Consider the following 57,671-nt stretch of genomic DNA (forward strand, 5'->3'; position numbering starts at 1 on the left):
CTGTAATTTGAATTATTTAATAGCTAAACGAATTATTTGACTGTTTTAAGTATTATGGTCTGAATTATAAATTAAAAATATTTTTCAAAAAAATTATTAAAAGCTTTAGTTCATTTAAACCTAATAAGTGCTTTATTCTTATAAACTCACCTTACTCGCTTGCACCTAAAAGTCTATATTTGTGCTCATTATTTATAATCTTTATTAAATACATTTGTAGCAAGAGCGAATATTTGTTAGATAAAAAAACTGCTATTTTTTAATAGCAGTTTTGAAATAGGTCAGTCTTAATATTCTTTTAAAAACCATCCACTTGCAAAAGCAAAGTATTCTCGTAACCAAGAATTGTAGCGAGTAGCTAATGGTGTTTCTGCCGCCACTGTATAAACTTGCGTATAACCTTGTTTTTTAGCAATAGCTGCTGCTCGTGGAGTGTGAAAATCACTTGTCACAATAGCTATCGGTTGGTCGAGGGTAATGTGGTGCTGTGCTAATAGTGGTTTACTATTCATTAGATTAAGTTCAGTACTTGTACTTTTATCTTCAAGTATCATTCGTTCTTTTGCTAAATGATAATGTTGTTCTAGATAACGCGACATCACTAATGCTTCGCTTTCCTTTTCTGAAAAATCAAGGCCTCCCGTTACAACAACTTTTGCTTGGAGCTGTTTTAGAGCAATAGGGGCAGCTGTATCTAAACGTTTTGCAAGAGTTTTGGATGGTTGACCATTTTCAACGCCACTACCCAATACAATGATTGCCTTTACTGGAGGGAGGTTTTGACTTGTTTCTTTATTCTTTTTAATAAAATCAAAAAAATAGCCTAAGCTAATTAGCCATATCCAGAGGCATAACCAGCCGAAACGCCAAAGTGTGTGTAAGCGGTAATGATAGAAGAAAAAACGCTCTAAATGATAATAAAATAAAGAATAGAGGCAGAAGAAAGCACCTAAAATTAAAGGGATAATTGTGCCGACATTAATTTTATTGAGACAAATTAAAATTAATCCATCCAGAAATAAAATCGTACCAATGATTGCTAGGAAAATACGGATCCACTTACTGACTTGCATTGTGTTTACAGTTGCAATTTAAATTGCAGACAGTGTATGCAAAATCATTCTGAATGCAATAAAAAACCGAGTAAAGCATTTGCGCTATTACTCGGTTTTTTTAATTTATTGAGCTTTAATAAACATCACGGCGATAATGACCTTGTTGTCTTAATTCATCTAGCTGTTCATCACCTAGAATTTCAACAAGTGCTTGATCGACTCCGCTTGCCATGCCATCAATACTTCCGCAGACATAGAGAACAGCGCCGCGTTGTATCCAGTTTACTAATTCTGCTGCATTCTGACGGATTATATCTTGAACATACACGCGTTGTTCTTGATCTCTGGAGAATGCTAAATCTAGACGTTTTAACATTCCTGTTGTTTGCCATGCTTCAATAGTTGATGCATAGAAGAAATCACATGCTTTTTGACGTTCTCCAAAGATTAACCAGTTCTCGGTGTAGTCATGACGAGTACGTGTATGTAATAGGCTCATTAAACCTGCAATACCAGTACCGTTACCAATACAAATAATAGGGCGGTTGTCATCAATAAGATGGAATGATTCATTGGTACGAATGCGCAAAGCAATCTCATCATTAATTTGCGTATGTTGAGTCAGCCACCCAGAACCTAACCCTAAATTTCCAGACTCATCATATTGTTGACGAACAACTAAACGAAGCACTTGCTGGGAAGGGATGCTGGCAATTGAATATTCGCGTGTTGGTAGCGTAGGGAGCTGTTCCAATAAATGATCTAGATTAGCAAATGGTTCAATTTCACCAGTTAAATCTTTATTCCAAAGTGCTTTCTCAATTGAAATCTCTAATGAGTCAACTTTTGAGTTTTTAAGAATATGATGCTTCTGCAAAAAATCGTGAATACGTTCAGGGCTATTACCGGGTTGAATTTCAGCAATATCGCCCGCTTGCCATATCGCTTCGTGCTTTGCATTAAGCTCAATATTATAAGCAGGTTGACCTAAGCTATTCGGATTGAGTAAGTTGCGTTGTTGTAATATCCAGGTATCAAAAACTTTTTCTAAATTTACAGCGTGTAAATCTAATTTAGTTGCTTTCGCGAGTGCTTGATTCCAGTTTTGAATATCCGATAGGTGTGCATTATCAACTTCAACTGTATCAAAGAGGGCATGAGCACCATTAGTTTTAAGCCAAGCATCTACTGCATGACCAAAACTACAATAAGTATCAGGATATTCTTTAGAACCTAGTGCCAAAACAGCATAGTTCATGTGCTTAAGGTCTAGATTCACTTTTAAAAGCTTTTTAGCAAAGCTTGTAGCGAGGTCTGGAGCATCACCAGTACCGTAAGTACTGATCACAAATAGAACCTGCTCATGCTGCTCTAAATCAGATTGTGTTAGCTGCTGTACAGGTTTAACCAGAACTGGTTGATGAGCTTCTTGTAAACTTGTTGCTGTACTCCAAGCGAGTTGTTCAGCTACACCAGTTTGAGTTGCGTAGGTAATAAGCCAAGGCTTTGCATTTGGATCAATGTATTGTCCTGCTAAAGTCTGACGAGCAGCCTGTGTTAATTTTTTCTGTTTGCGGCGTTTAAGATAAAGCATCAACCCTGTAATAAAGAATAAAGGCATTGCCAATGAAGCAAGCATTGCAACAAATTGATAAATTGGTCCAAAGAAACTACCTCGATGCACGGGTAACATGCTACTCATGATCTTTTGGTTAAGCTTTTTATCTTCATAAAGTTCAATCTTTTCGATATTGCCATTTTTATAGTTATAGATTGCTTGGTTGCGTGCACGTTCATGTGATGGTTTAGCATCGAGAAAGCTTAATTCAATTTTTCCATCATCTTTTTTAGGTAGGCTCAATGTTAGCGTCGAATAGTCACGTCCGATCTGACTATTGAATCCACTCCATGTTTGATTAAGTGCTGTAATGAGCTGAGTATTATCTAATTGAGGTCCTGATTTTGTATCAGTATTACGGTCAGCTCGTTTGTTTTGTTGCATTCCTCGATTTTGAGGGGGAGCGCCATGACTTTGAGGTTTAGGTTGTTCAACGCCCATCACTTTGAACATGCCATTACGCCACCAGTCATAAGACCAATATAGACCTGTACATGCAAAAAGAAGATAAAAAATGATTACCCATGTTCCAACAACAGCATGTAAATCCCAAATAAAATTTCGGCCTTTCAGTTTTGGTTTAACTGCGAGCCATTGACGGGCAGAATGCTTTTTAGGCCAGCGTAAATATAATCCGCTCAAGACAAAATAAATGAGCATTAAGGCACAAGCACCAGTAATTTGCTTGCCAACTTCGCCTGCAGTTAAATTACGGTGAATTTTTTGTATGAGTAACAACAGTTGTCGACCTTTAATATCGGGCAGAACCTGAGCGTTATAAGGATTCACCATCATATTGTAGCCTCGGCGTTCTCCTTCTTTTTCAATGTTGACAGTAGAAGAAGCAGTTGGGTCCTTGGCAATCGTAATGCTATTAATTTTAATTTCAGGCTGAGTTGTATTGAAATATTGATATAGCTGAGCAGGGGTTAATTTTGGTGTGTTTTCAGCTTGAACAACATAACTATCAGAATTCACCCATTTTAAAATTTGTTGGTCATAAGAATAAATTGCACCTGTTACACCCATAATGGATAAGATTAGGCCAGCAGTAATACCCAGAAACCAATGAATTTGAAATAAAATTTTTTTAAACATGGTCGAAAATGTAAATATGATGGAGATCTTGTAATGAAGTATAGCCGAAGATTGAGTAGATAATATGGATTTTGGAGATAATATTAATTTTCATTATCATTTGTTTTTACCGCAATAAAAAACCTCCATAAGGAGGCTTTTTTATGAAATCAAAACTTACAGGGTTTTCGGTTCGCCTACAGCTTCTTTTAAATGCGTGCGAATCGTATTAAACGAGAAATTTTTAGAATCCATGCGCTTAGGTAAAATATAAGCACCTTGTTGTTCTTGGCCTTTTGGATCTTTTACTTTGAAATTTACCAAGATGAAATCAGGTGCATTGTACCATTCGTAGATATTTTTCCATCCAATTGTACCAACGCCTTCTTGTTGGCCCATTTTTTGGCGCATCACAATACCATGAGGTTGCACGCCCAAACGAATACCTTTGATTTCCTGCACCGGAAATTCATTCATTTTGCGTTTAACGTACCATTCTAATCCGTATTTACGACCTAGGTAGTAAAGTACTACAGAGACAATAGCAACCCAGCAAAAAATAGTAGAGTAGTTCTTGATAAAAACAAGACCCAAAATAGCGAGGGCTAAAACTACACCCATAATCGCCCAAATTTTTGTGCTGATTTTATTAGTACTGCGCCAGATAAGAAGCTGTGCATTACGTTGCTCAGCTTCTGACACGTCATAGGGAACAGGCTGAAGCGTATAAGCGTATAAAGTTTTCGCGGTCATAGTGCAAATAACAAATTGTAAACTGTTTTAAGTTTAGCACTAATTGGCATAAGTCAGGAAAGGATATTATGCCAATTTGATACTAAATTCCGACTCAAATTTATAATGATGCAAGCTCACTGGCATCATTATCAAGATCATGACTTAGACGCTGTTTTAGCATACTAAATCGGTTCAACACACCAAGCATGAGCGATAGTTGTTGTAAAATAATGAGTGATTTTTGGTCGTTTTCATCATTTTGGCTTAGACGTTGACGTATCGTTTGGAGCATATTTTGTGCTGTAAGATCAGGCATTTCATCTCTTAATAGAGCCCCTTGAATATCATCTAAGGCTTGGTCTAATAATTTAAGAACAGCTTGATCTTGGAGGCTTTCTCGGTGTGCCCCAAGTGCTGCGATATAACTTAAAAAAGTATGGTTTAAACATAAGAATTCAAAAATATCGGATTTACGAGTCGGGTCAAAGTCTGGTTCAGTTGCTAAAGTAGAAATAAGTGAAGCAACTTCAGCATCTGTATTATGTGCAGCTCGACGTACAATCCGGTAATTTAGCGCATGATTACGGCCTTCATGATATTGTCTGACGACTTCAGCTAAATAATTGCATTGAGCTTGTAGGGAGCGCCTGATGTTGCGAGGCAAGCGTCGGAATTTCCAGTCAGGCCAAATAAATGTCACGCCAAACCAAGCTAAAGCACATCCTATTAAAGTATCTATAAATCTTGGAATTGCCGCAGCCATCGCTGAACCATCTAGATTAAAGTTAATTAATGCCAAAATTGTGATGAAGGCCGTTGCCTGCGCATATTGTTTACTGCGTAATTCAAAAAACAGGACTCCACTTACTATCAACATGAATAGTTGTCCTTCGGTTGAAGGAATTAAAAAGATAATCGCAAGCCCAACAACAATACCCACTAATGTTCCAACAATTCGTAGACGTAAGCGGCGCTTGGTCGCGTTAAAATTAGGTTGGCTTACAAATAGAGCTGTAAGCATAATCCAGTAGCCATATTCAATATTGGTCATTTGGATGAGCACATATCCAATAAATAAAACAATCGATACACGAATCGCGTGGCGGAACAGCACAGATTCAGGAGTTAAATTTTGTTTTATCCGAATGACAATATCATTCCATCCTTGTAGATCATCATCTTTAAGCTGGTTTTCGGCTTGTTTCACTTTATCAGATTGGATGTGTTGTTCTGTTTCTAAGTTGAGTAACTGGGAGTCGATAGATTTTAAATTTTGGTATAAAGCGAAAAGCGCATTTACCCATAAAATGTCGTAATGCTGATCACGACGTAACTTTTCTAATGAGAGGCGTAGGTTTTCAAAGCTTTGTTTAAACCTTTTATTATGGTTATAAGGTTTACGTTGCAAGATACATTCATTTAACTCTTGGCAAGCTTTGCCTTGGATCGCCAAAATTCGTTGGAATCTAAATAAAATATCACTGTGCTGAAAAATTTTAGCTAATTTTTGATAGTCGATATGAGCGGAGTCTGCACGTTCATGAATGTCTTGAGCGACAAAATAATAATGTAAGCTTCGGCGTGTATCTTTTTGCCCACGGTCGCCTTTTAAACGAGTTAATAAAGCTGTTTTTAAGTCATTAAAAATCGTAATTAACTTACCGTTTTCTAATGACAGTTCGATCATACTTTGCTGATAGCTGGCAGCAGTCATATCTACATCAAACAAATTTGATTTTGCAAATAGAAAATCACCTAGCGATGCATAAGAGGCAGCCAGTTTGTCTTGCAGTTGACGAACAGGAAAGAGTAAAAAGCTAATGGTTGCAATGAGGCCATACCATGCAGCACCTGCAACTAAAAGGGCAGGTTGGATATACCAGTGGTCGAAGAGGTGAACACCTAACATGGTATAGACTGAAACAACCAAACATCCATAAGAGATGGTTGCGTAACGACGTCCCAGCGAACCTAATAAAATCCAGCCAATACATGAAGCAATTAACCCCAAAGCAAAAGCCATTGGGTAGGGGAAAAGTAGTTGTACGGAAGCTGCGGTAACAAAGAACCCAATATAGGTGTAAATCAGGTTCATGATTCGTACTGAAAAGCGATCATCAATATCGCTTAAACCTGCTGCGACTACACCTAAAGTAAGTGGAATTGTTGCTAATTGATAGCCTAAAAAATAAGGCACGAAAGCAGTTCCTGAAAAGGCTATCAGCATTCGCACGTTATACATAAATGTTGTGTTATAAGTCGCTCTTTTTAGGCGTTTAAACCAAGATTTCAAAGGAAGTCCTTGCTGATCAACCTGAGTGATAAGGATTTGTGTATTTCTACACCAATGTTGCACAAATCATACGATAGACAGTGTAAGCTTGTCTGTATGCAAATGATTGAAAAATGAAATATCGTTATGTCTGAACAAACAGCCCAGCGTCAATATTCTATTGGCTGGATTATGTTGCTCGCTTTGCTTACGGCTTTAGGGCCATTATCCATCGATATGTACTTACCTGCTTTGCCACAAATGGCCGATGACTTTGGGGTAAGTACGCAAATGGTGGCAAATACACTACCAGCTTACTTTTTTGGTTTAGCTGTTGGGCAATTGATTTATGGTCCTCTAAGCGACCGGATTGGTAGAAAAAAACCACTTTATTTTGGTCTCGCACTTTATGCAGTCGCAAGCTTATTTTGTGTATTGGCCACAAATGAATGGGGCTTGATTGCTGCTCGTATTTTGCAAGCTTTAGGTGGCTGTGTTGGTGTGGTTATGGCCCGTGCAGCAATACGCGATAGATTAGATGTTCAAGGCTCGGCACAAGCTTTTTCAAGCATGATGATTGTCATGGGGTTAGCACCTATTTTGGCGCCGATGATTGGAGCATGGATTTTAATTTGGTTTCCGTGGCAAGCGATTTTTATTGCGCTTTCAATCGTGGGAGCAATATGCTGGCTATGCGTACATTTCTTTTTTAAAGAAACTTTGGCAATCGATAAAAGACTCAAGCTGTCACCATATCAAGTCGTTACCCTCTATGGGGCTATTTTCAAAGATGCGAGTTTCCGTTTACCTATGTTTGCAGGCTGTTTAACAGGGGCGGCGCTATTTTGTTATATCAGCTCAGCACCAGCAGTTTTTATGGATCAATATGGACTGAATCAGCAAGAGTTTGCTTATGCCTTTGGATTAAATGCTTTTGGCATTATGTTGATGTCATCTTTAAATAAGCATTTAACATCACGTGTTGAAATCACTAAACGGTTAAAGGCAGGTTCACTCGTGCAAGTGACTGGCGCCATTATCGTATTTATTGCGGGTTTAATTCCTGCGGCACCTTTATGGCTTGTGATGTTAGGGTTGTTTTTAGCTATTTCAGGCATTGGTTTAACAGGACCAAATGCAATGGCGCTCGCAATGTCTAAACAAGGTGCCCGTGCAGGAACAGCCAGTGCAATTATGGGAAGTATGCAATTCGCTTGTGGCCTCTTGGGTGGCGTACTGCTTAACTTCCTGATTTGGTCTGCATCGCTCAATATGGGTGTGATGATGGTGTTATTTACGCTGAGTGGATTTGTTGTCGTGTTAAAAGCGGCGCAGCAAGTAAAAGCCAAGCCATTCTCATAGTTTAAAAAGAATGGCGACTTAGATCTTATTCGTCTAGAAAAACTGCAAAATTTTCAACAGGTTCTCTAGGAGTAATGAAGGTATTTACAATGTGGTTGGGATCAGCATGACCTAACGCAATTGCACAAACTAGCTCTTCATCATTTGATGCACCCAACACATCTAAAACAATAGGGTGGAAATGGTTCCAGGCTGCTTGTGGGCATGTATCTAAACCGCGCGCCTTGGCAGCAACCATCACGTTTTGGATCATCATTGCGATATCCATTTTAGACCCGATTCCCATCGTTTTATTTACTGTAAAGAAAAGGCCGACTGGTGCATCAAACAGTTTAAAATTACGTAACTGCTGTTCAGCCATTTTTTCTTTTTCACCTTTTTTAATGTCGAGTAGACCATAGAGCCCCCAACCATTTTCGCGTCGGCGGTCAATAAAAGGGGATACCCATTTTTCAGGGTAATAGGCAAAAGTTTCTTTATATTGTTCTGCAAGTTCTGGATTTTTTGAAATTTCAATTTGTGCTGCACAGACACGTTCAACCATTTGATTACGCTTGTTGCCTGTTACTGCATAGACTTTCCATGGTTGAGTATTTGTTCCAGAAGGTGCTCGACTTGCGACTTGTAATATATTTTTAATGACTTCTGGCTCAATTGGAGTATTTAAAAAAGCGCGGACAGAATGTCGAGAAGTGATAGCTTCATCAACGAGACGAACTTGTTCCAGATTCATGAGTACTCCTATATCTTTTCCTTAAATATTTCATACTTTTTGAAGCTTAATTTCATGTTTTGAAAGTACTTCATTTATAAGCAAAAAATATTAGAAAAGAGATATCCTTACAGGTATGATAATTTAATTAGTTTAGACATATTGTCTGATTAATTATAATTCAAATATGCCACTTTAGATTTAAATAGACAAAATAGAGTGATTTTGTCGGTTATAAAAATAAAAGCATAACAATGAGTGGGTGAAAAATATTCAATTGAAAAAAAGGTATAATATGTTTAAAAACAGTACAAAACGGATAGTTTTATATAAAATATGACCGTTTTTTATATAAAACTTTAATGAAAAATATACACAAAACGTTAAATTTCTGCATAATACCGACTTTTTTACGCAGGTATGATTTCTCCATACTCACGTTAGGAAATATTGGCTGCAAACAAAATCCCTTTACAAAAAGGATCTAGGTGCAGAAATGGAGAAATACACGAGGTATAGGAGCTTTACATGAGTCTACCACTCATCAACAAGCAGTTCATGAAACAAGGATTGGCGATTACCATTGCAACCATGAAAATGAACGTAACTCACGCAGCTACTGAGTCACAAAAAATACAACAGCTTAGTACAGGTCTCAACGCACTCTTCTTTGATCATGAAGATCAGGGCGCAGATAGTCGCGTTATGGCGATCGCTTGTTACAGTCTTTGAAATTTATATCCAGTTTAGACATTTGCTCAAAAGTATATGTAAATATGCTTATTGGCTTAAATCCAGATTTTGTATAACTCGCTTAATTGATGGGAATCATTAGACGAGTTTATTTAGCGGTGGTCATTTGTTAGTTTCCAAGTTTACAGCTGAGTCGATGCATGCTGTTTTTCCGAAAGCGGAAAAGTTCAGTCGTGCAATGATATTATTTTATCTGAAGGTCGCTTTCTCTCATGCAACCTTCAAAGGCTTAGTGTTGGGCATGATGTTGCTTAAACTTGTGACGATAATTGCTATTCAATTGACATTAAAAGTTTTTTCTTGAATTTACTGAAAAGTCCCGGTTTTTTGGGGCTTTTTTGTTTATTGCAGTATTTTGGCATGTGCTCTTAGCACATTAGCAAGGAACGTAAGCGGACCGAGTATGAATGAACAACTCAATGCCACACTGATGTCGTGGGTAAAATTTTTTAATGACCCTTTATGGGACTTTTTGGTTATTTTCTTGCTGGCTGTAGGTATTTTTTATACGGTCTTAACAGGTGCAGTGCAAATTCGCATGTTCTTGCAAAGTATCCGTGTTATGAAAAGCAGTCGTACAGAAGGAGCAGATGAGCATGGTCTTACACCTTTTCAGGCGTTTGTAACAGGCCTTGCGAGCCGTGTTGGGGTTGGTAATATTGCTGGTGTAGCAATTGCCATCGCAATTGGTGGTCCTGGTGCAGTGTTCTGGATGTGGGTTACTGCTGTTCTTGGTATGAGTTCTGCTTTTATTGAGTCTACACTTGCTCAACTATTTAAAGTTAGAGATAGTAAGACTAAACAGTTCCGCGGTGGACCAGCCTACTATATTACTCAAGGTTTACGCAGTAAAACCTTTGGTGTGGTCTTCGCACTTGCATTGATCTTTACCTATGGTTTCGTATTCAACTCAGTTCAAATCAATGCGATTGCTAATGCATCTTCACATGCTTGGGGTTGGGACAAAGCTAATCTTATTGCTCATTTAGGTGGCGTTGATCTAGAAATTTCATGGGTTGGCCTTGCTCTTGTCGTTTTAGTGGCATTAGCAATTTTTGGTGGTATTAAACGTATCGCTAAATTTGCAGAGATGTTTGTACCTTTAAAAGCAGGTCTTTACCTAGCTGTTGCTCTATATATTGCAATCAGTAACTATGCAATTTTGCCTGATATTTTAAAGCTGATTGTGACCGAAGCTTTCAATTTTAATTCTGCAGCAGGTGGTTTCTTTGGTGCGGCAGTATCAATGGCAATGATGCAAGGGATTAAGCGTGGTTTATTCTCTAACGAAGCTGGTATGGGTTCTGCACCAAACGCTGCTGCTGCATCTGATGTAAAACATCCTGTAAACCAAGGTTTGGTACAAATGCTCGGTGTATTTGTAGATACTTTCATTGTATGTACAAGTACTGCAATCATCATTTTGGTTTCTGGTGTTTATCAAGATACAGCTTTTGTCGGTGTTGAATTAACACAACGTGCCTTAGAAACTCAAGTTGGACATTGGGGCTCAGACTTCCTTGCAGTTCTATTATTCTTATTCTGTTATTCAGCTGTACTAGGTAACTATGCCTATGCAGAAGGTAATGTACAGTTTATTAATAACAATCCGAAAGTAATGTTCATCTTCCGTATTTTTGTATTGGTGATGGTGTACTTTGGTGCAATTGGTAGTGTTCCGCTCGTTTGGTCTATGGCTGACTTGTTTATGGGTATCATGGCAACCATTAACTTGATTGCAATCGTACTATTAACGCCGATGGCACGCACATTGTTGAAAGATTACCGTGAACAATTGAAAAAAGGCATTAAAGAGCCTGAGTTTAAAATTGATAAGTATCCGGAATTGAAGAAAAAAGTTGATTCAGATATCTGGTAAGTTTAAAAAAGGCCTCTTATAAATAAGGGGCCTTTTTCATAAGGGTATAGATAAAATACTTGAGTCTAAATTTTAAACATGACAAATTAAATAAATTCGATACAGCTTTTCACGAGACTAACAACTAAAATTGCAATCCGAACTTAAACCTCATAGTGCGAAGATAGGCCATGAAACAGCTTAAATTGTGGGTTCTCGGACTCTCTATTGTGTTGGCAGGGTGCCAGACCACTACACACTTATCTGCTGCTCTAAAATCACCAACAGCGGAGGCTTATGCTCGCTCTGTTGATCAGCCATTTGCGCGAATTAAAAAACAGCAAAAACGTCCAGTTGTTGCGCTCGTATTGGGTAGCGGTGGAGCACGAGGTTATGCCCATATCGGTGTTATTGAGGTTTTAGAACAACATGGTATTCGGCCAGATTTTATTGTAGGTACCAGTGCCGGTAGTATTGTTGGAGCACTTTATGCAAGCGGTAAAAGTCCTGCTCAATTACGTGATACCGCATTAAAAATGAAAGCTGGCGATGTGCGTGATATTAGTATCGGGCTAAAAGGTTTTTTTGATGGTAAAAAAGTAGAAAACTACGTTAACCAGCAAGTTAACAACATGCCACTCGAAAAAATGAAAATTCCAATGTATGTGGTTGCAACAGAATTAAAGCATGGCACTAAAACCGTATTTAACTATGGGAATACGGGACAAGCGGTTAGGGCATCTGCTTCAATTCCTAGCATGTTTGTACCCACTAAAATTGGCAAATCTGAATATGTAGATGGCGGCTTAGTCAGTCCAGTACCCGTTGAAGTCGCACGAGATTTAGGCGCTGATGTGATTATTGCGGTTGATATTTTAGCTCAGCCTATTTATACAGAAACATCGAATGTCTGGGGTTTGTTTAACCAGAATATTAATATTATGCAAGGTCGCCTAGCGGCAGAAGAATTACAATATGCAGATGTTGTTATTCAGCCAGATTTAAGAGAAAAAGCGCATATTTTTGATGTGAAAGGCCGTGAAGCCACCATGAAATCGGGCATAGATGCAGCTAACGCTAAACTTTCCGATATTCAATTTGCTATTGATGAAAAAATAGCTGAACAGAATATGTCTACAGATGGCTTAAGTGCGCAAACTCAATAATTTAACGTTAATCTTTTGAAAATTAAATAAAAAGCCTAAGTAGGGCTTTTTTTATGTGAGTTTAAATCCTTAATTTTTGGAATAAAAATTTTTGTATATTAAGTACATGTTGGATATGCTGAAAACTCTGATGACCAATATGAAATATTGAAGTCATTTTTAAAAAACAATTGATTTGTAATGTATTGAGGCTGACTAGATAGATGATACAGCAACAGGTTAAAAATGAGTTTCCAACATTAGATGATGTTCATGCTGCCGCAGAGCGTTTGGAAGGTTTAGTCGTAAAAACTCCTTTTGTTTTCTCAGAAACCATTTCTAAAACCTTAGGGGCTGAGATGTGGCTGAAATTTGAAAACTTACAATTTACAGCTTCGTTTAAAGAACGGGGTGCTCTAAATAAACTGCTGTGTTTATCTGACCAAGAAAAGCAAAATGGCGTTATTGCAGCTTCGGCAGGTAATCATGCGCAAGGTGTAGCCTATCATGCTCAGCGCACAGGTGTAACAGCGACCATTGTGATGCCGAAGTCTACGCCTAATGTAAAAGTGCAGCGAGTGCGTGAATATGGAGCACGGGTAATTTTACATGGGCAAGATTTTTCTGAAGCTGCTGCTGAAATGCATCGCATTGCTCAAGAAGAGTCTTTAACAATTATCCACCCGTTTGATGATGCAGAAATCATTGCAGGTCAAGGAACCATTGCACTCGAAATGCTTGCAGCTGTGCCCGATCTAGACATTTTAGTGGTGCCAATTGGTGGTGGTGGTTTAATTTCAGGTATTGCGATTGCTGCCAAAGCCATAAATCCGAAAATTAAAATTATTGGTGTGCAGTCAGTCGTTTACCCAAGTATGGCTAAGTTGCTTTGTAACTATCAACTTGCTGTTTCGATGGGTTCAACAGTTGCTGAAGGTATTGCAGTTAAAACTCCAGGTGAGCTTACGACCCAAGTTGCTAAAGAATATGTCGACGATATCGTGGTTGTCACCGAAGACATGATTGAAGAGGCAATTGCGCTCTTACTCAATATTGAAAAAACAGTATGTGAAGGGGCAGGTGCAACAGGTATTGCTGCGATTATGTCTCGTCCAGATCTATTTTTAGGTCATAAATTGGGTGTGGTGCTGTCTGGTGGCAATATTGATACACGCGTTATGGTCTCTGTATTGCAACGTCACTTAACGCGTACAGGTCGTATGGTCCGTATCCGTGTTGAATTACCAGATAATCCGGGGGCTTTAGCTCGTTTAACCGCAATTATTGCTGAGCAAGGCGGTAATATTTATGAACTCCGCCATGAGAGATTCGCGGCTACAAGCCGTGCTAAGGAAAGTGCAGTAAGTGTTGACGTTGAGCTTAAAAGTGCCTCAGACCTAGATTTGCTCATTCAGGCAATGCAGTTGGAAGGTTATATTGTTCGTAAAGAAGAGATTTAATCTCTGTATTGCTGTGTTATAAAAGCTGTATATGGCTCTATTGAGGGTCATATACAAGGCAATTTAAATGGATTAAATTGCTCAAAAGGGATGAATTTACAAAAAAACGATCAAATCCTTCAATGAAACGAGAAAAACTGACAATTCTCTAAACTTTGCACTTCACAATTTTAAGGTTTAGGTTTTAGTATTCTTCTCATTGTAAATTTGAAGAAATATAAGGATATCCACGCTTAATGTTCAAATCATTTTTTCCATCACCACGATATTTTTTTATATCAGTGGTCGTTTGGCTCGCGCTAAATATGGTGCTCTGGTATACAGGTGGGGATCATTGGGGGGAGTATTTAGGCTTTCCTCATGGTTATGCAGAGGCTGAGTTACCTATTGGTGTAAGTCGATTTTGGTCACCTGCATTTTTATGGTTCTATCTCTGGTTTTTAGTCTCTACTGCTCTTTTTGCTGGTTTTTGGAAGATAATTTCTAATAATCCATGGCAGCGTTGGTCTATATGGGGCTCTGCATTTATTTTATTTAATATCTGGTTCAGCGTTCAGGTCAGTGTTGCGATTAATGCATGGTATGTACCATTTTGGGATTTAATTCAAAAAATGCTTTCGAGTGGTGGGGGAAATGTTTCGGCACTTTATAGCGAGACCTTAGTGTTTCTTTATATTGCAATGGTGGCTGTAACTCTAGCCGTGATTAATGCTTTTTTTACCAGTCATTATGTATTTCGTTGGCGTACGGCAATGAATGAATACTACACAGAACATTGGGAAAAGCTGCGTCATGTAGAAGGTGCCTCACAACGTGTGCAAGAAGATACAATGCGTTTTGCAACTATTTTGGAAGATTTAGGTGTTGAGCTGGTGAAAGCAATCATTACATTGATTGCGTTTTTACCTATTTTATTTCATTTATCTAAATACGTTCCTACATTACCTATTATTGGAGAGTTAGATCATTCTTTAGTATGGGCGGCAATAGTCTGGTCAATTTTCGGAACTGTTCTGTTAATGGTCGTAGGTGTAAAGTTACCAGGCTTGCAATTTAACAATCAAAAAGTAGAGGCTGCATATCGTAAGGAATTGGTCTATGGCGAAGACCATGCAGACCGCGCAAAACCTGCTACCTTGCGTGAATTATTTAGTAATGTACGGAAAAACTACTTCCGTCTCTATTTCCATTATGCCTATTTTAATATGACAGCGATTTGGTACGGTCAACTTGATATTTTATATAACTTAGTTGTTCTTTTCCCATCAATTGCTGCTGGTAAACTTACATTAGGTTTAATTCAACAAATTGCGAATGTGTTTGGACGTGTACGTGAATCTTTCCAATATTTAATTAGTTCATGGAAAACAATTATTGAATTACTTTCGATTTATAAGCGTTTAAAAGCCTTTGAATCGATACTACACAAATAAAAGAAAGCCCGCGAAAGCGGGTTTTTTTATGAGTTTTGGTTTAATGAGTTGCATTATAAAAATTGAGAATAGGGCCTACTAATGGTTGTTGCGATTTATCTAAAGTCACTTGAATCTCTTTATAGTTAAACGTGTCTTCGTCGTAATATTTCGCAATGCCATGTGTTTTATTATTAAGTTGGGGAATTTGATAACTAAAAAAAGCTATTTTCTTAGATGGATGAACAATATTGATCAGTTTTTTAGAGTCTTTATAACCACCAAACTCATTTTCAAGGCTTTCTTTTAAAAGCTCTGAAAAATAGAGCGTTGCGTTTGGTAGTCCACAGCCGACACAAAAAGAAGAATCGTAAAGTTCTATGGCCTGTTTTTGGTCTGAGCTCATTGTTAAGGCAAAACCACTACCATTGGCACCCGCATTTGCTTGCACGTCTTGCCAATTTCTAGGCACAAGCACTAACCCTATTTCAGGCAATGCAAGAAGCTTAAGCTGCTTGGCATGTTGAGCATCGAGTTTAAAATTAAAATGGCAGCTTTTTAGTGTGCATTTTTCAAAATCTTTAAGCAAACCATCATCAGTAGGGTTCAGTGCCGTAACGCCATAAAATGGAACTGTAATACCATTTAAAAATTTTGCCTCTCCAAGCTTGTAGAACTGATTATCTGCTTTGCGGGTTGCGGCAGAGCTATAAAACTTTGGGAAATGGGGTGTAAAGCTTTTTACTTCGGCATGTGTAATTGAAGCTGTACTCACTAATGCGATACATAGTAAAAAATATAGTTTTTTCATTTTTAAAAAGTAATCATTTAAATTTTATATCAACCTAGCATATTCTTTTAAACTAGAAGGTAACCCAAAATTTTATACTGTTTTAATTTAATAATAAAACAGACCTGTAGAGACATGACAAAATGAAAAAAATGCTTTCAATCTGCTGTTTAGCAGTGATGAGTTCTTATAGTTTTGCTCAAGACATAAAAGGCATTTCATTTTCACACCAAGAATGGGAAATTTCTTGTAGCAACACAGGAACTTGTAAGACGGCAGGTTATCAAAATGAAGAAAATGGTGATAATCCAGCATCGCTGCTATTGGTGCGTCAAGCGGGCCCAAAGCAACCAGTACAGGCTGAATTTGCTTTATCAGACTATGAGCAAAGCTTGCCTGCAAGTCAGCTTAAAAATATCCACTTTTATGTGAATGGCAAAGATTTAGGCACCGTTACTGTAGATGGTGTTGAGCTGCCATTAATGGGTAAATTGAACAATTCGCAAGTCAACGCTTTACTCCAACAGTCTAAACAAAAAACTGAAATTGTATTTAAAAATGCACAGCATCAATGGAAAATTTCTGATGCAGGAATGACTGCTGTTTTATTAAAAATGGATGATTTCCAAAAGCGTATAGGAACGGTCGGTGCTTTGGTTAAAAAGGGAAATACCAATGAAGCTAAAGTCCTTATGCCGCAACCGAAGCTTATTGTTAAACATATTAAAACTACAGCTAAACCTTATCTAACGTTACAGCCAAACAGTAAACAATATCAAGCAATACACCGTAGCTTGATGGCAGCTCAAGCGAACCCTAAAGAACAAGGTTTTTGCGAGGGAATCTATGGTGGTAGTGATGGATCTGAGCCGCAGAAAATAGAACTTTATAAACTTACCAATAAGAGAGTTTTAGCAACTACTCTATGTTGGAGAGGTGCCTATAACGAAGGGAATGGTGCTTGGGTGCTTGATGAGTCTTTGATTGGTAAAGCAACATTTGTGACCGAGACCGCTTCTGATTTTGACAGTGGAATTATTAGTAGCGCTCAAAAGGGAAGAGGCATTGGAGATTGCTGGGCAAGTGAAGAATGGGTGTGGGATGGACAAAAGTTTGTACATACGAAAGATATGTGGACAGGTATGTGCAAAGGTTTGGCAGCAGGGGGCGTATGGGAGCTTGATAAAATTGAGTCTATTGTCAAATAGCTTGGTGGTCGACTAAAAATATCTTTAGGAAAAGAATAAATGATTAAAAGGAAAAAAGAGATAGCTTTCTTGGTTGTAGCTGGAATGTTTGCTTGTTTTGCCAGTCCTGCTTTTGCTGCACCTTTGGATATTTTAGAGTTTAAAAAAACACAGTTAAGCCAAAATGAGCAGGACCAAGTTTGTATACAAGTTAAAAATATTTGTGAGCATCCTGATCAATGGCGGATTTTAAAAACAGTAGATCAGAAATTATGGCTTCTGTCTGGTGGCGATATTATTCAATTTAATCACTCTGCGGCGGGGCTCAAAGTATTGAGACAGTGGCATGTAGATCTTTCTAATCAAAAGGAGGGCACATCTGTTGGGCAATTTATTTTTCCCAAGCTTTTTCCTATGGCCCAAAACCGTTATGCCATTGCTGTAATCGACTCATTTTCTGAAATGTATTCAGGAGGCGGTGCAAATATTGAGCGTGCGAGTTTTTATGAGTTAACAGATTCTGGAAAGACACACCAGTTTATTGCGAACTATCCATTTGGTTTTAGTCGGATGATCAGAGCTTGTTTTTCTGAGCAAGACTATGAAAGTTCAAAAGGAAATTGTCATGATGAGGATTCTTTAAGTCTGGATATTCGTCCCCTCAAACCGTTATTGTGGCAATTTCGCTATCGTTATAGTTTAGGCGTATCACCCGCCTCAGATTCGGGTGAGAAATCATATAAGGATAGTCGAAACTTAAATATTGACTTAAATAAAGCACCAGAACAACCGAGCATTCCTGAAACATGGAATTATGCTGGAATGGGGTAATCATTTGGTTTGGTTAAGTGATTTAAAGAATCACATCATTTACTGATTTTTATTTTAATCAAAGTTTGAATTGTGTGCAGTTTCACGATTTACAGAGTCATAACAGGTAACTCCACTCGCTCTGTGATACAAAGAACAGATTGTTTATTGGAGCTAGACCTATGTCACGTCATGTTTATGCGATTGCCCGCCGTAACTTTTCGCATTTGAGCCGTTCAGTTTGTATGGCAATTGCTGTATTGGGTACAACTCAAATCACGATGGCTGGTCCAACAGTCGATCAGTTGAGTGACTGTTTAGTTAAGGCCACAACCACTTCAGACAAGACCACTGTACTTCAATGGACATTTACGGCTTTAGCTGCTCATCCTGATTTAAAAGCATTTAGTAATGTAACACCTGAGCAAAAAGATCAGTTAGACCAAAAACTGGCACAGGTTTTACAACGTGTGATTGTGGAGCAATGTTCTACCCAAACTAAAGCTGTGATTCAAGCGGAAGGTGTTAAGGCAGTCGGCGAAGCTTTCCAGCAGTTAGGTCAAAGTGCTGGCGAAGATATTGTGAAAGACCCAGCGGTTAAACAGCAGTTGCAGGGCACATTGCGCTATATCGACTTAAATAAATTAGTAACAACGTTTTTAACACCAGAAATTTGGAATAAGTTAGGGATCACAAGATAAAAATCTAGTTTTCTGCTTCTCAAATAAATGTATGTAACCAGCTATTAGACGAAATTACTTTCTAACTAATAGCTGGTTTATTTTTAATGGCTTTAATGGCAAGGTCTACTTAAATACTAATCGTCGCCCCTAAAACTTTTACAAACTGCGCTAACCAAGCTGGATGTGCAGGCCAAGCTGGTGCAGTCACTAAATGTCCATCCGTAACAGCTTCGGTCACAGCAATATCTGCGTATTGTCCACCTGCTAATTTTACTTCGGCAGCACATGCTGGATAAGCCGAACACAAGCGGTCTTTTAGTACGTCTGCCGCAGCAAGTAACTGAGCGCCATGGCATACAGCTGCAATTGGTTTTTTCACTCGATCAAACTCACGCACAATTTCGATAACACGTTCATTCATGCGTAAATATTCTGGTGCACGACCACCCGGAATGACTAAACCTACATAGTCTTTAGTATTAACAACATCAAAATCATAGTTAATGGCAAAATTGTGACCGCGTTTTTCGCTATAGGTTTGGTCACCTTCAAAGTCATGAATAGCAGTCGCAATATGGTCGCCGTTTTTTTTATTTGGGCAAATTGCATGCACGGTATAACCTAAGCCAGTTAAGAACTGAAATGGAACCATAGTTTCATAGTCTTCGGCATAGTCACCGACCAATATTAAAATCTTTTTAGACATGATTTATCCCTCTTTTTAAAATATAAGTTATCTAAATTCTTAATTTAAATTAGCACAGTCACTGTGTAGTTTTTTAGGAAAAAGCCCATTCTTTAGTCGAAGGTTAATTCATAGGTGATATAAAAAAAGCCCCGATAAATTGAGGATTTTTAAAGCTCATTAGGTCTTTTCTTATAACTGGCAAGCTTTACTTTGATATTCATAACGGTTGACGATGTATTCCTTACCATTCCATCGATAAATAGCAAAACAGAAGCCTGGACCGCCATTTTCAATATCAAGCCAACCATCTTTGCCTTTAGTTTTCAAAAAGGTAGGTATGCCAGAGTCACTAAATAGTTGTTTCCATTTACCGTCTTTTTGCTGTGAAATAATATGGTAGCCAACGCCAGTATTGCCATAGCACATGCTGCTACTATCTTGAATAATGGCATCTTTACGGCCATCACCATTTAAATCTTGATAAATAATAATTTCACCAGTATCACAGTTGCCTTTCCAGCCATGTTTTGTTTTTTTGAAATCTGTAGCTTTAAAAATAGATGCCACTTCACTTTTTGGAATTTGAATAGATTGAGCGAAAAGTGTCGAGTTTATTAACAATAAAGAAGTCGTAATAAGTAATCTAATTTTCATGGTTAACCTATTAGGGATGGTTTTAGTTTAAAAATTTATTGTGGGTTCATTAAGTTTATAAAACAGATAAAAAACCCGCTCTAAAGCGGGTTTTTCTAAACATTGGATTAGCTTAACCAATCAATTTTTTCATTAATTCATTTACTTGCGCAGGGTTGGCTTTCCCCTTAGAAGCTTTCATGACTTGACCGACAAGACCATTAAAGGCTTTTTCCTTACCAGACTTGTATTCTTCAACCATTTTTTCATTGGCTGCAAGTACTTCTTTAATGATTGCTTCAATCGCACCAGTGTCGGTTTCTTGCTTTAAGCCTTTTTCCGCAATAATGTCATCGGCAGATTTACCTTCCGATTCCCACATAAAACCAAAGACTTGTTTTGCAATCTTACCGCTGATGGTGTTATCAACAATACGTGCAATCATGCCACCAAGCTGTTCAGCAGAAACAGGTGAGTCTGCTAAGTCTAGGTTTGCTTTGTTTAAAGCACCTGAGAATTCACCCATTACCCAGTTTGCAGATACTTTACCTTGTGCGGCACCGCCCGCAGCAGCCACAACAGCCTCGAAAAAGTCCGCCATTTCGCGTGAGAGCGTAAGTACATGTGCATCGTACTCAGTTACACCAAAGTCTGCGATAAAGCGTGCACGGCGTGCAGCAGGTAGCTCTGGAAGCGTAGCACGAGCAGCTTCAATTTGCTCATCTGCAATAATCACTGGTAACAAGTCTGGATCTGGGAAGTAGCGGTAATCATTCGCTTCTTCTTTAGAACGCATTGAACGCGTTTCCATTTTATTTGGATCGAATAAACGTGTTTCTTGGTCGATGCTTCCGCCGTATTCCAAAATTTCCATTTGGCGTTCAATTTCAACATTGATCGCTTGCTCGATGAAACGGAATGAGTTGAGGTTTTTCAACTCACAGCGTGTACCAAATGGCTGTCCCGGACGACGTAAAGACACGTTACAGTCTGCACGGAATGAACCTTCAGCCATGTTACCGTCAGAAATACCTAACCAACGCACAAGTGTGTGAATTGATTTGATGTAAGCCACAGCTTCTTCAACCGAACGCATATCTGGTTCAGACACGATTTCAAGCAATGGTGTACCAGCACGGTTTAAGTCAATGCCAGACATGCCTTCAAATTGGTCATGAATAGATTTACCCGCATCTTCTTCGAGGTGAGCACGTGTTACGCCAATACGTTTAATTGTGCCATCTTCAAGTTGGATATCAACATGGCCTAAGCCAACAATCGGGTTATCCATCTGGCTAATTTGGTAGCCTTTTGGCGAGTCAGGGTAGAAATAGTTTTTACGTGCGAACACAGATGCTTGGTCGATGTATGCATCAATACCCAAACCAAAGCGAATCGCAAGATCAACCACTTTTTGATTGAGAACAGGTAAAACACCTGGCATTGCCAAGTCTACAAGGCTCGCTTGAGTGTTTGGGTCTTGACCAAATTCAGTCGATGAACCAGAGAAAATTTTAGAGTTGGTTGCAAGCTGAGTGTGGATTTCGATACCAATAACGACTTCCCAACCGTCAATCAATTTCAACTTTTGAGCTTCAGCCATTATGCATTCTCCTCAGCAATTGCCGCACGTTTGGTATGCCAGTCAGTATTTTGTTGGTATTGATGAACAATGGACAACAATTGTGATTCTGACCAGTAGTTGCCAATCAATTGTAAGCCGACAGGCAAGCTGTCTTTGTCAAAACCAACAGGAGCATTAATTGCTGGTAAGCCTGCTAAGTTCACTGCAAGTGTATAGATATCGCCTAAATACATTTCAGTTGGACTTAAGTTTGCACCAATTTTATAAGCAGTGGTTGGGGCAGAAGGAGCAGCAATCACGTCTACATTTTCAAATGCTTTTAAGAAGTCTTGTTGAATTAAACGACGTACTTTTTGCGCTTTCACATAGTAAGCATCGTAATAACCCGCAGAGAGGGCATAGGTACCAATTAAGATGCGGCGTTGAACTTCTGGACCAAAACCTTCTGAACGTGAACGCTTGTAAAGATCCATCAAGTCAGCTGGGTTTTCACAGCGATAGCCGTAGCGAACACCATCGTAACGAGACAAGTTAGAAGATGCTTCTGCTGGCGCGATGAGGTAATACGTTGGTACATAGGCTTCAGTCATGTTGAGGTCAATCTCAACAAGCGTTGCACCCATTTCTTCAAGCTTTTTCAAAGACTCTTCAACACGAGCTTTTACGTCAGCATCTAAACCAGCCACGTTGAAATACTGTTTAGGAATACCAATACGTAAACCTTTTACAGATGTGCCATTTAAGTTTGCAACGTAGTCATCAACTTCTTTTTTAACAGAAGTTGAGTCTTTTGCATCGTGACCTGCCATTACATTCATCAGGAAAGCACAATCTTCAGCAGAACGTGCCATTGGACCTGCTTGGTCTAAAGATGATGCATAGGCAATGATCCCGAAACGAGATACACGGCCATAGGTTGGTTTTAAGCCCGTTAAACCACAGAAAGAGGCTGGTTGGCGAATTGAACCACCTGTGTCAGTACCCGTTGCAAATGGTGCTAAATCAGCCGCTACAGCCGCTGCTGAACCACCAGATGAACCACCCGGAACATGATCAAGTGCCCATGGGTTGCTTGTTGCACCTACATATGAGCTTTCCGAAGTTGAACCCATTGCAAACTCGTCCATGTTCACTTTACCTAAAGTGATAAGACCAGCAGCTTTCGTTTTTTCAACAACCGTTGCATCGTAAGGAGAGATGAAGTTGTCTAATATTTTTGAACCAGCAGTTGTTTTAATGCCTTTGGTACAAAAAATATCTTTATGTGCCAGAGGAATACCCGTTAGAGCAGTTGTATTACCCGCTTTTAATGCAGCATCGGCAGCGTCTGCTTCTGCAAGCGCTTGTTCAGGTGTAACCGTCACATAGCTTTTAACTTGTGAGTCGATTTTAGCAATACGTTTTAAATAGTGTTCAGTCAGTTCGCGAGATGAAAACTTCGCTTGGCTTAAGCCCTCAGCAAGTTCACGAATTGATAAGCGATGTAAATCAGTCATGAGTAAAATTTCTTTACATTCAAAATAGGGAAGATGGGTTAATTGAGTAAAAGTTATTCAATCACGCGAGGAACAAGATACAAACCATCTTGAGTTGCTGGTGCAACTGCTTGGTACTCATCTCGATGATTGCTTTCAGTTACCACATCAGCACGTAAAGGTTGAGGATTGTCAAAAGGACTTTTCAAAGGTTCTACGCCTTCCGTATCAATGCCTTTTAAGGTTTCCATCATGCCTAAAATTTTATTTAGACTTTGAGCATATTCAGCAGATTGCGTATCATTGAGCGACAATCGAGCAAGATTGGCGATTGCTGAAACTGTTTGTGCATTTAAATCTGCTGAATGCTGTGCATCCGATGTAGACATAACATCACCTAATCAGTATTAAAAATTTTCAAAATATCGTGCGTTATAATAAGCGATTGACTTGTTCAAATCATCACATTTAGTTTAAAGTTGCCACCTTGCATCCACATGAAAGTTTAACTGAGAACGAACCGTGATTCTAAAACGACTAATTGGCTTGTTTTCGCCGGATCTAGCCATTGATTTAGGTACAGCAAATACACTTATTTATGCACCAGGCCGCGGCATTATATTAAATGAACCAACAGTTGTGGCAATTCGTCACAGTGGTTCACAAAAAATTGTTGCTGCTGTAGGTCTAGATGCTAAGCAAATGTTAGGCCGTACACCTGCGAATATTTCTGCAATTCGTCCAATGAAAGACGGTGTAATTGCGGATTTTGAAGTGACTGAAACCATGTTAAATCAGTTTATTGGTAAAGTTCACGAAAAACGTTTGTTCCCACCTGCACCTCGTGTGGTTGTATGTGTACCATGTAAATCAACTTTGGTCGAGCGTCGTGCGATTCGCGAAGCAGTATTTAATGCTGGTGCCCGTGATGTTCGTCTCATTGAAGAGCCTATGGCTGCTGCAATTGGCGCAGGTATGCCAGTTGAACAGGCGTGTGGTTCTATGGTTGTGGATGTTGGTGGTGGTACAACAGAAATTGCAATTATTTCATTGCAAGGTTGTGTCTATGCTGACTCTTTACGCATCGGTGGTGACGTATTTGATGAGCAAATCATCAATTATGTTCGTAAAGCTCATGGTTGCGTGATTGGTGAAACCACAGCAGAAATTATTAAAAAAGAAGTCGGTATGGCTGTTTCTGATGGCACAACATTAGAAATTGAAGTACGTGGTCGTAACCTTGCAGAAGGTGTACCTCGTGCAATTACCGTAACTTCTGACGAAATTACTCAAGCAATTTCTGATCCATTACAAAACATTGTAAGTGCAGTAAAATCAGCACTTGAGCAAACTCCTCCAGAACTTTCTTCTGATATTGCTGAGCGCGGTATTGTGTTGACAGGTGGTGGTGCATTGCTCCGTAACCTCGATAAATTATTAGCTCAAGAAACAGGTTTACCGGTTGTTGTTGCTGAAGATCCTCTTACTTGCGTAACCCGTGGTGGTGGTAAAGTATTGGAATTCTTTGACAACCCGAACCATGACATGCTTTTTGTTGGTTAAGTTTAAGGATTAGGCGGTGCAACAGAATATTTTTTCAAGACAGCCGCCATCTTTCCGCTCGTTCATTATTGCGGTCATTACATGTTTGGTTGTGCTGTTTTTTGACTGGCGCATGCCTTATGTAATTCAGCCAGCAAGGGATGTCTTGTACGCTGCATATAATCCAATTTATGCATTGGCCAGTTATCCGGTACTGTCGAGAGAATGGCTGAATCAACAAACAAAATCTGAAGCACAGCTGCGTCGTGAAAATACTGCGATGCAGGCTGAGTTGTTACAAGCCCAAGTCCGATTGCAGAAGCTTTCTGAACTATCAGCTGAAAATACCCGTTTGCGTGGTCTGCTTGATACGCCGTTAATTATTGATGGTCGTATGGAGATTGCCGAAGTGATTGGTACCGATGCGGACCCATTGCGTCATATCATCATTATTAACCGAGGCTCTATGGACCATTTAAAGGTCGGCCAAACGGTTTTAGATGATAAGGGGATTATGGGGCAGATCATTAATGTATATCCTCATAGCTCACGTATAATGCTGTTATCAGATAAAGAGCATTCACTTTCTGTGCGCCTTGAACGTACTGGAATGCGGGCGATTGTTTCTGGTACGGGTGATTTGGGCCGTTTGAAAATGGAATATGTTCCGACCAGTGCGAACATTCAGGTGGGGGATAAAGTGTTTAGCTCAGGTTTGGGTGAACATTTCCCAGCAGGTTATGCAGTGGGTACAGTTGCCAAAATAAGACGTCATAATTCAGGTGAATTTGCTGAAATTGATGTAACACCAGCAGCGCAATTAGCAACAGGACACCATGTTGTAGTGCTTTTCTCTGAGTCATTAGCGAAGGAGCAACCCTATGCCGATCGCTAAACTAAAGCGAGAAAAGAACAATGATCCATTATGGGGGATTATTATCTCCGTTATTATTGGATCAGTACTCATGATTTATCCGTTGTCTTACGATATTTCAGGCTGGCGTCCATTATTCATGCTGATGATTACGCTATTTTGGGTCGTCTGTCAGCCTTCTTGGTGTGGTGTCTGGTTTGCATTTGGAATGGGGATTTTTACAGATTTGTTGCTTGATGCACCGTTAGGACTCAATGCTTTAAGTTTTGTCATTATGACTTTTCTAACCCGTTTTTTAATTCGGGAACGCCGTATTTTGACTTTTGGTAATTTGTGGACAATTGCAACTCTGGTCATTATTGCCCATTTAGTATTTATGTGGGTAACACAAACCATGGGTGGGATTCACTTTTCGCTTGCTAGACATTGGCAACCATTGATGACAAGTATCATCACTTGGCCCATCGTCTATTATTGTTTGGCAAAATGGCGCATATAGTTTTAGCTTCTAGTTCTCCTCGTCGGAAGGAACTATTACAACAATTGGGTTTGGTTTTTGAAATCTATAGCCCAGATATTGATGAGTCTGTTCATAAGGATGAACTGGTTCATCAATATGTTGAACGTTTAGCGAGAGAAAAAGCGCAAACTGTATTAAACCTTTTTCCAGAAGCAATTGTTATCGCTGCCGATACGAGTCTTGGGCTTGATGGCCAAATTATTGGCAAGCCTGAATCGAAAGATCATGCTTTTGAAATATGGAAACAACTATCTGGACGCTGGCATGACGTATTTTCAGGGATATGTATTGCCACTCAACAACAAGTTTTGAGTCAGGCGGTACAAACACAAGTTGAGTTCCAACATCTGACTATACAAGATATGGAAGACTATTGGGCCACAGGTGAGCCTGTAGGGAAGGCCGGTGGGTATGCAATTCAAGGAATTGCTTCTCAATATATTCCCCAAATTCAAGGAAGTTATAGTAATGTGGTAGGACTTCCTTTATACGAATTTGCACAGTTATTAAAAAGAGTAAAGACATAAAGGGGTTGTTATCATTCTTAATTGAATAGCATTGTCGATGAACACTAGACAAAGTTAAAGTTAACAGCTTCTCTGACTCTTTAATAAAAATTTTATAATGCTTTGAGTTTATGTATGTCAGAAGAATTACTTATTAATGTCACGCCTATGGAGTGTCGGGTGGCATTAATCGAAAATGGAACTGTTAATGAGCTGTATGTCGAGCGTACGGTCAAGCGCGGTCTAGTCGGTAATATTTACAAAGGCAAAGTCGTGCGAGTGCTTCCGGGCATGCAAGCTGCTTTTGTTGATATCGGGTTATCTCGAACAGCCTTCTTACACATCAATGATATGGTTTGGCCTCGTTCACAACCTACCCCAAATGTCTTTGAGCTATTACATCCCGGACAAACCCTAACCGTTCAAGTCATGAAAGATATGTTAGGAACGAAGGGGGCACGTCTGAGTACAGATCTTTCAATCCCTTCTCGTTATCTGGTTCTTATGCCATACGGTAACCATATTGGCGTATCGCAGCGTATTGAGTCTGAAGAAGAGCGGGATAGATTACGTAATATTATTGAAGGTATTCAATCTGAACATAATCTGCCGGGTAGCGTGATTGTACGTACGGCTGCTGAAGGTGTGGATGAGGCTGAAATTGCACGGGATATGTGCTATCTGAGTAAATTATGGGAATACATCCAACGTAAGCAGATTGATGTTGCAGTTCCTTCCTTAATTTTTGAAGAGCTTCCATTACCTCAGCGTATTATTCGAGATTTAGCAAGCGAAGAAACTGCAAAGATCTATGTCGATTCGAGAGAAATTCATGCCAAACTTATGGAGTTTGTTGAAGAATTTGTTCCGAATATGCAGAGTCGACTCATTCATTATCCGGGTGAGCGACCGCTATTTGATCTTTATAATGTCGAAGAAGATATCCAAAAAGCCCTTCAAACCCGTGTAGCTTTGAAATCTGGTGGTTATCTTATGATCGACCAGACTGAAGCCATGACAACGATTGACGTGAATACCGGTTCATATGTCGGTGGTCGTAGTCTTGAAGACACGGTTTTTAAAACCAATATGGAAGCGACACAAGTCATTGCACGTCAACTTAGACTGCGTAATTTGGGTGGTATTCTCATTATTGATTTTATTGACATGCAAGAAGCAATTCACCGTGAAGAGGTGATGCGTCAATTTGAAAAAATGCTTGAGCGCGATCACGCCAAGACAAAAATTACTCAAGTGTCAGAACTTGGGCTGGTCGAAATGACCCGTAAACGAACACGTGAATCGTTAGAACATTTGCTGTGTGAGTCGTGTCCAACGTGCCAAGGGCGTGGTTTTGTCAAAACAGCAGAGACAGTGTGTTACGAGATATTTCGTGAGATATTACGCTATACCCGCGCATTTGAGTCAACGAGTGGCTTTACTGTCGTTGCCCATCCTTCTGTGATTGACCGGTTATTAACAGCAGAAGCGCCAGCAGTGGCTGATTTAGAGCATTTCATCAACCGTGTGATTAAATTTCAGGTCGAAAATTTATATACGCAAGAGCAATACGATATCATTTTAAGTTAAAGTTGTAACAAGATATCGCTTAATCCTTGTTACAACTGAAATTTTACTTTCATTCATGAATTTTAAATACTACTTACATACAGTAGCCGTAGACGTTCTCCCTATTTAACGTCTTAGCAAACAATAAGAGGTATAACCCATGAATGTAAGTGAAAACTTAATTAGCAACGGTCTTAAACATGTTTTAGATAGCACGCCAGTCAATAGCTGCTATATGTTGAATGACCAAGGTAAAGAAGTGCCGATTACAACTGCGATGATTCGTTCAGTATGTCATCAGTTGCTTAACCAGTGCCGCACAATCAAAAAATAAGGGGCCATTTCAAAGCCCCTTAACTTTTTCTAACTTGCTGAATGATGTTTCAGCTGCTTCTCTGCAATAATTTCTTCAAAACGTTGAATCTCATCTTCTAAATGAGTCAAAAGGTTTTGCATTTTTGGCAAAGCATTTCGACAAGCTGTTAATCCCACTTCAAGCTTATCTAAATAACTAGTCATGGTAATATTTAAAGCTTGTCCATCCATAACAATGGAAGCAGGGTAGAGAGCGTCTAATTTTGCGCCATTCCAATAAAGTGGCTCACGTGGCCCTGGTACATTGGAAATCACTAAATTGAATGCCTGACGCTTAGGAAGCATTCCTGACATGATGTTTAATCCTGCCGGACCATAAACCACTGCACTATAGTTTAAAATTTCATTAGCAGTCATACGGCTAAAGCGTTGCTTTGAATTTTGCATGCTGCGACGAATAATTTCTAGACGTTCTAATGGTTGGTCTTTATGAGTCCCTAAATTTGCCAGAATCATGGTAATTCGGTTACTCATATCAGAATCATCTGTGCGTAATGAAGCTGGAACCATGGCAATAAGTGGCTTTTTAGGTAAGCTATTTTGACTAATCAAATATTCACGTAAAGCACCAGAACATACGGCGAGCACAACATCGTTAATCGTTACGCCTAATGCTTTTGAAATTTTTCTAAGGCGGCTCAATTCAAAGGATTGGGCAGCAAAACGACGTGAAGCACTTACTCTTTGGTTCAAAATCGAAACTGGCGCCTGAAAGGTAGAAACATAATCAGGATTTTTGCCCATTTCTTTAAATATAGTCTGAGATAACTCTTGCATGACTTTAGGGGCTATATCGAGCTGAGACTTAATGCCTCCTAAAATACTCTTAATTTTACTTGTACTTGGAGTAGGCACTTTTAGGCGTTTAGTTCTTTTGCTCTCAACACACCATAAAGGAACCACGTGTTTCTCTTCAGGTGTCTTTGAAAGTGATTTTTCAATTAAACGCATACCGGCAACGCCATCAACCATTGCATGATGGATTTTAAAATACATGGCAAAACGGTTGCCTTCGATTCCTTCAATAATGTCACAAGTCCAAAGTGGCTTTGCACGATCAATTAATGAACTATGTTGTTGCGAGATATAAACCAAAAGCTCACGAATACGCCCTGGATGAGGCAAAGCAATATGGCGGAAGTGATGATCGATATCAAACTCTTCATCCTCATCCCAAAATAGACCATTTAAACGGTTATTGAAGGGTGGAATAGGAATGCTTTTTGAGCGTTTAATATCTTCTACTAAATCATGTACAAAGGTTTCAGGTGCATTTTCAGGAATTTCAAATAAAAATAATCCACCGACATGCATGGGTTGCTGTCTTTTTTCAAGTGACAGAAAAATGAAATCAATTGGGTGTAATGGACGCATAAATCATTGTGCCTCATGCATTTTTCTAAGAAGCCCTTATCTGAGCTCTTATTAGAATTATAGAACCGTAAAATTAAGTATATAGCGTTTAGAGTAGATAAAATATGACTTTGTGTACGTAACATGACATAAAAAAAACCACTGATTTAGCAGTGGTTTTTTGATAACAAATTACTTTTTCATGTTGCCTGTATGTAATCCGCACTCTTTTTGAGTCGCTTCTTCCCACCACCAACGTCCTTCACGCTCATGTTGGTTTGGTAATACAGCTCGTGTACACGGTTCACAGCCAATAGAAACAAAACCACGTTCGTGGAGAGGGTTATATGGAATTTCCATCATACGGATGTAGCTCCATACCTCAGCACTTGTCCAGTTCGCTAAAGGATTATATTTAATGAGTTGTTTGTCTGGACCTGAGAAGCCTGCATCAGCTTGTACGACAGGAATTTCTGTACGTGTACCTGGACTTTGATCTTTACGTTGACCTGTAATCCAGCCATCTAAAGTCGCAAGTTTTTTACGTAAAGGCTGAACTTTTCGAATACCACAACATTCTTGATGCCCATCTGTAAAAAAGCTGAATAAACCTTTTTCGTTTACCATGTTTTGAACAGCTTCAGATTCAGGGAAACAAATTTCGATATTGATATTGTAGTGTTTACGGACAGTTTCAATAAATTGGTAAGTTTCAGCATGGAGGCGGCCAGTGTCGAGACTAAAGACACGGAAAGGCTTACCCAAACGTGAAGCAATATCAATTAAAACAACATCTTCTGCTCCCGAAAAAGAAATTGCGATTTCACCTTGTTGGCTTAAAGCAAGTTCTAAAATTTCCCGAGGGCTTTTGGTTGCATATTCAGCAGCAAGAGCATCTACGATATCAATAGTCGGAATAACGGTCATGTGTGTTCCTGGCAAAAGGCTTGGGCGCATTGAGTTATGAAAAATATTCTAAAGGATAGTTGATAAACTGCTTAGCACTTTAATTTCGATCCTTATGAATAAAATTGATTTGATCAATAACAACGCAAAACTGAAAATCTTAATGGTATGATACAGCAATTTTTAACCAACGTTGGAAGCATTCATGGAAATCGTATGCCTAGATCTTGAAGGGGTTTTAGTTCCTGAAATCTGGATCAATTTCGCTAAAAAAACAGGGATTAAAGAACTCGAGGCTACAACTCGTGATATTCCGGATTATGATGTTTTAATGACTCAGCGTCTCAATATTTTAAAAGAACACGGTCTAGGCTTAAATGACATTCAAGAAGTCATTGCTGAGATGGGGCCTTTACCAGGTGCAAAAGAATTTGTTGAATGGGTGAGCACTCATTTCCAACTCGTGATCTTGTCAGATACTTTCTATGAGTTTGCACATCCTTTAATGAAGCAATTGGGTTGGCCAACCATTTTCTGTCATAAATTAGAGACAGATGAACAAGGAATGATTACGGCTTATAAGCTACGTCAACCAGATCAAAAACGTGAATCGGTTAAGGCACTTCATGGCTTAAATTTCCGCGTAATCGCTGCGGGCGATTCATATAACGATACAACCATGCTGGGTGAAGCTGACCATGGTTTCTTATTTGATGCGCCGACAAACGTTATTGCTGAGTTTCCACAGTTTCCAGCAATTAATGGATATGATGCATTAAAAGAAGCAATCCGTTCAGTTTCGAAACGTACGATTCCAGCTTAAGAGTAAATAATAAAAAAGGCGCTTTAAGCGCCTTTTTTATATGAATGAGTTTTGAAACTTAGAATTTATAACCAAGTTTTAAACCATAAGCGATTGCATTGTTGTCAGAGAACTCTGCAAGATATTGGTCGCTACCAGCTTGTGCGCCAGTTTGAGCTTTAGCATCGCCCAACCAGAAGTATTTTACGCCACCAGCAATAAACGTTTGTGGAGTAGGGCTATATTGAAGGCCTAAACCTACGTTCCAGTAACCTTCAGTTGGGCCTAGAGTTGTGATTGGGTCACCAGCACCAGAGTCCCAACCTACAGAAACATTACCCGCCCATTTGTCGTTAAGTTTTCGACCAACACCTGTAGTCACTGTCCATTGGTCATCTGCATAGCTAACTAAATCGAAGCCATTTGGACGGTTAACAATAGGTAGTTGCCCTACAACTTTTGATAGTTGCCCAAATTTGTATGGTTGAACAGAGAAATCTTTCCAGTTCACCCAACGTACGTTGGCAAAGGCAACAGTGTCAGCCATGATTCCCGTTTGGAAATCAAAGTTAACTGATTGAGGCGTCGTAATTGTGGTATCTGCTGAGCTATTTTTAATTGCTTCACCAGCTGCAGCTTGTCCTAATAGTGAAAGCGCAGGAAGTGTAGGTAAGTTTTCACGAATATTGACATCATGGTCAACTTCAGAACGATAAGTTAAAGAAGCTTTTAATGCAATTTCTGGAATTTGATAAGCAAAACCTGCTAACCAACCCACACCGCCAGTTTCTTTAATATCTGCATCATAGCCATTATAGATACTATAAGCTTGTCCACGAAGACTAATGTTCCCCTTAATTGTTTGGTATACACCACCCGCATAGAGATTCCAGTTTTTGTTTGGTTGGAAACCAAATACCATTGCTAGGTTCTGGGTATCAACTTCAACTTTTGTGCCACCCTTGCCAAGCAAACCATTAATGTTATTTATTCCAGCATCTACTGCTTTTGTGACACCTTCTGTGATTTGTTGCATCGCTGCAGTATTCGCTTGAATAGCTGCTTTTGCTTGATCAATATTAGCCCCAGGTAGAGCGCCAGAATCTAGCAGCTTTTGTGCTGCATCTGTAACTTGAGTGTTAATTCCGTTTGTAATAGTTTGCTGGCGAATAACTGCTAAAGCAGCCGGAGCTAGAATTGTATTAGAAGAGTCTGAAACGAATACATTTTGACCTTTATATTCTGCATCTGCACCAAATGGTTGGTCATAAAGTAAACCAAATGAGAATTTATCGTTAATTTGTAGTTTTAATGCTGCATTAGGGAAATAATAATCCTCACCCATATCAGCAATATCACGGCGAGTTGCGCTTGATCCTGCTTCTTTACCCGATACATCTGGGTCTAGAGCAGTGATACCAGCTTCAAAGTAGTTTCCTGGCTGCAAAAATGCAGACATTGATTGTCCAGAGCGATCCAATGCTGCTGCAAAAACCCCAGTTGCAGGCAGCGTTGCTAAAATCATTGCAGTGCTCAGATGTTTTAATTTCATTTTAATCTTTCCTTGAACTTCAAGACATTTTTTTAAAAGTAACAGAGTTAAACCGTTTAAACTGTGTTGCCTTCAAAGCTTCTAATTACAACTTATAAAAGCTTTGATAACTCCATGTAACAAAAATAGCATAATTACAATAAGAGTAAATCTGTTATATGAACTGAAGAGTACTCACTTTTTATACAAATAGTGTCAATAATGGATGAAATATGAAGGAATATTTGTATTGAAAAATTAATTTAATTAATTGATATTTATATTTTTTATCTATTAGTAAAGTGGATTGTTTTAGTGACATTTTTGTCATAAATCCAAGAAAAATGGTCAAAGATTTTTTTGTAAAAATATGAACTAAGTGATTGTAAAATGAGTATTGGTCGCCATTTTTACTGGATAAGTCTAGTTTTTCTACATCTGTATATTATTGATTCAGTTTTATATTCTTAATTTTATGAAAAAGTTTCCCTTAATTTTTTTACCATTCGATCTATTTTTTTGAGTAACTTTAGTTTCCTGTTTGGAAATGACTATAAGAGAGAATAACCAAAAATAAAAGATAGATTTAGCTATTCTATTTTTAGAGCTAAAACACAGCGTTAGAGTGGATATAACTTTTCATCAAATTGCTCAAGCTTGGGAAAGTTTAGTGGTTCAAGTTGGTCTAGATGAGTGAGATACGTCACATAGTCTTCAAGAAGGATTTCTCGTGCTTCTTGGCTAATGTAAGGTACGTGGTAAGCAGTGAATGGCGGTAGAACTTCAAAACCAGCATATGCCAAAGTACCGCGCTGAATCGGGGATAGATAATTTTCGATTGGGCCATGAATGGAGTTCTCCCCAAACATGTGTGTTCTACCACCGAGTGTTAAACACAACATCGCTTTTTTACCAGCCATTCCGCCGTGGTTATAAAAACGTTTACCACCGTAAAAGAGTCCTGAAACAAACACACGATCAATCCAGCCTTTTAAAATTGCTGGCACAGATGTCCAATAGAGTGGGAAATTTAAAATGACTAAATCAGCTTTTTTAACCTTTTCAATTTCTGCTTGAATATCAGGAGCTAGAAGTTGATTTTTACTGGCATTTCTTTGCTCTAATGCATAGTTAAAATAATCAGGTTGGTTGAGTTCTAAAAAATCTTCTTTTGATGCAACTGGATTAAATTGCATTGCATATAAGTCTGAAACTTCTACTCGATGGCCCAGTTTTTCAAAGGTTTGTTTAGCTGTACTTTTTAATGCGGTCGTAAAAGATAATGGTTCTGGATGAGCATGGACAATCAAGATATTCATAGGGGAGACCTGTATTTTTTTGGAAATTGTACTGCCTAGAGCAATTCAGCGGATTTTGCTATGAATGACTATGCATCAATCTAAAAGCATGGCATAGTTCATGAACCGACAGTTTTTACCATTTCACGCCATTTTATTTTGTTCAATCGGTGCCTATGAATCCAGAATTACCCGGGACTTATATTAACTTAATCGTCGAGACTGTTAGGCAGTGGGGTGTCTCTAGCGAGCAGCTTTTAGAGGGAAGCGGTATAACAGTAGATCAATTAAAAAAACCTTATTGGTATGTTGAGTTCAATACCTTAAATCAGCTTATAGAGCGAGCCATCGAATTGTGCAAAGAACCAGCTTTAGCTGGGTATTTGGCTTTAGAAATGACAGCCTCATGTTATGGTTCAGTCGGAATGGCTGCCATGGTTTCTCCAAACTTAGGAGAAGCATTGAAAATACTTGAACAGTTTATTGGGTCACGTTGCGAAGTTTTTAAACCAGAATTAAAGCAAGGAAATAATTATGCATGTTGGTCAATTCAACAACCTGTCAAAGCATTTCAGTTGAGCCGAAATGCCAACTTTTTTTTGTTAGTCGGTTTTGTTCAAATTGCAAAAAAATTAACAGGCTTATCCAATTTAGGAAAAGTTGAATTACGAATGCCGGAACCGACAGGTTTTGCCAAAATGAGTAATCAGCTGGCTGTGACTTGTTTATTTAATCAAAAGCGTAATAGCTGGATATTTCCAAAAGAATATTTAGAACAGCCTATATTGACGGCAGACCCGATGTTGGCACCTTTGCTCAATGCACAATGTAAGCGAGATATCGAAAAATTAAAGTTACAAAGTGGCTGGAAAGGGCGAGTTAAACAAGTTACTGAAAAATTGCTTGTGAATGGGGAGGGTGAGACATTGAAAGTCGGACAAGTAGCTAAAATCATAAATATTTCAGAGCGAACTTTGCAACGTTATTTAGCTATTGAAAATACAAGTTTCACTGTCTTGGTTGACTCACTTAGAAAGCAACATGCTCAAAAACTTTTGGCTCAAAATAACATGTCGATTGAAAAAGTTGCTTTAACTTTAGGATATGCCGACACCTCTCATTTTACCCGTGCATTTAAACGTTGGATGGGAGTCACACCCAAGTATTTTCAGACGCAACGCAAAATGGATGAATTAAGTTCAAATTTGAGTTGAAAAGGCCACTGATTTAATTGCGTGACCTCTAAAACTGATTCGAGAGCTTTAAACCGTTTGTTCTGGCTTAGATGAAAGTGACTGAATCACTTTAAAATAGCTAGGTGGTGTTGGAACATGTCCGCGGTCTCTCAATAAACGATGCATACGCGGCAATTTGAAGTAGGGTACAGAAGCCATTAAATGGTGTTCCATGTGGTAATTGACATGAATAGGGGCCACAAAGCTTCTAGTAATCCAACCCGCTTGTGTTGTACGGGTATTGGTTAAGGCTGTATTACTCGTTTGCATTCCTGCATGTTCGGCCATTGAGCGAATTCTTAAAAATAATGGGAATGGGGTCAAATACGCTAAAGGCCATAACCAATAAAACCGTTGCTGACCAAAAGCCTTTAAAAGGCAATAGAGTGCTACATTGGTCGCAATGGCCCCAGTACTATTTTTTGCAAGGCTTTTTGCATAATCAACCAGATTTTTATTGCTGCGGTCTAACCAGACTTGATCATTTGCAACGGTCCATTTCATTAAATCGAGATCCATTAACACTCGACCAAAGCTAAACTTTAATCCCGTCATACCCGTTAAGTCGCGTAAGAATTTTCGAGTAAGTGATTTTTTGCTTACAGGAAAATCCGAGACCAAAGAAAGGTCAGGGTCATCTGGAGTAGACGTTTTTGCATGATGACGAACGTGATGTTGACGATATTTATGTAAATCATTCCAGATCGGGCGGGCACATAACCATTCACCTACGAAGTCATTAATTTTTTTATTTTTGAACAAGCTTTTATGTGATGCATCATGCATCAAAATTGCTAGGCATAACTGGCGACCAGCCAATATGGCCAAGGCAAGCATACAAGCAAGTAATTTGCCCCAACTTGGCAAGTAATCCCACATCATGATTAAGCTAGCAAATGTTCCGCCAATAACAGCCCACGTACTTGCAACAGCCCAAGCGCCGTATGCATCTGAAGGCTCTGTGAGTTCTTGTATTTCTTCTCTGCTAAATAGATCGGTCACACTCACCTGTGTATTCATTTTTATTCTCCCAAATTAGATTTTGGTTTCCATATTTTATATTACAAATATAATCATTAAGTTTTAAAATGTGAAATATTTGTTTGTAAAAAATAAATCGACCTTTAATGGGCTAATTCATTTTCATAAAGTTTTTGCCACAGTTTTTGCCCAATTAAATCGAGCTGCTGTACATTTTGAGCAAACTGATTGCGAGCATGTTCATTAACAAAGGGAGAGGGCAGCAAAGGATCATTCATTAGCAAAGTAATGGTTTCTCGCCCTAATAGCAAAGCTTGAGCAGCAGCGTTATTGAGCGGTAATTTTTCATATTTTAAAAGCCATTGCTGAATATCTTGGCTATAGTTTTTGTAGTTTAATTCGAGCTGTTGGGTATCCCACAAAGAAGCAATTAACTGAACTGTTTTTGAGTCAAATTTTTGAATAACACAAATTTTAGCTTCATTTTCAAGGCCTGCTAAAACAAGTTCTTCACATGTTTTTTCGAAACTATAGGCTAAATTATCTGGACGAATATAAATACCGGTTTCGAGTTCTTTAAAGCCAAATTGACGTAATGCTCGTTCTCTCTTTTTTAAAGCAGTGCGATCTATACGACCTAACGTGCCAGTAAATACTGCCAGATAATGCTGTTGCCATTCTTTGGTCTGTTTAATGCCATTTTTACGGTTCAAAATGACTTTAGCCCATTCTTTTGTTGATGGCGAAAGTTGATAAATACCGCGCTCGACACTTTCTATCATGCCTTCATTTAATAACCGAGTCGTAGCAACACGAATACCATTTTCACTTAAGTTGAAAAGTTTGGCGGCAATCAATATTTGTTTAATGGTGAGCTGAGGATATGCTGAGGAAAGAAACAAATCGATAATAAGATGGCGTGCATTAATTTTGGTATTTTTCATTCAGATATAATTTTTGATATGAGCTGCATTTAATCACAATAATATCATGTTTTTTTAAGGGCTTTTTAAGATCATTTTGTAGAGTAGGCCCAGACAAAAAAGCTTTATCTAGAGCAAGAGAAATTTTGGCAGTTCTTTACCAAGTTTTATCTTTTTACGATAGTTAACCCAAGTTTGTCATCATGATGTGATACATTATCGCACTTTAAATAAACTGCCTTTAACTAGGGGCAATAACCACAAACGTTAGAAATGATCTGATATTGAACATGTGTTAAGCCAAATTTGAGGCTTACAATTGCGATAAAATAAATTTTAGATCGTTCTAATGATTAACTTTCTTTGAGCAAGTTATGGAAAATTTTGAAGTTATAAAAGCACTGTTTTTAGGCTTTGTCGAAGGCTTAACTGAATTTCTACCAATCTCGAGTACAGGCCATCTAATTTTATTTGGTCATATTATCGATTTCCATTCAGACGGCGGTCGTGTATTTGAGGTCGTAATCCAGTTAGGTGCTATTTTGGCAGTGTGCTGGTTATACCGACAAAAAATTGTTAACTTGATTAAGGGCTTCTTTAGTGGTGATGTGGAATCACGTCATTTTGCTATAAGTGTACTTATTGCATTCTTCCCAGCAGTCATTATTGGGGTTTTGGCAGTAGACTTTATTAAAAGTGTTTTATTCAGTCCTATTGTGGTTGCGATTGCCTTAATTGTTGGTGCTCTGATTATTTTCTGGGTTGAATCTAGACAATTTGAACATAAGACAGACGATGCAACCAAAATTACTTTTAAACAAGCATTTCTAGTGGGACTTGCTCAGTGTGTTGCCATGATTCCGGGAACTTCACGTTCAGGTGCGACTATTGTGGGTGGAATGTTTGCGGGTTTATCACGTAAGGCTGCTACAGAATTTTCTTTCTTCCTCGCTATGCCAACTATGTTAGGCGCTGCAACTTTTGACTTGATTAAAAATGCTGACGTACTGACCGCCGATAATATGATTAATATTGGGGTAGGTTTCGTTGCCGCTTTTATTGCCGCTTTATTTGTTGTAAAAGCATTGGTACTGTTTGTAGAGCGTCATACGTTACGCGTATTTGCGTGGTATCGAATTGCATTAGGTGTCATCATTTTGATTGCAGCAATGTTCTTTAATTTATCGGCTTAAAATAATCTGATGAAATGAAAAACCTAGAGTGTTCTAGGTTTTTTTATGCCTAAAAATTAATTTGAATTGTCTATTTATACAAAGTAAACGTAAGACACATATTTTCATTTTAGCTTGATTGTTATATTGATTTAAACAAGATATGGAGCATATGAATGACCCTTCCAACAACTATGAAAATTATTGAAATTACGGCTCCTGGTGGACCTGAGGTCCTAAAAGTTCAAGAGGCGAATATTCCAGTACTTCAAGCAGATGAAGTTTTAATTGAGGTAAAGGCTGCTGGAATTAACCGCCCAGACGTTTTACAGCGTATGGGGTTATATCCGATGCCTAAAGGCGTTACGCAAATACCGGGTCTTGAAGTTGCCGGTGTCGTGGTTGCTGTAGGTGACCAAGTGGAACAGTTTAAAGTTGGAGATAAAGTCTGTGCTTTAACCAATGGCGGTGGTTATGCAGAGTACTGCGCGGTAACTGCAACTCAAGTATTACCAGTAACTGAAAATTTATCATTTACACAAGCTGCTGCGATTCCGGAAACATTTTTTACGGTTTGGGCGAATCTATTCGATATTGGCCGTTTAAAAGAAAATGAAACGGCACTCATTCATGGTGGGGCAAGTGGGATTGGAACCACAGCTTTAGCCATTTGCCATGCTTTAGGGATTAAAACTTTTGCTACAGTCGGAAGCGAAGATAAAGTTGAAGCACTCTCTGATTTTACTACAGCAATTAATTATAAAACCCAAGATTTTGAGCAAGAAATATTGAAACAAACTCAAGACCAAGGTGTTGATGTTATTTTGGATATTGTGGGTGGGTCTTATTTCCAGAAAAATTTAAATCTATTAAAACGTGATGGTCGACTTGTCATTATTGGTTTTATGGGTGGGCGAATTGCAAAAGAATTTGATTTACAAAAATTGATTTTAAAGCGTGCCACCATCACGGGTTCAACCATGCGAGCACGTACGGCCCAAGAAAAAGCAGAGATTGCAAAAGCTTTACAAGAGCATGTGTGGCCCTTATTAAAACGAGGTAAGTGTTTGCCTCAAATTTATAAAACGTTTGCTTTTTCAGATGTACAAAGTGCCCATGCGTGTATGGAGCAAGGTGACCACATCGGAAAGATCGTTTTAGAGATGAATATGTAAAGTTGTAATAATTAAGGTTTAGGTGAACGACAGGTTTGCCTAAACTGAGCTTAGTAATTTTTTATCAAATTTGCGTATTTCCTGATGCTCGAGAGAAAGTAACGAATATCGACATTGGTTATATGCTGGGTGCCTCACCTTGGCTAGTGAGTGAAAAACTCGGTGTAAAAATTTTGAATAAGGACATTACTGGACTATGACATAGAGACCCTAAATTGCTAACAGGTGATGCCCACTTGCTTCTAATAATTTAGGCAAACTTGCAGCTGAAATGTGGTTGGCTGAAGTGAAGGATTGAGTATATTGTTTTATAGAAATAGGGCTTTTTATTAAGTCCTATTTCTTTATAAACTAGAGTTTTAGTCAGAAATTTAAAATGGTAAAATCAGTACAATAATAAATTAAGAGATAGGAATATATTAAAATGATAAAAATAGAAGATATAAATCTACTTGAGCAAGGATATAAGTTGGTTTTTGTTTTAAGGCTATCTTCTTCAATATTGATGGATGAAAATTATATCAAAAATATATAACAAACTACGTTGGATAAGGGAACAACTATGGGGCTTAAGGGTGACAATGGTTTATATGCAACAGCTGAATGGTGGGGAAATATCGAAAATGGTAATATAGAAAATTACTATGTTAGAGGGTTAATAGTTGAAATAAATGAAGAAAATCCATTTATAGATGGAAGTACCATGATTACAATTAAAGTAAATGGAACTGATAAAGAAATATTTCAAGATATAGTTTTTACTAGTGAAAGAGAAAAAATTATTAGTGAAGAGCTTTACAAAACTGGAAATGAGATAGTATCCATTTATATTCTTGATAAATTAAAAGAAGATGATGTTTGGAATTGGGTGGTAGAGGAGAAATTGGGTGTTTCTCGATTGCTTAATAGAGTTTATATTAAGGGTAGGGGTAAAATTATTTTATATTAATGGATTGTAGGAGTTTAATATGGGTGAAGATGAAATTAATATTATAGCCTATAACTATTTGGGTTATATTAAATTAAATAAAGATATTACTTTCCCTGTTGAGAGGAATAAAAATGATGTTATTTATAACCAAAGTGGAGTTAATAGGAGAATTTTTTCTGGATACGTTAGTTTTCCCAAAATTGAAAAGAACACTTTATTTTATATGAAAGCTTTTTTACTTACTCTTACTGTAGATATACCTTGTAAGGAAGAAATTCATTCTTTAATTAAAATATTTTCATATTGTGAAAACCACTCTTTATTAATTGAAAAATTATCATTAGGGTTGAAATATAATTCAAAAGGTCTTGTTTTTAATGGGCTTAAAGAAATAATAGGTGATTTTTACTTATTTGAAAAAATTGATGATTTATTTTTCTATGATGGAAGAGAGGAGTTGTACAATAATTTTTTTAAAAATGATAAATAATTTAGATGATTGTAAAGTATAAAATGGATAAAGATTAAATAAAATGATAGAGAATTGTGCACTGATTGATCAAGGGTATAAATTGATTTTTGATTTAAAAATGTGGTTGGAAAAAAATGGGAAAGATGAGATTAGGTCTACACATGCTTTGACTCTGGATAGTACTACTAATAGTGGTTTAAGTGGAGTGTATGGTTTATATGGAACAAGTGAGTGGTGGGATAATATTGAAAAAGGTAATATTGAAACATATATTGTAAGTGGGGTAATAGCTGATCTTTGTAAGGGAAATATTTTTGTGGATGATGGTGCAATGATAACTATTATTTCAGATAATAATGAAGATGGTATATATGAAGGAGTAATATTTACAAACGAAATTTTGAAGAGAGATTTCGGTAATCTTTATTCTAAAGGAAATAAAATAGTTGTTTTTTATATTTTGGATGAGTTGAAAGATAAAGAAACTTGGAATCCTTTAATTCAAAGTAAATTGGGTATCTTGCCTATAACAAATAAAATTTATATTAAAGTTTGATATTTTTTAATTTAATTGCTTTTGAATTTTAGTAACTTTATTTTTATGGGGTGATTTTTTTATAATTGATATAAATATATAGTAATGAAGAATCTAAGATGTCCATTATTTTTTCTATAAATAGGAAGCAATAATTATGAATAAGTTAGATTTAAGTGTTAAGGTGGTACAGGGGAGAGATTCGTTAGAGATAAATCATATCGCCTTTGAAAATTCAGCCTTTATATGGCCTAGGGATAAATCTGATTTAAAGTTATTCGTTGATCAAGGTGCCTTACTTGTACCATCTGAATTAGAAAAATCTATTTACTCTTCTGGAGTTTATTTAATATTTACAGATGTCTCTGGTATAGCTGATGATGGCGGTTGGGATTATATCAAGGTTACTCATAAGAATAACCTGGTTTATTGGGAAGTGTGGTTTAATAATGGCTGGGTTGAGTTGGTTTTTTACTTAACTGTGTATCAAAAAGAGCTTATTGAAATTATGAATCAACTGAAAGTATTGCCACCAAATATTATTGTACAGCCTAGTCAGATTATATTTCCAGAATAATAGTAATTGAAAGCTGGGCATCTGCCCAGCTTTCAATTAGTGAGCTATTGTCTTGAAACTTTTTTTAAATTTTAGTCTATTTAATATGGTTAATATATTTAGCTTATATAATCATATATAGAATTTTAAAATTATTGCTATATAAAATTTGTAGTTATTAGCAATATATATAGCGGTCAATTTGAAAATTAGTATTAATTCTGGCGCTGTTATTCTATTAGGTATTAGTAGGAAAAATTGATATGTGTAAAAAGCAGTACGGGAAAGGAAAAGCTAAAAATTTTATATAGAGGGTAATATTCTATGAGTATTAATGATGTTGATAAGGCCATCGCTTTAATAAATTTACATCTTGATGAGGCTGATTTTCAGGGGCATAAAGAGGAACGCCTAGTAAAATTGGCTGAGGATTACTTGGAAATAACTTTCCCTGATAGTTATAGATATTTTCTAAAAAAATTAGGAGCTGGAGATATTGCTGGGCAAGAGTTTTATGGAGTTATTGATGAAGAAAAAATTAATTCGGGAATTCCTGATGCTACATGGATTACATTAAAGTATAGAAGGCAATCTGATTTACCAGCTAAATATATTGTTTTTTATAGCTTTGGTGATGGGGATTATGCAGTTTTAGATTGTGAAAAGAACAATCAAGGTAATAATATAGTTGAAATTTGGTCTCCTGGTGAGAACACATTCCAATTTTTCTCAGCTGATTTTGGTAGCTTTTTTTATAATCAAATTAAACAAATATTTGATTAATTGATTTAATGGTATTTTTAGCACGCTATAGTAACTTATGAAAAATTATATTATAAATTTATCTGATGACTTTTCTAAATATGCTTGGGAAATTGAGTTAAAGGGATGTTTTGAAGTAGATATACAGGTATTTGATAAACTATATACATTTAATTTTTATGATCCTATTAGATTGAAACAAACTATTGAAGATGATTTGAGATCAAATCAATATTTTTTCTGTGAAAATCTGGTTGTATTGCCAAAAGTGAGTTTAGATAATATTGAAAAATTTATAGAAAATATAATTAACACACCTTATTTATTATCTTTTTCTACAAAAAGATAAATTTTTATTATATGTGCGCCCTGCGGGACTCGAACCCACGTCGGTCGCTTAGGAGGCAACTGCTCTATCCAGTTAAGCTAAGGGCGCATAATTTTCTGATTATAAACAAAAAAGCCATTGTCTAGACAATGGCTTTTTATATTTATTTATTCTTCAGGATTCTCAATGGAATTTAGTTTTTTAGGATTTAAATAGTCAAAAAGTACGAGCATTGCTGTAATCCAAATAGGAATCATCATTACTGACTCTTTGAAACCTTGAGTCCACATAATATAGAGAACCACAGCAATAAACGCTAAAACTAAGTAATTACTAAAAGGTGACCATAACGCTGGAAAAGATGTCTTAATATTCGCATGCTTAACAAAGCGTCTATACTTCAAATGTGTAATTGATATCATTGCCCAGTTTAGAACAAGTGCACCAACCACAACGTACATAAGATGTCCAAGAGCATCTTCAGGCACAAAGTAATTTAAAAGAACACATCCAAAGATTAATAAAGCAGAAAGTAAAACAGCGGGAATAGGAACCCCTTGTTTATTGGTTTTCGCAAAAACTTTTGGCGCATTCCCTTGTTGAGCGAGACTGTAAAGCATACGACTATTTGCAAACATCCCACTGTTATAAACAGATAGGGCAGCAGTTAAAATAATAAAGTTAAGTAAGTGTGCAGCCCAACCAATTCCCATTTGGCTAAAAATCATAACAAATGGACTTTTGTCGAGACCGCCAAGATCTAATTGGTTCCATGGTACTAATGAAAGTAAGATTGTTAGTGAACCGATATAGAAAATCAAGATACGGAAAACGACTTGGTTAATTGCTTTTGGAATGGTTTTTTTCGGATCTTTTGCTTCTGCTGCGGCCATACCAATCAGTTCAATACCACCAAAGGCGAACATCAAGAAAGCCAACATATAGAAGAGGCCGCTAAAGCCATTTGGAAAAAATCCACCATGAGACCAAAGGTTACTAAATGAAATGCTTGAACCTACATCTGCTGTAAATAGCAAATAAAGTCCAAATACAATCATAGAGATGACCGCAGCAACTTTAATAATAGCGAGCCAGAATTCGGACTCACCATAAAATTTGACGTTGGTTAAGTTAATTGCAGTAATGACTACAAAGAAAAATAAGACAGAAGTCCACGCTGGTATATGGGGCCACCAATAATTAATATATTTGGCTACCGCGGTGAGTTCGCTCATCGCGACCAGAACGTAGAGTATCCAATAGTTCCATCCGGTTAAAAATCCGGGAAATTTCCCCCAATATTTATACGCAAAATGGCTGAACGATCCTGCAACAGGTTCTTCAACAATCATTTCTCCCAAGTGGCGCATAATCAAAAACGCGATTAAGCCGCCAATGGCATATCCTAAAATAATGGATGGTCCCGCAGATTGAATCACTTGCGCCGAGCCTAAAAATAATCCGGTACCAATTGCTCCACCCATAGCAATTAATTGGATATGTCGATTTTTTAGTCCTCGTTGCAGTGTAGAAGATTCGTTGGTCAAAGGTCTTCACTCACAATGAATAAGTAAATTATTCTAATAGATGGAGTTATTTTAGCCTAGACTACAAATTAATAAGCTGTGACTGAAAAGTAATATTAAAATATATTTAAAATCATTGGTTTACTTTTAATATTTCAATATAGAGTGAAAAGTGCTCTAAAAAATATAATTTCATATAGACTTTTTTTCTTAGATTTTGCTTAGATTAAGTCATTGCAAGCACATTGCTAAATTCTCAAAATATGCTCGCGTCAATATGATTGATGTATAAAAGCAGAGTGCTATCTCTTGACCTTAAAACAATTTAAGATGAAGAGAAGGGTAAACAAGAATGCTTGTTTTGATATAGAAGAACATAATAGTAAGGATAACAGTTGATATGAGCTCAGTACCGCAAATTAAAATTCCAGCAACTTATATGCGTGGTGGAACCAGTAAAGGTGTATTTTTTAAGCTTGATGATTTGCCGGAAAAAGCCCAAGTTGCAGGACAAGCACGAGATCAACTCTTACTCCGTGTAATTGGTAGTCCAGACCCATATGGAAAGCAAATTGATGGGATGGGGGGAGCCACTTCTAGTACCAGCAAAACTGTTATTCTCGCTAAAAGTACTCAGCCAGAGCATGATGTGGATTATTTATTCGGTCAGGTTTCAATAGATCAGCCTTTTGTAGACTGGAGTGGTAACTGCGGAAACTTAACTGCTGCTGTTGGCTCTTTTGCGATTTCAAATGGTTTGGTTGATGCAGACCGTATTCCTGAAAATGGCCTATGCACGGTTCGAATTTGGCAAAAAAATATTCAAAAAACCATTATTGCCCATGTGCCTATCACCAATGGTCAAGTTCAAGAAACTGGAGATTTCGAGCTTGATGGGGTGACATTCCCCGCAGCCGAAGTGCAAATTGAGTTTTTAGATCCGGCCGATGATGGTGAAGAAGGCGGCGATATGTTCCCTACAGGAAATGTTGTCGACGAATTAGATGTCCCTGATATTGGTCGTTTTCAAGCGACATTTATTAATGCCGGAATTCCAACCATTTTCTTAAATGCAGAAGATTTGGGTTACCACGGTACAGAATTACAAGATCATATTAATAGTGATGTAGCAGCACTGGCACGTTTTGAAAAAATTCGTGCATATGGTGCGGTGCAGATGGGCTTAATTAAAGACATTTCAGAAGCGGCTGCGCGTCAGCACACACCAAAAATTGCTTTTGTTTCTAAACCGAAAAACTACACGGCATCGAGTGGTAAGCCTGTTTTAGAGAGTGATGTTGATTTACTGGTCCGTGCTTTATCGATGGGTAAATTACACCATGCTATGATGGGAACAGCAGCAGTTGCGATTGGTACAGCAGCTGCAATTCCTGGCACATTGGTAAATTTAGCTGCGGGTGGAGGTGAACGTGAAGCGGTACGTTTTGGCCATCCATCAGGAACATTACGTGTTGGTGCTCAAGCTGAGCTTATTAATGATCAATGGGCAGTTAAAAAAGCTATTATGAGTCGTAGTGCACGTGTGTTAATGGAAGGTTGGGTTCGCGTTCCGGGTGACAGTTTCTAAACTTCCTCTAAATAAAAAGCCTCTCAATGTGTAGAGGCTTTTTTACACTTGCCTTTGAAAAACTCATCACCCACTTTTCACGGTGAATCGTGTATGATGTAGCGCATGAATGCTTCATTACATTCAATAAAATTTCTCTACTGATTTTATCGAGGCGACTGTGTCATCACTCTCTCAAGTTAATGCGGATGTTTTAAACCAAGCTCAACAACGTATTCAACAAGATTTATTGACGACATTGGCCGCATTTTCGATTCCTGAACCTTTAAAAAGTGCAGTACACCATGCGGTTATGCTTGGTGGAAAACGTGTACGTCCGGCTTTGTGTTATGCCACTGCTTCTTTACAGCCAAATCCAAATTTTGCTGCTGCACGCCGTGCGGCGGTAGCAGTCGAGTTAATTCATTGTTATTCACTGGCTCACGATGACTTGCCTTGTATGGACAATGATTTACTGCGTCGTGGTCAGCCGACTTGTCATGTTGCGTTTGGTGAAGATACTGCTTTGCTTGCAGGTGATATTTTACAATCGATGGCTTTTGAGGTTTTAGGTAGCCGTTTGTTTGATGAACAAGGGCTGGGTACTGACGCCACGATTGTATTAAAACAAATTCAGATTCTAGCAACAGCCACCTCTAAAATGGTCTGTGGACAAGTGTTAGACTTACAAGCTGAAGCTAAGCAAATTGCTCAAGATGAACTTGAAAATATTCATCGTAATAAAACTGGCGCACTCATTCAGGCCGCAATTATGATGGGTGCAGTCACCATTTTTTCTGGAACAGATCAAGCAATTCCAAAATTACGCCAATATGGGCAGACCATTGGACTGGCTTTTCAGGTATTAGACGATATTCTCGATATTACGTCGAGTACCGAAGCTTTGGGTAAAACAGCTGGTAAGGATGAGCAAGTTCAAAAATCGACATATCCAGCTTTAATGGGTCTCGAACAAGCACAGATTTATGCCAAAGCATTGCATGATCAAGCTTTTGAAGCCTTAGCCTATTTTGGTGATGATGCAAAAGAATTAACTGAGATCTCACAATTTCTTTTAGCACGTACCAATTAATAATATTAAATCAATATTCATAACTTCTATTCATGCGAAATGAATAAAGGAGAAAAGAATGAATGGTGAACAACTCCATCAAAAAGCAATTGAAATTGCGCTTAATCTTCCCTTTAGTCAACAGACTCATCCTTTTGGGCCAGATTATGAAGTTTTTAAAATTTTAGAAAAAATATTCATGCTGACAACAGAAGTGGCAGGCGTCAAAATGATTAATGTGAAGTGTGATCCGTATAAGAGTCAGGAATATCAGGAGCTTTATTCATTTATTATTCCGGGCTATCACATGAATAAAAAGCACTGGATTTCGATTACACCGCATAAGAACTTAACAAGCGATTTACTTGAAGATTTAATTCACGATTCTTATGATTTAGTCGTAAAAAAATTACCTTTGAAAGATCAGAAAAGATTAAAAAACCAGTAATATAAAAGATAAATAAAATAAAAAAACGGCGACCTTTAGATCACCGTTCCGATATTAATTTTGCTAATCAAATAATAGGGTTAGCTATGTTTTCCCATAATACCGCGAATAGTATTTAAAACATCGGCAGGTAAAACCACAGTTTTGGCATTATTAGATTTCGCCATATCTTGCATGGCTTTTACATATTGTTCACCCAAAAGGTAAGCAACAGGAATCTCTTTATCTCCAACAGCACTGGTCACCATTGTAATCGCTTTTTGAGATGCTTCAGCTAAAACAACTTGAGCTTCTGCGTCACGACGTGAGGCTTCTAAACGACCTTCTGCACTTAAAATAGCTGCCTGTTTTTCACCATCGGCTTTAGTAACAGCAGCACGACGTTGACGTTCTGCAGCAGCTTGTTCTTCCATGGCAGCTTGCATGGTATGAGAGGGTTGAATGTCCTGAATTTCGACTGTTTTTAGGGTAATGCCCCAATCTGAAATATCGTCAGAAATAGCAGCTTTTAATTTAGCTTTGATGTGATCTCGTGAAGACAATGCATCATCTAGATCCATTTCACCAACAATAGAACGTAATGAAGTTTGTACAAGGTTTTGAATCGCCCATGTATAGTTTTCAATACCATATACTGCTTTTTCTGGCGTAGTTAAATTAATATAAGCTACTGCATTCATCAGCAATACAGCGTTATCACGTGTAATGACTTCTTGTGATGGAATATCCAGCACAATATCTTTCGTAGTAATTTTATAAGCCACTTCATCTACATAGGGGATAACAAAATTAAGCCCCGGATTAAGGGTAGAGTGGTATTTACCTAAACGCTGAACAATCCATTTATAACCTTGAGGAACAATACGGACCCCCTTAAAAATGGTAACACCAACAAAAGCCAAAAATGCTAAAACAATAATAGTACCGACTGGCATGAAAATACCCTCTCTTTATCTTTAATGTTTATGAAGTACTGTGGGCCTGAACAATTAAGTCATTGCCCGAAATGTCAATAACTCGAACCCGATCACCCACTTTAACAGGAGTGATACTTCGGCAGTTCCACTCATCCGCCCCTAAAAGAGGCATGGGAAAACGAACAATAATCTGTTCATGAGCCAAGTTAGTTTGAATCACCATTCCAATTTGACCAATGGTCGCTTCACGGGGTAATCCCGCTTTGGTTTTATCAATGGATAAGGGTTTAATAAATTTGAACCAAAGAATGGTGCATAGCACTGATAGTATTATCCACAATACAATTTGTGTTGTGAGGCTAATATCTGGAAATAACCAATAGAGAATGCACACCATAATGGCGGCAATACCAAACCAGAGTGCGGCAAAGGCAGGGAGGATCAGTTCAGAAAGAATAAGTAAGATACCCAATACAAACCAATGCCAAGGTTGTACAACAAACTCCATAGATCTGCTCTTTTATATATATTTATGTGAGTAAAAGTGACTCAATATCACTTTTACCACTGTAGCAGATGATCGGAAAGGTGGATAGAAAAAAACCACTTCTATTAGAATTTAGGGCGTGGTGCGGGTTTAAATGCTGCTGGAGATTTTTTGAAGTTTGCAATTGCACCTTCAATTTGGCGAATTTGAGCTTGAGCAGCTTTTTCACCTTCCAAAATTGCTTGATTACTTGATTTGAGGTCAAGTGTACCTAAATGGCCTACTTTAGGCTGAATAACCACATTGGCTTGCTTGAGTTCTTCATTAATACTTTGTTGACCCATAATATTAATAGTTTGATCAAGCAATCCCCACATATTAGCTGGGCGATTCCCTGCTGGACGCGCTGAAATATCAACTGCAATCACAATATCTGCACCCATATCACGAGCGGTTTTTACAGGGATTGGACTGACTAATCCGCCATCTATATATTTTTGTTTACCGATTGTGGCAGGTACAAATACATTTGGAATACTGCATGAAGCACGTACGGCTTGGCCTGCATTACCTTTAATAAAGTCTGCTTTTTGTCCATTATCAAGACGAGTTGCCACGGCTGCAAAACGGATTGGAAATTTTTCAATCGGTTTATTGCCAACGTTACGGTTCACGTAGTCTTGTAACTTTTGTCCGAGAATAATGCCCTGACGATTAAGGGTTAAATCACGGATATCAGACTCTTGTAATTTCAGAGCCAGACTTTGCAATTGATAAGGTGTTTGCCCACTCGCGTAGATACTTCCAACAAAGCTACCAGCGCTGGTACCCGTTACAATTTTAGGTTTAATTCCATGAGACTCTAAAACCTTGATCACACCAATATGTGAAAATCCTTTTGCTCCACCGCCACCTAAAGCAAGTGCAATGACAGGTTCACGGGCTTTAATTGAGGTAGTCGGCGTTGGTGTTTTGCTAAATTTATCACAGCCAAATAGTGCTAGAGAGATAAATCCAATACTGGCAAATTGAGCAATTTTCATCTTTAAAAATAATCTATGTCGAGATAAATTAAGAAGGGCAATAAGACCAGATTCGCTCAATTTTTGCTAGGTTTTTTTCACTAGATTTTGTAAAGGTTCAGCAAGCCAATTACGATTTTTGGGTGAAATTTTTCCTTCATAGCGGTCAAAAATCTTTTGTAGATCTTCATCATAGTTTCCACTTGGGTCTAAGTGACCTAAGCAGTGAATCGTCTTATGGTCATAATCAAAAGAAAACATCACAATTGGAATATTGGCTTTTGCTGCAATGTGGTAAAAACCACTTTTCATTTTTTTTGCTTTTTTACGAGTACCTTCAGGGGCCATCCCAATCCAGATTTTGTCATATTTTTGAATAGTGGTAACAACTTGCTCAGTAAGACCATTTGCTGTGTCACGTTTAACGGGAATGACTCCGGCCCAATCTAAAGCTCGCTTAAAAGGTGGTTTAAAAAGAGCATCTTTACCTAAAACAGTAATTTGAATACCCAACCCGAAAATAGCAAGAAAACCATACCACCCATCAATATTAGACGTATGGGGTGAAATAATGGCAACAGCTTTTGGATAATTAGGAATTTCACCTTCAATTGTCCAACCTTGCGCTAAAAATAGTTTTTTAAATAGTGCTCGGCTTAAAGCAGTACCACGCTGGGGAACCAAATGAGGTAGATTAGGGAAATGTTGATCCATGTTTTTTTAAATTTTAACTTGTCCTTGTTTTATCTTAGTCTTTTGAAATATATGCTTCATTGGCAAAATGTAAGAACAACATAACATTTGATGTTATTCCTCATTAAAGAAATAAAAAGTAGGTATCTATGTGGCGGCAGCAAAATCTGTATCTTCTGCTATTTTCCTTATACTGGGCACAAGGGCTGCCGGTTGGTTTTATGACCCATGCCTTACCCGTTATTTTAAGGGCGCAAGGTGTTTCATTGGCTCACATTGGTGGTTTTGGCTTACTCATGTTGCCTTGGTCAATCAAGATATTTTGGGCGCCGTGGGTTGATCGACATGCACTTTCGCGTTTAGGACATTATCGTAGTTGGATTCTACCCGCTCAGTTTTTGACTGTGGGTGTACTTTGCATTTTGTCTTTTTTCCCTATTCAAACTTTAGACCAGCCTCTTTATTTATTTGCCTTTTTCATTTCACTACTCTTAATGAACTTAACTGGAGCGACACAAGATATTGCAACCGATGCTTTAGCAGTTAATTTTTTGAAACATGACCAGCAACATTGGGGAAATACATTTCAGGTGATTGGTTCCCGACTAGGTTTTATTGTCGGGGGAGGCGCCGTACTCTGGTGCTTAGACTGGTTGACGTGGCAACCCACTTTTTTGCTATTAGCGGCTTTGGTGTTTTTAAATACTTTACCTGTTTTATTATTTAAAGAACCTCAACATGCTTTTCATTCAAATAATGAACCTCAACTTAATCAATCAAACTTAGTCGGAAAGATAAAAGCTTACTTGAGGTATTTCTCTCAAAATAAAGAACTCCGTTCTTGGTTGGTTGTACTCATTACTTTTAAAGTAGCAGATGGTTTAGCTGGACCATTACTTAAACCTTTAATGGTTGATATGGGCTTAAGTTTTACTCAAATTGGTGTTTATATCACGATGCTCGGTGCGGTAGCTGCCCTGACAGGGGCGGCAATAGCAGGTGGAGTGCTTAAATACTTTTCAAGACCCACGGCTTTAATTGTTTTTTCAATCTTTAAAATTATGAGCTTAGCGGCTTATAGCTATTTAGCTTACGCCTACGAACAGAAAATACACCTCAATGTTTGGGGCGTTTATGCCGTAAATGCTTTAGAAGATGCATTCTCGGCAATGTTGTTGGTTGTTATGTTGACCTTAGTCATGCATTACAGTCGAAAAGAATATGCGGGTACCGATTTTACCTTTCAGGTTTCAGTCATGGCGACTGTGAGTGGTGTGCTTTATAGTTTCAGCGGAGTGCTTGGAGATGCCTTCGGTTATTTCCATTATTTGATAGCTATTGTCATTATTGGCGTTGTTACTTTGCTTCCTATTTATCTCTGGAAACATGCAAAACTACATGAAAAATAATGTTAACTAAATGAAATAAAGAAATTTAATATCGCTTAAGGAGTGATCTAAGCTTTATCTAATACCTTGGTCTATATTTGTAAAAATGTATGTTTTTAGCTATTTAAATGCTCTATTAATTATGCCATCTTGTTTGGGTAGCAAATGGAAGCTAAAAGGAGAAAAAATGGATCTCGTTAACAAGAAAAATCATGTGAATCAATCAAAATGGATAGAAAAGTGTTCAATTAGATTGGATGTTAGCCTAAAGTCTAAAAAAGAATAATGAAATAACGATTTAATCATTCTATAAGATAAGAGAGTTGTGTAGGATTCGTTACAACATGAAGTTAAGGTAAAAATCTGTAACTCAAAGTCGGCTTTTTATGTCTTTGGTTATTAGGTTTTGGTCTTGCACAGCGTTGAAATTGGTTTTGGTTGCGGTAATAAAATTAATGTAACCAAAGTGGAGGAGAGTTGATTTTTTAGCCCCTAATTTAATGGCGTAAATCAACTTGGCATGGATAGGCAACATAAAATATATTTTTAGGAGTTTTTGATGGATCTATTCCTTAATCGTAAATCTTTCGTTATTAAAAGTTTAGCTCTTACAGTTACAGCTTTAATGATGAGTGGGGCACATGCTGCGACTTCCGACAAAGCGGAAATTCAACAGCTTCGTAAAGAAGTTGAAGCTTTAAAAGCTTTAATTCAACAACAAAGCCAAGTTCAGCAACAACAACAGCAAGTACAGCAACAACAGCAAGTTCAATTGGCTGAAGTTAAGGCACAACCTGTTGCTGCACCAGTTTCACCTTTAGCATCATTAAAATCTAAAGCGGGCGCTGATGTGAACCTATATGGTTTTGTTCGTGGGGATGCTAACTATATTATTGAAGGTGCAGACAACGACTTTAATGATGTAAGCAAGTCAACTGGTGAAGCGAAAGATAAAATCCGTGCAACAGCTAAAACGACACGTCTTGGTTTAGATTTTACTGCTCCAGTAAATGACGCTAAAGTTGGTGGTAAAATCGAAGTCGACTTTGCGGGTACAAATGATGGCTTACGTATTCGTCATGCTTACTTGACTTATAACAACTGGTTATTCGGTCAAACAACTTCAAACTTCTTATCTAACCATGCACCAGAAATGATCGACTTCTCGACAAACATTGGTGGTGGTACAAAACGTGTTCCACAAGTGCGTTATAACTTTAAACTTGCTCCAGCAACACAACTATTAGTTTCTGCTGAAGAAGGCGATAGTTCAGGTAATGCTAAAGATAAAGATGATAAGTGGGCAACTGATGGTGTCAAATATAGCTTACCTGTATTAACAGCTAAATTAACCCAAGGGTATGCAGGCGGCAAAGGTTCGGCTTCCGCTCGTGTTTTAGTTGAAAATTATAAATCACAAACTACGGGTGACGACAAAACAGGTTGGGGTGTTGCTGCTGGTACCGACTTTAAAGTATCTGATCCTTTAAAACTATTTGCTGATGCTTCATATGTTGTAGGTAATAATACTTACTTATATGGTAGTAACAGTGCTTATGCAGTAGTAAATAACGATATTGAACAAAATGAATTTGTAGCGGTACAAGTGGGTGGAACTTATAAAATTTTACCTAACTTACGTTCTACTCTAGCGTATGGTGCACAATTCGCTGATGACGGCACTGACTACGCTAAAGCAAATACATCTGCGAATGAAAAAGTTCAACAAGCATGGCTTAATGTGATTTATACACCAGTAAAACCAATTGATTTAGGTCTGGAGTATGTAAACGGTAAGCGTGATACCTTTGCTGGTAAGTCTTACAAAGATAACCGTGTTGGTTTAATGGCTAAATACAGCTTCTAAACCTAGCAAAAAAAATTATGTTTTAAAGAGTCGAGGTTCTTGTGAATCTCGACTTTTTTCTTTTTATATAAATTTAACAATGAGTATTTCTAAAAGCAGCCATTTAGGACTGCTTTTTTATTTAAGTGATTTTTAAGTTTTAATTTCTAAAGTGAAGCATCATAAAAAGATTGTAGTCGTCCGAGATGCTTAATTTTTTTTCTAAATTAAGGAATAAACAGATTTCACTGTTTATGTTTAATCTAATTTTAGCTATTTGGTTAGGAGCCATTCTCAATATTGGTTTCTTCCATAGCATTAATCTTTTAACTCCATATTTGGGAGTACAGGCTATTCTGTTCTTGGCTGCTACAGTGGTTATTGTTGTTGCTGCTTATTATGCTGTTTTACAAATTTTAAATTGGAAATGGACTGCTAAATTTATTGCCATTATTTTGGTGATTGTTGGGGGATTTAGCGCATATTTTGTAAATACACTCGGAATAATGATTTCACCAGATCAAATTCAAAATATGGTACAGACCGATGCAGCTGAGATTTCTGACTTAATCTCATTGCGGTTTGGGTGTTGGATAGTTTTTTTAGTAGTTTTACCTATCATTTTGATTTCTCAAGTAAAGCTTAAAAAAGAAAAAGCATCTCATTTATTGATTAAAAAAGTCGGTTCAATTGTTGCTTCTTTTGCGATTGTAGGAACTTTGTTGTTTACATACTATATTGATTTTGCATCTATCTTTCGTGAACATCGTGATTTAAAAGGAATGGTTTCACCACAAAATAGTATTTCATCTTTAATGTCTTACTATCACAAGATGGCACCTAAGAAGAACTTACCATTAATCCATTATGGTGAAGATGCTCATCAAGTTCAGCAAGTACAAAATAACTTACCTAAATTGATGGTACTCGTTGTGGGTGAGACAGCCCGCGCTGAAAGTTTTGCATTAAATGGCTATGCCAAAAATACAAATCCAGAGCTTTCTAAACAAGATGTTTTAAATTTTTCTCAGGTAAGTTCTTGTGGTACGGCCACAGCTGTATCTGTGCCATGTATGTTCTCTGGCATGCCACGTGTTGGCTATGATGAGCAGTTAGCAAGTCATCGTGAAGGTTTATTAGACATCGCAAAGCGTGCAGGTTATCAAGTGACTTGGATTGATAATAATTCTGGTTGTAAGGGGACTTGTGATCGTGTCGAGCAGTACCAAATACCAGAAAAGTTAAAGCAAAAATGGTGTAAAGATGGCGAATGCTATGATGATATTTTAATTGATAGCTTAAAACAGTATTTGGCGACGATTCCCAAAGAAGACACGCGCCCACGTCTGATTGTTTTACACCAAGTTGGAAGCCATGGTCCAGCTTATTACAAGCGTGCACCAGCTACATATCAACCATTTAAACCGACTTGTGATACTAATGCCATACAGGGTTGTTCTCGAACAGAATTACTCAATAGTTATGATGACACGATTGTGTATACAGACCATGTTTTAAGTCAGATGATTAATACTTTAAAAGAAGTATCGAATTATCAAACTGGTTTATGGTATTTGTCTGATCACGGCGAATCTACAGGTGAACATGGTTTATATTTACATGGTTCACCTTATGCAATCGCACCAAGCCAACAGACACATGTACCAATGATGATGTGGTTCTCTGATAGTTGGAAAAGACATAATCTTACTCAAGTGAGTTGTTTAGGCCAACAGACTAAACAAGCCCTAAGTCAGGATAATTTATTCCCAAGCTTATTAAGTTTGCTAGATGTAAAAACTCAAGTCATCAACCCCCAACTGGATATGTTGCACTCTTGTGCCCATGTAAATTAAAGCGAGCCTGAAATATGACAAAAATCTTGATGATTGAAGATGATTTTATGATTGCCGAGTCAACAATAACGTTGCTGCAATATCATCAATTTGAGGTGGAATGGGTCAATAATGGCTTAGATGGTCTGGCTCAATTGGCTAAAAATAAATTCGATTTAATTCTTTTGGACTTAGGCCTCCCTATGATGGATGGCATGCAGGTCTTAAAGCAAATTCGTCAAAGAGCTGCAACGCCAGTGTTAATTATTTCAGCACGAGATCAATTACAAAACCGTGTTGATGGATTAAACAACGGAGCAGATGATTACCTGATAAAACCTTACGAATTTGATGAGCTATTGGCTCGTATCCATGCTTTATTACGCCGTAGTGGAGTAGAGGCTCAGCTTGCGAATCAGGACCAGTTATTACAGAGTGGTGACTTGGTTTTAAATGTTGAACTACATATTGCAACCTTTAAAGGTCAACGGATTGATTTGTCGAACCGTGAATGGGCGATTCTTATTCCTTTGATGAACCACCCAAATAAAATCTTTTCTAAAGCAAATCTTGAAGATAAGTTATATGATTTCGATAGTGATGTGACTAGTAATACCATCGAAGTATATGTGCATCACTTGAGAGCTAAACTTGGGAAAGACTTTATTCGAACTATTCGGGGATTGGGTTACCGTTTAGGACAATCATAGCTTAAGTTGTGGAACTTTATAAAAGTGCATTATTCATTAAAAAAACGACTGATTTGGGGCACCTCAATTTTCAGTATCATTTTAGGTTGTATATTAATTTTTAGTGCCTATAAGGTTGCGCTTCAAGAAGTTGACGAAATTTTAGATACTCAAATGCGTTATTTGGCAGAAAGAACAGCTGAATATCCCTTAAAAACGGTAAGTAGTAAGTTTGATTTTCATAAAACCTATCATGAAGAAGATTTATTTGTAGATATCTGGGCGTATAAAGATCAAGCTCATTTATCGCACCATTTACATTTATTGGTTCCACCTGTTGCACAAGCTGGCTTTTATTCGCATAAAACCAACCAAGGTTTAATTCGTACCTATGTTCTGCCTTTAAAAGATTATCAGATCCAGATTAGCCAACAAGAAAAGGTCCGTGAGGCTTTTGCTTGGGAACTTGCGGGGAGTATGTTTGTTCCCTATTTAATTATTTTGCCATTTGCCATTTTTGCTTTA

General features: G+C 37.8%; 57 protein-coding genes, 1 tRNA gene and 1 pseudogene (1 of these 59 running past the window's edge). 36 read left to right on the forward strand and 23 right to left on the reverse strand.

Going from position 1 to position 57,671, the window contains the following annotated elements; translation table 11 throughout:
• Nucleotides 1–287: 287 nt before the first annotated feature.
• The 4 genes from MSG66_RS07280 to yccS all read right to left on the reverse strand — a co-directional run bounded on the left by MSG66_RS07280 (nucleotide 288) and on the right by yccS (nucleotide 6,778).
• Nucleotides 288–1,073, reverse strand: a complete 786-nt coding sequence (locus MSG66_RS07280) for a YdcF family protein (protein WP_324653285.1) — start codon at nucleotides 1,071–1,073, stop codon at nucleotides 288–290.
• A gap of 115 nt (nucleotides 1,074–1,188) precedes the next feature.
• Nucleotides 1,189–3,771: a sulfite reductase flavoprotein subunit alpha gene (locus MSG66_RS07285; protein WP_324653287.1), complete on the reverse strand. Its 2,583-nt coding sequence runs from the start codon at nucleotides 3,769–3,771 to the stop codon at nucleotides 1,189–1,191.
• A 156-nt stretch (nucleotides 3,772–3,927) separates the two neighbouring features.
• Nucleotides 3,928–4,503, reverse strand: a complete 576-nt coding sequence (locus MSG66_RS07290; RefSeq protein WP_042897716.1) for an SdpI family protein — start codon at nucleotides 4,501–4,503, stop codon at nucleotides 3,928–3,930.
• 100 nt (nucleotides 4,504–4,603) lie between these two features.
• The gene (gene yccS, locus MSG66_RS07295; RefSeq protein WP_324653290.1) at nucleotides 4,604–6,778 is read right to left on the reverse strand and encodes a YccS family putative transporter; all 2,175 of its coding nucleotides are present in this window, start codon (nucleotides 6,776–6,778) and stop codon (nucleotides 4,604–4,606) included.
• 126 nt (nucleotides 6,779–6,904) lie between these two features.
• Here yccS and MSG66_RS07300 point away from each other — a divergent pair, with 126 nt between their 5' ends.
• A complete protein-coding gene (locus MSG66_RS07300; protein ID WP_324653292.1) occupies nucleotides 6,905–8,119 on the forward strand; it encodes a multidrug effflux MFS transporter in 1,215 nt (404 codons plus the stop codon).
• Nucleotides 8,120–8,144: 25 nt separating this feature from the next.
• Here the strand turns inward: MSG66_RS07300 and MSG66_RS07305 are convergent, their stop codons facing one another.
• Complete coding sequence (locus tag MSG66_RS07305; RefSeq protein WP_133971936.1) at nucleotides 8,145–8,852, reverse strand: nitroreductase; 708 nt, start codon at nucleotides 8,850–8,852, stop codon at nucleotides 8,145–8,147.
• A gap of 507 nt (nucleotides 8,853–9,359) precedes the next feature.
• Here MSG66_RS07305 and MSG66_RS07310 point away from each other — a divergent pair.
• The 6 genes from MSG66_RS07310 to sbmA all read left to right on the forward strand — a co-directional run bounded on the left by MSG66_RS07310 (nucleotide 9,360) and on the right by sbmA (nucleotide 15,480).
• Nucleotides 9,360–9,563: a hypothetical protein gene (locus MSG66_RS07310; protein ID WP_202743440.1), complete on the forward strand. Its 204-nt coding sequence runs from the start codon at nucleotides 9,360–9,362 to the stop codon at nucleotides 9,561–9,563.
• Nucleotides 9,564–9,720: 157 nt separating this feature from the next.
• Nucleotides 9,721–9,888, forward strand: a complete 168-nt coding sequence (locus MSG66_RS07315; protein ID WP_133971940.1) for a hypothetical protein — start codon at nucleotides 9,721–9,723, stop codon at nucleotides 9,886–9,888.
• Nucleotides 9,889–9,987: 99 nt separating this feature from the next.
• A complete protein-coding gene (locus MSG66_RS07320; protein WP_133971942.1) occupies nucleotides 9,988–11,463 on the forward strand; it encodes an alanine/glycine:cation symporter family protein in 1,476 nt (491 codons plus the stop codon).
• 170 nt (nucleotides 11,464–11,633) lie between these two features.
• Nucleotides 11,634–12,608 (forward strand): patatin-like phospholipase family protein, encoded by a 975-nt coding sequence (locus MSG66_RS07325; protein WP_042897707.1) that lies wholly within the window; start codon nucleotides 11,634–11,636, stop codon nucleotides 12,606–12,608.
• A 203-nt stretch (nucleotides 12,609–12,811) separates the two neighbouring features.
• The gene (locus MSG66_RS07330) at nucleotides 12,812–14,047 is read left to right on the forward strand and encodes a threonine ammonia-lyase (protein ID WP_262474077.1); all 1,236 of its coding nucleotides are present in this window, start codon (nucleotides 12,812–12,814) and stop codon (nucleotides 14,045–14,047) included.
• A 236-nt stretch (nucleotides 14,048–14,283) separates the two neighbouring features.
• Nucleotides 14,284–15,480, forward strand: a complete 1,197-nt coding sequence (gene sbmA, locus MSG66_RS07335) for a peptide antibiotic transporter SbmA (protein ID WP_324653298.1) — start codon at nucleotides 14,284–14,286, stop codon at nucleotides 15,478–15,480.
• 40 nt (nucleotides 15,481–15,520) lie between these two features.
• Here sbmA and MSG66_RS07340 read toward each other — a convergent pair whose 3' ends face one another.
• Entirely contained in the window at nucleotides 15,521–16,270 is a 750-nt protein-coding gene (locus MSG66_RS07340) for a DUF4850 domain-containing protein (RefSeq protein WP_324653300.1), read from the reverse strand.
• Nucleotides 16,271–16,392: 122 nt separating this feature from the next.
• Here MSG66_RS07340 and MSG66_RS07345 point away from each other — a divergent pair, with 122 nt between their 5' ends.
• The 3 genes from MSG66_RS07345 to MSG66_RS07355 all read left to right on the forward strand — a co-directional run bounded on the left by MSG66_RS07345 (nucleotide 16,393) and on the right by MSG66_RS07355 (nucleotide 18,947).
• Entirely contained in the window at nucleotides 16,393–17,457 is a 1,065-nt protein-coding gene (locus MSG66_RS07345; protein ID WP_324653302.1) for a DUF1176 domain-containing protein, read from the forward strand.
• Between the two features lie 39 nt (nucleotides 17,458–17,496).
• Nucleotides 17,497–18,267, forward strand: coding sequence for a hypothetical protein (locus MSG66_RS07350; protein WP_324653304.1), 771 nt, complete (start codon nucleotides 17,497–17,499; stop codon nucleotides 18,265–18,267).
• A gap of 161 nt (nucleotides 18,268–18,428) precedes the next feature.
• Nucleotides 18,429–18,947, forward strand: coding sequence for a hypothetical protein (locus tag MSG66_RS07355; RefSeq protein ID WP_324653307.1), 519 nt, complete (start codon nucleotides 18,429–18,431; stop codon nucleotides 18,945–18,947).
• A 109-nt stretch (nucleotides 18,948–19,056) separates the two neighbouring features.
• Here MSG66_RS07355 and MSG66_RS07360 read toward each other — a convergent pair whose 3' ends face one another.
• The 5 genes from MSG66_RS07360 to gatC form a co-directional block, all read right to left on the reverse strand.
• Nucleotides 19,057–19,635, reverse strand: a complete 579-nt coding sequence (locus tag MSG66_RS07360; RefSeq protein ID WP_324653309.1) for a DJ-1/PfpI family protein — start codon at nucleotides 19,633–19,635, stop codon at nucleotides 19,057–19,059.
• Between the two features lie 171 nt (nucleotides 19,636–19,806).
• The gene (locus MSG66_RS07365; protein WP_324653311.1) at nucleotides 19,807–20,271 is read right to left on the reverse strand and encodes a hypothetical protein; all 465 of its coding nucleotides are present in this window, start codon (nucleotides 20,269–20,271) and stop codon (nucleotides 19,807–19,809) included.
• A 112-nt stretch (nucleotides 20,272–20,383) separates the two neighbouring features.
• Nucleotides 20,384–21,853: an Asp-tRNA(Asn)/Glu-tRNA(Gln) amidotransferase subunit GatB gene (gene gatB / locus MSG66_RS07370; protein WP_324653313.1), complete on the reverse strand. Its 1,470-nt coding sequence runs from the start codon at nucleotides 21,851–21,853 to the stop codon at nucleotides 20,384–20,386.
• Complete coding sequence (gene gatA / locus MSG66_RS07375) at nucleotides 21,853–23,331, reverse strand: Asp-tRNA(Asn)/Glu-tRNA(Gln) amidotransferase subunit GatA (protein WP_324653315.1); 1,479 nt, start codon at nucleotides 23,329–23,331, stop codon at nucleotides 21,853–21,855. Before gatA ends, gatB begins: the two co-directional genes overlap by 1 nt.
• A 53-nt stretch (nucleotides 23,332–23,384) precedes the next feature.
• Nucleotides 23,385–23,699 (reverse strand): Asp-tRNA(Asn)/Glu-tRNA(Gln) amidotransferase subunit GatC, encoded by a 315-nt coding sequence (gatC, locus tag MSG66_RS07380; protein ID WP_000107699.1) that lies wholly within the window; start codon nucleotides 23,697–23,699, stop codon nucleotides 23,385–23,387.
• Nucleotides 23,700–23,832: 133 nt separating this feature from the next.
• Here gatC and MSG66_RS07385 point away from each other — a divergent pair, with 133 nt between their 5' ends.
• The 6 genes from MSG66_RS07385 (at nucleotide 23,833) to MSG66_RS07410 (ending at nucleotide 28,655) form a co-directional block, all read left to right on the forward strand.
• Nucleotides 23,833–24,873, forward strand: coding sequence for a rod shape-determining protein (locus tag MSG66_RS07385; RefSeq protein ID WP_004789315.1), 1,041 nt, complete (start codon nucleotides 23,833–23,835; stop codon nucleotides 24,871–24,873).
• Nucleotides 24,874–24,889: 16 nt separating this feature from the next.
• Nucleotides 24,890–25,747, forward strand: a complete 858-nt coding sequence (gene mreC / locus MSG66_RS07390) for a rod shape-determining protein MreC (protein WP_133971958.1) — start codon at nucleotides 24,890–24,892, stop codon at nucleotides 25,745–25,747.
• Nucleotides 25,734–26,225, forward strand: a complete 492-nt coding sequence (gene mreD, locus MSG66_RS07395; protein ID WP_042897684.1) for a rod shape-determining protein MreD — start codon at nucleotides 25,734–25,736, stop codon at nucleotides 26,223–26,225. Before mreC ends, mreD begins: the two co-directional genes overlap by 14 nt.
• Nucleotides 26,213–26,773, forward strand: a complete 561-nt coding sequence (locus MSG66_RS07400; protein WP_262474090.1) for a Maf-like protein — start codon at nucleotides 26,213–26,215, stop codon at nucleotides 26,771–26,773. Before mreD ends, MSG66_RS07400 begins: the two co-directional genes overlap by 13 nt.
• 114 nt (nucleotides 26,774–26,887) lie before the next feature.
• Nucleotides 26,888–28,342 (forward strand): ribonuclease G, encoded by a 1,455-nt coding sequence (rng, locus tag MSG66_RS07405; protein ID WP_042897681.1) that lies wholly within the window; start codon nucleotides 26,888–26,890, stop codon nucleotides 28,340–28,342.
• Nucleotides 28,343–28,481: 139 nt separating this feature from the next.
• On the forward strand, nucleotides 28,482–28,655 hold the full coding sequence (locus MSG66_RS07410; protein WP_075431535.1) for a PA1571 family protein: 174 nt from the start codon (nucleotides 28,482–28,484) through the stop codon (nucleotides 28,653–28,655).
• Nucleotides 28,656–28,684: 29 nt separating this feature from the next.
• On the opposite strand, the gene MSG66_RS07415 is transcribed toward MSG66_RS07410, so the two are convergent.
• Nucleotides 28,685–30,070 (reverse strand): WS/DGAT/MGAT family O-acyltransferase, encoded by a 1,386-nt coding sequence (locus MSG66_RS07415; protein ID WP_042897680.1) that lies wholly within the window; start codon nucleotides 30,068–30,070, stop codon nucleotides 28,685–28,687.
• Nucleotides 30,071–30,241: 171 nt separating this feature from the next.
• On the reverse strand, nucleotides 30,242–30,976 hold the full coding sequence (locus tag MSG66_RS07420) for a phosphoadenylyl-sulfate reductase (protein ID WP_324653322.1): 735 nt from the start codon (nucleotides 30,974–30,976) through the stop codon (nucleotides 30,242–30,244).
• 184 nt (nucleotides 30,977–31,160) lie between these two features.
• Between MSG66_RS07420 and thrH the strand changes: the two genes are divergently transcribed.
• Entirely contained in the window at nucleotides 31,161–31,778 is a 618-nt protein-coding gene (gene thrH, locus MSG66_RS07425; RefSeq protein WP_324653324.1) for a bifunctional phosphoserine phosphatase/homoserine phosphotransferase ThrH, read from the forward strand.
• A 58-nt stretch (nucleotides 31,779–31,836) separates the two neighbouring features.
• On the opposite strand, the gene MSG66_RS07430 is transcribed toward thrH, so the two are convergent.
• Both MSG66_RS07430 and MSG66_RS07435 read right to left on the reverse strand, forming a co-directional pair.
• Nucleotides 31,837–33,309: an outer membrane protein transport protein gene (locus MSG66_RS07430; protein WP_262474100.1), complete on the reverse strand. Its 1,473-nt coding sequence runs from the start codon at nucleotides 33,307–33,309 to the stop codon at nucleotides 31,837–31,839.
• 599 nt (nucleotides 33,310–33,908) lie between these two features.
• Nucleotides 33,909–34,607: an NAD(P)H-dependent oxidoreductase gene (locus tag MSG66_RS07435; RefSeq protein WP_133971966.1), complete on the reverse strand. Its 699-nt coding sequence runs from the start codon at nucleotides 34,605–34,607 to the stop codon at nucleotides 33,909–33,911.
• A 155-nt stretch (nucleotides 34,608–34,762) separates the two neighbouring features.
• Between MSG66_RS07435 and MSG66_RS07440 the strand changes: the two genes are divergently transcribed.
• The gene (locus MSG66_RS07440) at nucleotides 34,763–35,800 is read left to right on the forward strand and encodes an AraC family transcriptional regulator (protein WP_324653329.1); all 1,038 of its coding nucleotides are present in this window, start codon (nucleotides 34,763–34,765) and stop codon (nucleotides 35,798–35,800) included.
• Nucleotides 35,801–35,848: 48 nt separating this feature from the next.
• On the opposite strand, the gene MSG66_RS07445 is transcribed toward MSG66_RS07440, so the two are convergent.
• Nucleotides 35,849–36,841, reverse strand: a complete 993-nt coding sequence (locus MSG66_RS07445) for a fatty acid desaturase family protein (RefSeq protein WP_324653331.1) — start codon at nucleotides 36,839–36,841, stop codon at nucleotides 35,849–35,851.
• A gap of 104 nt (nucleotides 36,842–36,945) precedes the next feature.
• Nucleotides 36,946–37,746: a PaaX family transcriptional regulator C-terminal domain-containing protein gene (locus MSG66_RS07450; RefSeq protein ID WP_133971972.1), complete on the reverse strand. Its 801-nt coding sequence runs from the start codon at nucleotides 37,744–37,746 to the stop codon at nucleotides 36,946–36,948.
• Nucleotides 37,747–38,099: 353 nt separating this feature from the next.
• Here MSG66_RS07450 and MSG66_RS07455 point away from each other — a divergent pair, with 353 nt between their 5' ends.
• The 9 genes and pseudogenes from MSG66_RS07455 to MSG66_RS07495 all read left to right on the forward strand — a co-directional run bounded on the left by MSG66_RS07455 (nucleotide 38,100) and on the right by MSG66_RS07495 (nucleotide 43,677).
• Entirely contained in the window at nucleotides 38,100–38,918 is an 819-nt protein-coding gene (locus MSG66_RS07455; RefSeq protein WP_202743423.1) for an undecaprenyl-diphosphate phosphatase, read from the forward strand.
• A 155-nt stretch (nucleotides 38,919–39,073) separates the two neighbouring features.
• Entirely contained in the window at nucleotides 39,074–40,072 is a 999-nt protein-coding gene (locus tag MSG66_RS07460) for an NAD(P)H-quinone oxidoreductase (RefSeq protein ID WP_324653335.1), read from the forward strand.
• A gap of 62 nt (nucleotides 40,073–40,134) precedes the next feature.
• Nucleotides 40,135–40,370 (forward strand): annotated as a pseudogene (locus MSG66_RS07465) (protein deglycase HchA); the annotation flags it as partial.
• 264 nt (nucleotides 40,371–40,634) lie between these two features.
• On the forward strand, nucleotides 40,635–41,021 hold the full coding sequence (locus MSG66_RS07470; RefSeq protein ID WP_324653336.1) for a hypothetical protein: 387 nt from the start codon (nucleotides 40,635–40,637) through the stop codon (nucleotides 41,019–41,021).
• 19 nt (nucleotides 41,022–41,040) lie between these two features.
• Nucleotides 41,041–41,493 carry a hypothetical protein gene (locus MSG66_RS07475; RefSeq protein ID WP_324653338.1) on the forward strand — a complete coding sequence of 151 codons (453 nt, stop codon included), beginning with the start codon at nucleotides 41,041–41,043 and terminating at the stop codon, nucleotides 41,491–41,493.
• Nucleotides 41,494–41,536: 43 nt separating this feature from the next.
• Entirely contained in the window at nucleotides 41,537–42,031 is a 495-nt protein-coding gene (locus MSG66_RS07480) for a hypothetical protein (RefSeq protein ID WP_324653340.1), read from the forward strand.
• Nucleotides 42,032–42,167: 136 nt separating this feature from the next.
• Nucleotides 42,168–42,587, forward strand: coding sequence for a hypothetical protein (locus tag MSG66_RS07485; protein WP_324653342.1), 420 nt, complete (start codon nucleotides 42,168–42,170; stop codon nucleotides 42,585–42,587).
• 303 nt (nucleotides 42,588–42,890) lie between these two features.
• A complete protein-coding gene (locus MSG66_RS07490; RefSeq protein WP_324653344.1) occupies nucleotides 42,891–43,349 on the forward strand; it encodes an SMI1/KNR4 family protein in 459 nt (152 codons plus the stop codon).
• Between the two features lie 37 nt (nucleotides 43,350–43,386).
• Complete coding sequence (locus tag MSG66_RS07495; protein WP_133971991.1) at nucleotides 43,387–43,677, forward strand: hypothetical protein; 291 nt, start codon at nucleotides 43,387–43,389, stop codon at nucleotides 43,675–43,677.
• Nucleotides 43,678–43,691: 14 nt separating this feature from the next.
• Here the strand turns inward: MSG66_RS07495 and MSG66_RS07500 are convergent.
• Nucleotides 43,692–43,764: transfer RNA gene (locus MSG66_RS07500), tRNA-Arg, on the reverse strand.
• A 59-nt stretch (nucleotides 43,765–43,823) separates the two neighbouring features.
• On the reverse strand, nucleotides 43,824–45,203 hold the full coding sequence (locus tag MSG66_RS07505; protein ID WP_133971993.1) for an amino acid permease: 1,380 nt from the start codon (nucleotides 45,201–45,203) through the stop codon (nucleotides 43,824–43,826).
• Between the two features lie 379 nt (nucleotides 45,204–45,582).
• Here MSG66_RS07505 and prpF point away from each other — a divergent pair, with 379 nt between their 5' ends.
• The 3 genes from prpF (at nucleotide 45,583) to MSG66_RS07520 (ending at nucleotide 48,269) form a co-directional block, all read left to right on the forward strand.
• A complete protein-coding gene (gene prpF, locus MSG66_RS07510) occupies nucleotides 45,583–46,770 on the forward strand; it encodes a 2-methylaconitate cis-trans isomerase PrpF (protein WP_324653347.1) in 1,188 nt (395 codons plus the stop codon).
• A gap of 160 nt (nucleotides 46,771–46,930) precedes the next feature.
• Nucleotides 46,931–47,842 carry a polyprenyl synthetase family protein gene (locus MSG66_RS07515; protein WP_133971997.1) on the forward strand — a complete coding sequence of 304 codons (912 nt, stop codon included), beginning with the start codon at nucleotides 46,931–46,933 and terminating at the stop codon, nucleotides 47,840–47,842.
• A 58-nt stretch (nucleotides 47,843–47,900) separates the two neighbouring features.
• Nucleotides 47,901–48,269, forward strand: coding sequence for an MmcQ/YjbR family DNA-binding protein (locus MSG66_RS07520; protein ID WP_133971999.1), 369 nt, complete (start codon nucleotides 47,901–47,903; stop codon nucleotides 48,267–48,269).
• Between the two features lie 80 nt (nucleotides 48,270–48,349).
• Here MSG66_RS07520 and MSG66_RS07525 read toward each other — a convergent pair whose 3' ends face one another.
• The 4 genes from MSG66_RS07525 to MSG66_RS07540 form a co-directional block, all read right to left on the reverse strand.
• Nucleotides 48,350–49,204: a stomatin-like protein gene (locus MSG66_RS07525; protein WP_324653351.1), complete on the reverse strand. Its 855-nt coding sequence runs from the start codon at nucleotides 49,202–49,204 to the stop codon at nucleotides 48,350–48,352.
• A gap of 28 nt (nucleotides 49,205–49,232) precedes the next feature.
• Nucleotides 49,233–49,694, reverse strand: coding sequence for an NfeD family protein (locus MSG66_RS07530; RefSeq protein ID WP_324653353.1), 462 nt, complete (start codon nucleotides 49,692–49,694; stop codon nucleotides 49,233–49,235).
• A 104-nt stretch (nucleotides 49,695–49,798) separates the two neighbouring features.
• Nucleotides 49,799–50,716: a patatin-like phospholipase family protein gene (locus tag MSG66_RS07535; protein ID WP_202743415.1), complete on the reverse strand. Its 918-nt coding sequence runs from the start codon at nucleotides 50,714–50,716 to the stop codon at nucleotides 49,799–49,801.
• Between the two features lie 66 nt (nucleotides 50,717–50,782).
• Entirely contained in the window at nucleotides 50,783–51,409 is a 627-nt protein-coding gene (locus MSG66_RS07540) for a lysophospholipid acyltransferase family protein (RefSeq protein ID WP_042897723.1), read from the reverse strand.
• A 128-nt stretch (nucleotides 51,410–51,537) separates the two neighbouring features.
• On the opposite strand from MSG66_RS07540, the gene MSG66_RS07545 reads away from it, so the two are divergent.
• The 6 genes from MSG66_RS07545 to MSG66_RS07570 form a co-directional block, all read left to right on the forward strand.
• On the forward strand, nucleotides 51,538–52,797 hold the full coding sequence (locus MSG66_RS07545) for an MFS transporter (protein WP_324653356.1): 1,260 nt from the start codon (nucleotides 51,538–51,540) through the stop codon (nucleotides 52,795–52,797).
• Nucleotides 52,798–52,870: 73 nt separating this feature from the next.
• Nucleotides 52,871–53,062, forward strand: a complete 192-nt coding sequence (locus MSG66_RS07550) for a hypothetical protein (RefSeq protein WP_127493960.1) — start codon at nucleotides 52,871–52,873, stop codon at nucleotides 53,060–53,062.
• A 273-nt stretch (nucleotides 53,063–53,335) separates the two neighbouring features.
• Entirely contained in the window at nucleotides 53,336–54,643 is a 1,308-nt protein-coding gene (locus tag MSG66_RS07555; protein ID WP_133972007.1) for a DcaP family trimeric outer membrane transporter, read from the forward strand.
• Nucleotides 54,644–54,828: 185 nt separating this feature from the next.
• Nucleotides 54,829–56,478, forward strand: a complete 1,650-nt coding sequence (locus tag MSG66_RS07560; RefSeq protein ID WP_324653359.1) for a phosphoethanolamine--lipid A transferase — start codon at nucleotides 54,829–54,831, stop codon at nucleotides 56,476–56,478.
• A gap of 14 nt (nucleotides 56,479–56,492) precedes the next feature.
• Nucleotides 56,493–57,167, forward strand: a complete 675-nt coding sequence (locus tag MSG66_RS07565) for a response regulator transcription factor (RefSeq protein ID WP_133972011.1) — start codon at nucleotides 56,493–56,495, stop codon at nucleotides 57,165–57,167.
• Between the two features lie 24 nt (nucleotides 57,168–57,191).
• Nucleotides 57,192–57,671, forward strand: the 5' portion of a protein-coding gene (locus MSG66_RS07570) for an ATP-binding protein (RefSeq protein ID WP_202743410.1). It continues 855 nt past the right edge of the window; 480 of the gene's 1,335 nt are visible here — the first part of the coding sequence; the start codon lies at nucleotides 57,192–57,194; its stop codon lies beyond the right edge, outside the window.

Source organism: Acinetobacter sp. IK31 (assembly GCF_035615195.1).
Taxonomy (GTDB): Bacteria; Pseudomonadota; Gammaproteobacteria; order Pseudomonadales; family Moraxellaceae; genus Acinetobacter; species Acinetobacter calcoaceticus_C.

What these genes read in the sequence shown, in the direction of transcription:
- MSG66_RS07280 (WP_324653285.1), bottom strand. Translation starts at nt 1,073, where the DNA reads ATGCAAGTCAGTAAGTGGATCCGTATTTTCCTAGCAATCATTGGTACG.
- MSG66_RS07285 (WP_324653287.1), bottom strand. Translation starts at nt 3,771, where the DNA reads ATGTTTAAAAAAATTTTATTTCAAATTCATTGGTTTCTGGGTATTACT.
- MSG66_RS07290 (WP_042897716.1), bottom strand. Translation starts at nt 4,503, where the DNA reads ATGACCGCGAAAACTTTATACGCTTATACGCTTCAGCCTGTTCCCTAT.
- MSG66_RS07300 (WP_324653292.1), top strand. Translation starts at nt 6,905, where the DNA reads ATGTCTGAACAAACAGCCCAGCGTCAATATTCTATTGGCTGGATTATG.
- MSG66_RS07305 (WP_133971936.1), bottom strand. Translation starts at nt 8,852, where the DNA reads ATGAATCTGGAACAAGTTCGTCTCGTTGATGAAGCTATCACTTCTCGA.
- MSG66_RS07310 (WP_202743440.1), top strand. Translation starts at nt 9,360, where the DNA reads ATGAGTCTACCACTCATCAACAAGCAGTTCATGAAACAAGGATTGGCG.
- MSG66_RS07315 (WP_133971940.1), top strand. Translation starts at nt 9,721, where the DNA reads ATGCATGCTGTTTTTCCGAAAGCGGAAAAGTTCAGTCGTGCAATGATA.
- MSG66_RS07320 (WP_133971942.1), top strand. Translation starts at nt 9,988, where the DNA reads ATGAATGAACAACTCAATGCCACACTGATGTCGTGGGTAAAATTTTTT.
- MSG66_RS07325 (WP_042897707.1), top strand. Translation starts at nt 11,634, where the DNA reads ATGAAACAGCTTAAATTGTGGGTTCTCGGACTCTCTATTGTGTTGGCA.
- MSG66_RS07330 (WP_262474077.1), top strand. Translation starts at nt 12,812, where the DNA reads ATGATACAGCAACAGGTTAAAAATGAGTTTCCAACATTAGATGATGTT.
- sbmA (WP_324653298.1), top strand. Translation starts at nt 14,284, where the DNA reads ATGTTCAAATCATTTTTTCCATCACCACGATATTTTTTTATATCAGTG.
- MSG66_RS07340 (WP_324653300.1), bottom strand. Translation starts at nt 16,270, where the DNA reads ATGAAAAAACTATATTTTTTACTATGTATCGCATTAGTGAGTACAGCT.
- MSG66_RS07345 (WP_324653302.1), top strand. Translation starts at nt 16,393, where the DNA reads ATGAAAAAAATGCTTTCAATCTGCTGTTTAGCAGTGATGAGTTCTTAT.
- MSG66_RS07350 (WP_324653304.1), top strand. Translation starts at nt 17,497, where the DNA reads ATGATTAAAAGGAAAAAAGAGATAGCTTTCTTGGTTGTAGCTGGAATG.
- MSG66_RS07355 (WP_324653307.1), top strand. Translation starts at nt 18,429, where the DNA reads ATGTCACGTCATGTTTATGCGATTGCCCGCCGTAACTTTTCGCATTTG.
- MSG66_RS07360 (WP_324653309.1), bottom strand. Translation starts at nt 19,635, where the DNA reads ATGTCTAAAAAGATTTTAATATTGGTCGGTGACTATGCCGAAGACTAT.
- MSG66_RS07365 (WP_324653311.1), bottom strand. Translation starts at nt 20,271, where the DNA reads ATGAAAATTAGATTACTTATTACGACTTCTTTATTGTTAATAAACTCG.
- gatB (WP_324653313.1), bottom strand. Translation starts at nt 21,853, where the DNA reads ATGGCTGAAGCTCAAAAGTTGAAATTGATTGACGGTTGGGAAGTCGTT.
- gatA (WP_324653315.1), bottom strand. Translation starts at nt 23,331, where the DNA reads ATGACTGATTTACATCGCTTATCAATTCGTGAACTTGCTGAGGGCTTA.
- gatC (WP_000107699.1), bottom strand. Translation starts at nt 23,699, where the DNA reads ATGTCTACATCGGATGCACAGCATTCAGCAGATTTAAATGCACAAACA.
- mreD (WP_042897684.1), top strand. Translation starts at nt 25,734, where the DNA reads ATGCCGATCGCTAAACTAAAGCGAGAAAAGAACAATGATCCATTATGG.
- MSG66_RS07400 (WP_262474090.1), top strand. Translation starts at nt 26,213, where the DNA reads ATGGCGCATATAGTTTTAGCTTCTAGTTCTCCTCGTCGGAAGGAACTA.
- rng (WP_042897681.1), top strand. Translation starts at nt 26,888, where the DNA reads ATGTCAGAAGAATTACTTATTAATGTCACGCCTATGGAGTGTCGGGTG.
- MSG66_RS07410 (WP_075431535.1), top strand. Translation starts at nt 28,482, where the DNA reads ATGAATGTAAGTGAAAACTTAATTAGCAACGGTCTTAAACATGTTTTA.
- MSG66_RS07415 (WP_042897680.1), bottom strand. Translation starts at nt 30,070, where the DNA reads ATGCGTCCATTACACCCAATTGATTTCATTTTTCTGTCACTTGAAAAA.
- MSG66_RS07420 (WP_324653322.1), bottom strand. Translation starts at nt 30,976, where the DNA reads ATGACCGTTATTCCGACTATTGATATCGTAGATGCTCTTGCTGCTGAA.
- thrH (WP_324653324.1), top strand. Translation starts at nt 31,161, where the DNA reads ATGGAAATCGTATGCCTAGATCTTGAAGGGGTTTTAGTTCCTGAAATC.
- MSG66_RS07430 (WP_262474100.1), bottom strand. Translation starts at nt 33,309, where the DNA reads ATGAAATTAAAACATCTGAGCACTGCAATGATTTTAGCAACGCTGCCT.
- MSG66_RS07435 (WP_133971966.1), bottom strand. Translation starts at nt 34,607, where the DNA reads ATGAATATCTTGATTGTCCATGCTCATCCAGAACCATTATCTTTTACG.
- MSG66_RS07440 (WP_324653329.1), top strand. Translation starts at nt 34,763, where the DNA reads ATGAATCCAGAATTACCCGGGACTTATATTAACTTAATCGTCGAGACT.
- MSG66_RS07445 (WP_324653331.1), bottom strand. Translation starts at nt 36,841, where the DNA reads ATGAATACACAGGTGAGTGTGACCGATCTATTTAGCAGAGAAGAAATA.
- MSG66_RS07450 (WP_133971972.1), bottom strand. Translation starts at nt 37,746, where the DNA reads ATGAAAAATACCAAAATTAATGCACGCCATCTTATTATCGATTTGTTT.
- MSG66_RS07455 (WP_202743423.1), top strand. Translation starts at nt 38,100, where the DNA reads ATGGAAAATTTTGAAGTTATAAAAGCACTGTTTTTAGGCTTTGTCGAA.
- MSG66_RS07460 (WP_324653335.1), top strand. Translation starts at nt 39,074, where the DNA reads ATGACCCTTCCAACAACTATGAAAATTATTGAAATTACGGCTCCTGGT.
- MSG66_RS07470 (WP_324653336.1), top strand. Translation starts at nt 40,635, where the DNA reads ATGGGGCTTAAGGGTGACAATGGTTTATATGCAACAGCTGAATGGTGG.
- MSG66_RS07475 (WP_324653338.1), top strand. Translation starts at nt 41,041, where the DNA reads ATGGGTGAAGATGAAATTAATATTATAGCCTATAACTATTTGGGTTAT.
- MSG66_RS07480 (WP_324653340.1), top strand. Translation starts at nt 41,537, where the DNA reads ATGATAGAGAATTGTGCACTGATTGATCAAGGGTATAAATTGATTTTT.
- MSG66_RS07485 (WP_324653342.1), top strand. Translation starts at nt 42,168, where the DNA reads ATGAATAAGTTAGATTTAAGTGTTAAGGTGGTACAGGGGAGAGATTCG.
- MSG66_RS07490 (WP_324653344.1), top strand. Translation starts at nt 42,891, where the DNA reads ATGAGTATTAATGATGTTGATAAGGCCATCGCTTTAATAAATTTACAT.
- MSG66_RS07495 (WP_133971991.1), top strand. Translation starts at nt 43,387, where the DNA reads ATGAAAAATTATATTATAAATTTATCTGATGACTTTTCTAAATATGCT.
- prpF (WP_324653347.1), top strand. Translation starts at nt 45,583, where the DNA reads ATGAGCTCAGTACCGCAAATTAAAATTCCAGCAACTTATATGCGTGGT.
- MSG66_RS07520 (WP_133971999.1), top strand. Translation starts at nt 47,901, where the DNA reads ATGAATGGTGAACAACTCCATCAAAAAGCAATTGAAATTGCGCTTAAT.
- MSG66_RS07525 (WP_324653351.1), bottom strand. Translation starts at nt 49,204, where the DNA reads ATGCCAGTCGGTACTATTATTGTTTTAGCATTTTTGGCTTTTGTTGGT.
- MSG66_RS07530 (WP_324653353.1), bottom strand. Translation starts at nt 49,694, where the DNA reads ATGGAGTTTGTTGTACAACCTTGGCATTGGTTTGTATTGGGTATCTTA.
- MSG66_RS07535 (WP_202743415.1), bottom strand. Translation starts at nt 50,716, where the DNA reads ATGAAAATTGCTCAATTTGCCAGTATTGGATTTATCTCTCTAGCACTA.
- MSG66_RS07540 (WP_042897723.1), bottom strand. Translation starts at nt 51,409, where the DNA reads ATGGATCAACATTTCCCTAATCTACCTCATTTGGTTCCCCAGCGTGGT.
- MSG66_RS07545 (WP_324653356.1), top strand. Translation starts at nt 51,538, where the DNA reads ATGTGGCGGCAGCAAAATCTGTATCTTCTGCTATTTTCCTTATACTGG.
- MSG66_RS07555 (WP_133972007.1), top strand. Translation starts at nt 53,336, where the DNA reads ATGGATCTATTCCTTAATCGTAAATCTTTCGTTATTAAAAGTTTAGCT.
- MSG66_RS07560 (WP_324653359.1), top strand. Translation starts at nt 54,829, where the DNA reads ATGCTTAATTTTTTTTCTAAATTAAGGAATAAACAGATTTCACTGTTT.
- MSG66_RS07565 (WP_133972011.1), top strand. Translation starts at nt 56,493, where the DNA reads ATGACAAAAATCTTGATGATTGAAGATGATTTTATGATTGCCGAGTCA.